Raw genomic sequence first — 55,870 nt, forward strand, 5'->3', positions numbered from 1 at the left:
AAAGCAAACCAAATCCGGGTGAACGCGTTGGATGCCATATGTATTAGAAACCACGAATAGATAAACGAATGTCTAAAAACTCCATTCCGATTCGACGTAGTCGAACGGGCTAGTCTAGGCGCAAGTTGCAGCGACCGCGCAACATCCTGTCGGAGGTTCCGCCCCAATCGACGAATGCGAAATATGCCGCTATCCCGAACTTTGTTGTCGACCAAGTGACATTTAAATGCCCCCTCTGCGAAGAAGCTATCGAGAAGACAGGGGACACCGCGCTGCCCGGTAAGGGGAAAGATCGGCTCACGCCGCCTCAGGAACTTTGTGCAATCCGTCCGGGGCTGGCTCTGAGGGCCACACACGCCCGAAACCAACCACTCCAGCCACGATCAGTCCGTGAGGCGCCCACGAAACAACGTGGTGCCGTCGGTCAGCTGCGACCTGGAGATATCCCGGAACCCAGCCCCGGCCATCCACCCGCGATACTGACCTTCCGTGTACGATTCGCCTGCGCGGTAAAGGTTCAGGAAGGTGAGATTGAGAAAGACACCCTCAGGCGGGCCGAGACGGTCGTCATCGACGACACCCCACCCCGCAATTGCGATCTCGCCTCCTTGGGTGAGGCAACGCGCCGCGTTCAGGATCGAACTGCGCGCCTGGTCCGGCGGCAGGACCTGGACGACAGCCTTCAGGATTGCCAAGTCATGCCGGCCGGTCGATGGAGCGACCGTTATGTCGCCTTCTTCGACAACCACATCGCCGGCACCGTATTCCGACAGGATCGCTGGTGCGACCGCTGCGACCGTCGGGAGTTCCATCAAAGTCGCCGCAATATGCGGCCATCGCTCGCGAAGTCCGACCAGAATGGTCCCGGCGCCGCCGCCGATGTCGATCACCGAACGGACCGCCGAGAGGTCCAGCTCACGGGCCAGATTCCGGCCGAAAATCACCCCTCCCGGTGCGAGCATGCGGCTGAAGGCCGCTGCGGATTCTGGCCCCGCTTCAGAAAAGTCATGCAGCGCGGCCGGCCGGTTCTGCCGCAGCGACTCTGCGGTCAAAAGGTCGGCTCCCCAGAGTTCGCGCAGCAGCACATGATCGCCGCCGCGATAGGTCGGCTTGGACGCGTCGAGAAACTTCGACGCTTCGGCTCCGTTGCGAAACTGACCATCCTTGACGTCGAGGAGACCGATGCTGGCGAGCGCGTAGAGGAGCCGCGACAGACGAGCGGGCTCGACTTTGAGCGCTGCCCCAAGGCTGTCGGCAGTCGCAGCATCGCCGCCGAGCCGGGTGAAGATGCCAAGGTCCAGCCCGGCACGAAGCGCCAAGGCGGGGGGCACCCCTGCGATCAGCTTGTCGATCCGATCGGAATCCACCATGTCATATCCCGTTGTGCGATCCAGGATCGACTTTGAACAGATCGGCCAACCTCGTCAAATCAGTTCGCCAGCGCGCCGCTCTCCGCGTCGAGCAGGTTCAGCTTGGCGGTATCGGGTTCGACGTAAAGCGTATCTCCGGGGCCAGCGCTGATCCTACCAGCGCCCGCGACCGTTGTGCGCCGGCCCGGCATACCTCAAAAATCCGGCTGTGATAATGGCTGGTCGCGCCTTCGGACGCTACGCAGGCAAGGCCAGCAGCGCCAGTCCGGCCAGCGCCGAGCCGGCCAATGTCGGCAGCATGCCGATCCTCAGTTTCAGCATGGCGACCATAGCGGCTGCCGCCAGTAGCGCGGCACGCCAATCCAGCGACGACAGCACCGGCACCTCCATGCCCAGGCCAACGCGGTGCACCGCGCCGAAGACGACATGCAGTGCGAACCACAGCGCAAGGTTCATCACCACGCCGACGACAGCCGCCGTGATCGCACTCAGCGCCGCCGACAGTGCCTTGTTGCCGCGCAGCGCTTCGATGTAGGGGGCACCGAGAAAGATCCAGAAGAAGCACGGCACGAACGTCACCCAGAGCGTCAGCAATGCGCCGAGCGATCCGGCGACAAGCGGTCCCATCGCACCGGCGTGCCGGTAGGCGGCGACGAAGCCGACGAATTGCAGCACCAGGATCAATGGTCCCGGCGTCGTCTCGGCCAGGCCAAGCCCATCGACCATTTCACCCGGCGCCAGCCAGCCGAACGACGTCACCGCTGCCTGCGCGACATAGGAGAGTGCGGCGTAGGCGCCGCCGAATGTGACCACCGCCATCAGGCTGAAGAAGCCGCCAAGCTGTGCCCAAACACTGGCAGGGCCGGTCAGCGCCAGGATCAGTACGACCGGCCCGAGCCAGATCGGCACCCAGATCGCGATGGTGCGCGGCGCGTGCCATTTCGTCGGCTTGGTGTGAGCGAGTTCGCCGCGTTCGAACATGACGTCGACGGCGCCCCTGACATCGGGCAAATTGTCCTTGCCGCGTGCGGCTCCGGAAAAACGCGCCGGTGCCAGGCGGTTGCCGATCCAGCCGGTCAGCCCTGCAACCAGGATGATCAGCGGAAACGGCAGCCTGATGACATAAATGGCAAGGAACGCGGCCACCGCGATCGCCATCATCACCCGGTTCTTGAGCGCCCGTTTCCCGATGCGGAGGACCGCCTCCACGACGACGGCCAGCACCGCCGCCTTGATGCCGAAAAACAGCGCCTCGATGACGGGCGCATCATTGTAAAGCACGTAGAAGATGCTGAGGCCCAGCATGACAAACGCACCGGGCAGCACGAACAGGATGCCGGCAACGAGGCCGCCGGCGGTCCGGTGCAGCAGCCAGCCGATATAGATGGCGAGTTGCTGTGCCTCGGGGCCTGGCAGAAGCATGCAGTAGTTGAGCGCATGCAGGAACCGCTGCTCGCCGATCCAGCGGCGATCCTCGACCAATTCCTTGTGCATCAGCGCGATCTGTCCGGCCGGCCCGCCGAAGGAGAGCAGGCCGATCCTTGCCCACAGTTTCGCGGCTTGGCGGAAGGTCGGGACGATCGGAGCCTCGGTAGCCTGTGCATCGTCGTCCGCGGCAAGGGCGCTCATGGCGCTTTGCCCGCGCTGGGCCAATTGTGGGTTTCGTCAGTGGCATCGCGGCACCATCTGAAGAACGCATCGTAGAGCAGCATGCCGGCATCAAGCTGTTCGAGATCGTCGCGGAACATGCGCGACAGCCCGAGCGATGCAGCGAGGAACCCGGCCGCCTGCGGTACGAGATCGAGGCGCGCCGTATCGGCTGCACGCACGATCAGCGCAAGGCGATCGAGCGCTTCGGACCGCAACCCGAACTCTTCGATCATCGTGTCGAAGGTGCAGCGCTCGCCGCGATGGCTCCAGAACACGTCGTCGATGTCGAAGGCAACCGCCCCAAACCGATCGGCGGCCGCCAGCACTTCAGACGGCTCGACAAACAGGAACACCGCCGAGGGATCGACGAAGCGGCGGATCAGCCAGGGACAGGCGATGCGGTCGACCTTGGGGCGGGCACGCGTCACCCAGACCGTGCGGCCCTTGTCGTCGCGGGGCGGTATCTTGTCGGCCTTGACCAGAAGTCCCTTGGCCGCCTGCCACGCCTCGAAGCCGCCTTCAAGGGATTCGGCAGCAATGCCCTCATGGCGCAGCCATGCGGCAACGCCTTGCGAAAGCTTCAGCCCCTTCTGGCAGATGACGACAGCATGAGCCCCCGTTAATTCGGCAGCCCAGCTCGAAACAGACTTGAAGTCGCGCCGGCACGAGGCCGGAAGCAGGCGCGGATCGGCGTCGTAGTCTTCGTCGATGCGGACATCGACAAGAACAGGCGCGTCGGACAGACCGACAAGGCGGGAAAGCTGCGCTACGGTGATTGCGGTTGTTGACGGCATGGCGTCCACCTCCAGAGTGAGAGTTTGGACGCGATCATTGGGCTGACGCCTCACGGGGTCGTCGCGAAGGAACCCCTTGCCACAATGCTGGATTGATCCTTCGTCTTTGTCAAGGAAAGAGCGGCGCCGGGGGACCGCGCCTACTGCGCCGTCCAGCCGCCATCCATCGGCAAAGTCGTGCCGGTAATCTGCCTGGCCGAGTCCGAGCACAGAAACAGCGTCAGCGCGGCGAGCTCCTCCACGGTGACGAATTGCTTCGTCGGCTGTGCCGCCAGGAGCACGTCGCGCTTGACCTGTTCCTCGGTCATGCCGCGCGCCTTCATCGTGTCGGGGATCTGCCTTTCGACCAGTGACGTCCAGACATAGCCGGGCGCGATGGCGTTGACGGTGATGCCGTCCTGCGCGACTTCCAGCGCTACCGTCTTGGTCAGACCCGCTATGCCGTGCTTGGCCGAGACGTAAGCCGACTTGAACGGCGAGGCGACCAGTGCATGCGCCGACGCGGTGTTGATGATGCGGCCCCATTTGCGCGCCTTCATGCCGGGCACCACGGCCTTGATCGCGTAAAAGGCGGCAAGCAGATTGATGCGGATGATGGCTTCCCACTTGTCGTCGGGAAACTCCTCGATTGGCGCGACATGCTGTATCCCGGCATTGTTGACCAGAATGTCGAGGCTGCCTAAGGCCTGCTCGGCTTCGCGCACCATGGCGGTCACCGCTGCGCCGTCCATCATGTTGGCGCCGGAGTAGCGGCACTGGACGCCGAAATCCTTCTCGATGCCGGCGCGCTCCTGTTCGATCGCCGCGGCTTCGCCAAGGCCGTTGATCGTGACGTTGGAGCCCTCGGCGGCAAGGGCGCGGGCAATGGCCAGGCCAATGCCGCTGGTCGATCCGGTGACGAGCGCATTCTTCGAAGAAAGGGAACCCATGGAGATCTCGCGACTGTTAGGAGGACTACAAAGGCACATAGTTTGTGCGCCGCAACATGACAATGCCATAACCATATGCCGGCGCCATCACAGCCCTAAAACGCGCTTTGCCGGCCTCGCCGAGCGCCGTCTCAAGGCTGACACGTCAAGGCTGGCACGGCAGTGTTATGGTGCGGCGCAACATAGTCGGCCGCGCATTCGCGCAGTCATTCCTGAAGCATCGATCCAACGAATCAGGGGGGCTGTAGCTTGAAATCGCCGATGTCGTGATGCGTGCCTATGCCATGCCGCTCACTAACCGTCCTTTCCGCCCGGCCCGTATCGCTTCTTCGACCGCGACGCCCTAAGCTATCCCGCAATCTCCAGTAGGGCCGATACCAGCAAGTGGCGTTCGTCGGCGGACAGCACGTCGGAATCGAAGAGGTTCATGCTGCGCAGCCCTTCGATGGCCAGAAAGCAGACCAGCAGCGTCTTGAGGTCCGGCGTCTCGCTCTTCAGCCGCTGCAGCAGCTGTGACTTGAAGGCTTTTATCGGCGTCAGGAAATCCGGATCCTCGGCGATCGCCGAGAATATCCACGAAGCCGTCGGCTTCGGCTCCTCACAATCATCCGCCGAGAGCCGGATATAGGTGGCGAGCAGGCTCTCGCCGCTGGCGCCGGCGACACGGCCCGATTCCAGCGCCAGTTCGAACGCGCGCAGGTAATTCTCCACCAGGCCCTGCATCAGTTTGGCCTTGGTCGGAAAGTTATATAACAGGCCGCCTTTCGACACGCCGGCGCGGCTGGCGACGGCGTCAAGCGACAGGCTGCCGGGACCGGTCTCGCGTGCGACATCGGCGGCGGCGGCGAGTATCTTGTCGCGCGAATTTGCCCTTTGGGTCTTCATCGATCCCTTCCCCCGCACCAGCCTAGGCGGAATTGACAAGACCGTCCAGACGGTACAGTAAGTTCGCCGTCATTTGTAATCGGGACCTGGCGTCGATAAGTGTCCCGCTATTCGGCTATTTTGCCGGACACCGGCCGAGGGGACAGTTCGTGAAGCGCTTCATCTCTATCACCGCAATTCTGCTTCTGCTCGCTCTGGTGTGCGTCGGCGTTGTCGGCTTCAACCTGTTCCGCGACAACGCTATCAAACAGTATTTCGCCACCATGAAGCCGCCGGCGACGACCGTATCGACGGTTGTCGTCAAGCCTTCCGACTGGACGCCGGGCGTCGAGGCGATCGGCACGGTACGCGCCGTGCGCGGTGTCGACCTTACCGTCGAGACCAGCGGCATCGTCAAGGACATCCTTTTCCATGCCAACCAGAAGGTGCCGGTCGATTCGGTCCTGCTGCAGCTCGACGATGCCGTCGAACGCGCGGATCTGGTCGCGGCCAAGGCGCAGTCCGTGTCCGACAAGACGGCGCTCGAACGCGCGCTGGAGCTGCAGCGGCGCGGCGTCGGAACGGATGCCACGCTCGACACCGCTCAAGCCGCTGCATCGGCCTCCGCCGCGCAGGTCAACAAGCTGCAGGCCGTGCTCGATCAGAAGCAGCTGACGGCGCCGTTCGCCGGCACCGTGGGCATCCCCAAGATCGACCTCGGCCAATATCTCTCGCCCGGCAACGCAGTGGTGACCTTGCAGGATCTGGACACCATGCGGGTCGATTTCTCGGTACCCGAACAGCAGCTGCCGCTGCTCAAGATAGGCCAGGCGGTGCGGCTCGGCCTCGGCGGCACCGGCGGCGGCGCCGACATGCCGTTTGCCGGCTCCATTCGCGGCATCGATCCCAAGATCGACGCTTCAAGCCGCCTGGTGTCCGTCCGCGGCGAGGTCGCCAACCCTGACGGCAAGCTGACGCCCGGCCAGTTCGTCCAGGTTCGCGTCGAGCTGCCGCAGGAGAAAAACATTCTGTCCTTGCCGCAGACGGCATTGACGTCGAGCCTCTATGGCGACTTCGTCTTCGTCGTCGTTCCGGCGAAGCCGGCGGAAGGCGCCCCAGCCGCGAAACCCGAGGAAAAGCCTGCCGCGGGGGCCGACGCAGCAAAGCCGGCGGCAGATGCAAAGCCGGCAGACGCGAAACCGGCTGCCGAAGACGCCGCGGCGAAGCCCGCGGACAAGCCGGCTGTCGACCCCGCGAAGCCCGCGGCAGAACCGGAAAAGCCGGCGCTCGTGCTGTCGCAGGTGTTCGTGAAGCCCGGCCGCCGCAACGACGGCATGGTCGAGATCATCGAGGGCATCAAGACCGGTGACGAGGTCGTCACCGCCGGTCAGAACCGTCTCTTCAACGGCATGTCCGTCGCTGTCGACAACACCATTGACCCCAGCAAGTCGGCTAACCAGCAGGCTCAGCAATGAACTTTTCCGACATCTTCATTCGCCGGCCGGTCCTCTCCACCGTCCTCGCCTGCATGATCCTGCTCCTGGGTTTCCAGGGCATCTTCAACCTGTCGATCCGGCAGTATCCCAAGGTTGACGAGACGGCGATCACCATCACCACCGCCTATCCCGGCGCCAGCGCCGACCTGATCCAGGGCTTTATCTCCGCCCCGATCGCGCGGGCCGTCGCCTCGACCGAGAACATCGACTACGTCACCTCGTCCAGCCGGCCGTCTTCGAGCACTGTGGTCGTCCAGATGAAGCTCGGCTCCAATCCGGATGTCGCGCTCACCGAGGTCCTGTCGAAGGTGCAGGGCGTACGCGGCACCTTGCCGGATGCATCCAAGGACCCGGTCATCGTCAAGGGCACCGGCCAAGAGTTCGCGATGATGTACATCTCGATGCAGAATCCGAACATGAGCAAGGAGCAGCTCACCGAATATATCGAGCGCGTCGTGCGGCCCCGCATGTCGACGGTCGAAGGTGTCGCCGACGTGCAGATCTTCGGCGCCGAGGAATATTCGATGCGGGTCTGGATCGACCCGGTCAAGCTTGCTGCGCGTGGCGTCACCGCCGCCGAAGTGCTGGCGGCGATCAACAACTCCAACTTCCTGTCGGCGCCCGGCAACACCGAGAACGAATATGTCGTCTCCTCGATCACGGTTCGCTCGACGCTGCAGACGCCTGAGGCCTTTGCCGAGCTTCCGCTGCGCTCGACGGACGGCCAGGTGGTGCGCTTGCGCGACGTGGCGCGAGTCGAGCTTGCCGCCGAGAGCACCGACACGAGGGTGAGCTTCAATGGCAAGCCCGGCACCTTCCTCGCCATCTTCCCGACGCCGGCCGCCAACCCGCTGACAACGGCGGAGGCGATCCACAAGATCGTGCCTTTGATTCAAGAGACGCTGCCGAAAGGCATGACCATCGAAATCGTCTACGATTCCACCGAACAGATCAGCGCCTCGATCGATGAAGTGTTCAAGACCATCGCCGAAGCCGTCGCCATCGTCGTCGTGGTCATCCTGTTGTTCCTCGGCTCATTCCGCTCGGTGATGATGCCGATCGTGACCATCCCGCTGTCGCTGGTCGGCGTCTGCTTTCTTTTGTTTGCGGTCGGCTATTCGATCAACCTTCTGTCGCTGCTGGCCATGGTGCTGGCCATCGGCCTTGTCGTCGACGACGCTATCGTGGTGGTGGAGAACATTCATCGTCACATGGAGGAGGACCACATGTCGCCGATGCAGGCGGCCTTCAACGGCATGCGCGAGATTTTCTCCGCCATCGTGGCCATGACCATCACGCTCGCCGCCGTGTTCGCGCCGCTGGCCTTCACCGGCGGCCTGACCGGCGCGCTGTTCCGCGAGTTCGCGGTGACGCTCGCCGGTTCGGTGGTGCTGTCCGGCCTCATAGCCGTCACCATCACGCCGATGATGGCGGCGCGTCTGCTCAAGGCGGGATCGCACAGTCGCTTCCAGCGCGTCGTCGACGGAACCTTCAGCCGTGTCGAGCATGTCTATGAGCGGGCGGTCACCGCCTCCTTGAGAAATCGACCGGTGACACTGCTGATGGTCGTGGCGCTGGTTGCGCTCACCGGCTTCATGTTCACCAAGACCTCGAGCGAACTGGCGCCGGAAGAGGACCAGGGCTTCCTGTTGTCGATCGTGACGGCACCGCGCTACGCGACCTCGGACTACACCGAGACCTACGTCAACCAGATCCTCGGCCTGGTGAAGGACATTCCCGAAACCAGGGCGCAATTCTCTGCCGTTGCCTTTGGCGGCGCCACCAACGGCGCCTTTGTCGGCTTCGCCTTCAAGGATTGGGCCGAGCGCCAGCGCAACTCAAAGGAGCTTCAAGCCGATATCCAGGGACGCCTCGGCAAGGTGGCCGGCGTCGAGGCCTTCGTCTTCGCGCCGCCGACGCTGCCGGGCTCCGGCGGCGGCCTGCCGATCTCCATGGTGGTGCGCTCGACCGGTGGTTCCGCCGAGGTCTACGAGGCGGCCGAGCAGATTAAGAACAAGGCGCAGGCCTCCGGCCGCTTCATCGTCGTGCAAAACTCGATGTCCTTTGACGCTCCGCAGGTGACGGTGACCATCGACCGCGACCGCGCGGCGGCTCTCAACCTGCCGATCGCCGACATCGGCCAGACGCTGACGCTGCTGGTCGGCGGCGCCGAAGTGGCTCAGTTCGACCGCGACTCCAACAGCTACGACATCATCCCGCAGGTGCCGAAGGAATTCCGCGACAATCCCGAGAAGCTCGGCGAATATTTCGTGCGTAGCGTGACCGGCGAAATGGTGCCGCTTTCAGCGGTAGTGAAGATTTCGACCAACGCCGCGCCGGCCGCGATCGAGCAGTTCAACCAGCTGAACTCGGCGACGATATCAGCGCTGCCGCTTCCCGGCGTCACCACGGGCGACGGGCTGCAGACCCTGGAGAACCTTGCCAAGGAGAGCCTGCCCGATACCTTCTTCATCGATTATTCCGGCCAGTCCCGGCAGGAGAAGGAGCAGGGCAACACGATCCTTATCGCGTTCGCAGCCGCCGTAATCGTCATCTATCTGGTGCTGGCGGCGCAGTTCGAAAGCTTCCGCGACCCGCTGATCATCATGATGGCGGTGCCACTGTCGATCTTTGGCGCCATCGTGCCGCTCAATCTGGGGCTTGGAACGCTCAATATCTACACGCAGGTCGGCCTGATCACACTGATAGGTCTGATCACCAAGCATGGCATTCTTCTGGTCGAGTTCGCCAACCAGCAGCGCGAGCTGCATGGCATGAGGCGGCGCGATGCGATCGTCGCCTCGGCCAAGGTGCGCTTGCGGCCGATCCTGATGACGACAGCGGCGATGGCGCTCGGCGTCGTGCCGCTGATCGTGTCCAGTGGTGCTGGTGCGGCGGCGCGCTATTCGATGGGCCTCGTGATCTTCACCGGCATCCTGGTCGGAACCATGTTCACCCTGTTCGTGGTGCCGATGTTCTACACCTTCATCGCCAGCAAGGACCTGCCGCACCACGCCGAAAAGCCAGACCCGAAGCTGATGCCGGTGCACGCGGACTGAGCTGCGAACGGCGTTAGCGAACAAACGAAAAGAGGCCGGAAATTTCCGGCCTCTTTTTTGACTGGATTGATTTACCGCGAAGCTCTGATGGAGCTTCAGGCGGGAACTTGCGGTGCGGCATGACCTGGCCGGCTGCGCTGCACCATCGCTCCAAACGCAGTCTGCTACTTGACGATGACGATGCTGGTGTTGGTCGGGCCGAAGGTTTCGACCAACTGGTAGAAGTCGGCGGCATTGTCGGGATGCAGCCGCACGCAGCCATGCGACGCCGGCCGTCCCAGCCGCTTGATGGCGTTGGTCGCATGCACGGCGTAGCCGCCGCTGAAGAAGACCGAATGCGGCATCGGCGCGTTGTCGTATTTCTTCGAATGCCACATCTCGTGCATGCGGGTCGGCTTGAACGAGCCGGTCGGCGTGACATGCGCACTGTCGCCGGTCGAGACCTTCCAGGCGAAAGTCGGCCGGCCATCGACCAGCACTTCCATGGTCTGCTGCGACAGCGAAACACGCGCCACGATCTGGTTTGCCGCGGCATGGGCGGTGCTGTTGGCGGTGCCAAGCAGAAGCGCGGCGCCGCCGGCTGCGGCGGTGACGTTGATGAGTTTGGCGGAAATGGCTTTGTACATGATGGCTCCTCTTTGCCGGTCCTGCCGGCGTCAATTCGGTGGCCGCCTTATCCCCGCGCCATGTTTCAGACTGACTTCGCTGAGGCTCGTTTGTGTTTCGAATCTGTTTCCTCTGGTTAACAAGCAAGGTGGACAAGGGAAGCGTGCTCCGCCTTCGCTGCGCACTCCCGATCACGCACCGCGCCCCCAAACGAAAGTGCTGATGTCCTTATATGAAAGAAGATTGGCTTCGCTCGAAACCGACTTGCAACAAAGCGCGGCCTGGGCGGCATGATCTGGTTACAGGCTCGCGGCACAGTCATCCCAACGAGAACAGCCGGCGCCAACGAAAATGAGCATCAAATCGACCACCCTGTCCTGGCTCTTCAGGATAAGCATCGCCGCATTTGTCGTCGGCGGCATCGGCACAGTAGCCGGCACCCCGATGACGAAACTGGCGGTGATGAATTCGGGTGAGATTTCGACGCTGCATGCCGCGCTGTTCATAGCCTTGGTCTGGATTGTCTCCAGTCTGCGCATCAACCGTCTCAGGGCCCTCTGGCGGGTCGGCCTCGGGTTGAAGTGGATGCGCGGCCCCTCCGGCAACTTGCTGCCGAGAGGACCGAAGGCCCGCGTCGCAACGGGGGGCTCCGTGGGCGACGCGGGCACTTCGGGTTTATCCTGAAGCACCCGCGGTTCTGATTTTTGGGGACAACCGATGAAGACGAAATCTGCAGCCTCCGTGCTTTCGGTACTGCTCTATGCACAAGGCCTGCTCGGCTTTGCCGGTCTCGCCACGGTTCTCCTGAAGGACCGCGCGCATGCCGCCAGCGAAATCGTAGTCGCCAGCGAATTGCCGTCGGGACCATCGCTTCTGGTGGTGCGCTGACGCCTATGCATGGCGCCCGAGATTGCGCAGCTTTTTTGGGCGAGCCGAGGAACAATCCAGCCTCCCGACCCTCAGTCGGCGCGCTGCGTCGGCGGGTCGAACCGGTAGCCTGCGCCGCGTATAGTTGTGATGGTTTCGGTGTCGAGCTTGCGGCGCAGCCGCACGATGCGCGAATCGATCGAGCGGTCGAAGGCATCGGCATTTTCGGCGGGCGCCGCCGCAATGATGTCGTCGCGCGTCAGCACCTTGCGCGGGCTGGCCAGAAACAGCCTGAGCAGCGCCACCTGGCCCGGCGACAGCTGTTCTTCCGTACCCGAACGGTGCATGACGATGGCCGACCGCAAATCGACGGTGGCATTTTCCAGCACGATCAGTTCCTGGGCGGACCTGCCGCGCCGCGTCAGCAGGCCGCCGATGCGCGCGGCAAGCTCCCTGACATTGAGCGGACTTTCGACGACATCTGCGGCGCCAAGCTCGAGCGCCAGCACCTTGTCGACCAGATCGGCCGGCCGGCAGATCAGGATGAAATCCGGCCCCGCCTTCCCGTCCGCGCTCTGGCCGCCGCCATAACGCCTGAGCAGGTCCCGCCCTTCCGCCTGGCTGAGGCTGTCGCCGACGATGACGATATCGATGCCTCCGGCCGAAAGCAGGGATTCAGCTTCCCAGGGCTGCCGCGCCTCGCGCACGTCATGGCCGCGCCGGTCGAGATGATCGGCAAGATCGCCGGCCACCACATCGGCGACGGAAACCAGCGCGATGACGGATCGTGCAGCCATGTTTTTCTTCCCGTTCCCCCGCAACCGGATATGAGTGCTGGACATCATGTTTATACCCAATCTACTTTCCGCTGAAAGCGGGAGCGAGGCCATAGTGCGGGCACGGATTGTCATCGTCGAGGACGAGCCCGATCTCCGGGACGCGGTCGCCGAGTATCTCGGCGCCAACGGCTACGATGTGACCCAGGCCGGAAGCGCGGCCGAGGCGCGCGCCTTGCTGGAGACGGAATCGTTTCATTTGGCCATTCTCGACATCGCCATGCCGGGCGAGGACGGACTGTCGCTCGGCCGCTGGCTGCGCTCGAAAATACCGGTCGGCATCATCTATGCCACGGCTGCCGGCACCGCACTCGACCGCATTGTCGGGCTGGAGCTTGGCGCCGACGACTACATCGTCAAGCCCTACGAGTTGCGTGAGGTGCTGGCTCGTGTGCGCAGCGTGCTGCGCCGCGTTCCGCAGCCGAGCCCGCCCCAGGCGGCGAAGACACAAGCCGATGGCGGCCGCCGCCTGACCTTCGGCCCGTTCCAGGCCGACCTCGACGGCAGGCTTGTCACCGGCGCCAACGGCGCCGTCATCGACATGGCCAAGAGCGAGTTCGATGTGCTGGAGGTTTTCCTGACCCGCGCCAACCGGCTGTTGACGCGATCGGCGATCTCCGAGGCGATTGGTTTTGTTGAGGATCCTGAATCGTCGCGCGCCGTCGACATTCGCATCATGCGGCTGCGCAAGAAGATCGAAACCGATCCGGCCAATCCGAAATTTTTGCGCACAGTGCGCGGCGAAGGCTATATCTTCTCGCTGCCGACCGGTGACGGGCACTAGAGCAATTACAGGAAAAGTGTACGCGGTTTTCCGCCCGGAATTGCGTAAAAACAAAGAGATAGAGGCTTCTCCGTTTCCGTGAAACGGTGAAACGCTCTAGCAATTCCAGGAACAGTGCGTAGCGATTTCCGTTCGGGATTGCATTGAAACATGGAGCGTTTCACCTTTTTCGTGAAATGCTCCATAGCTGCCTAATTCGACGGCCCTTTACTGATGGCTGACATGACCGCTGAACCAGCACCACGTATGGACCCGCAAGGCGCTCGCCAGAGCGCCGCGATGGCGGCTGTGCGCGTCGTCCGCCGGTTGCGCGATGCCGGCGACTGGCAGCGCGAGATGGAAACCATCCTCGAAACGCTCTGCAGCGCCATGAATTGCCAGCGCGGCATCCTGTTCAGGCTGCGCGAATTGCCCGGCCAGGGCTTCGCCCAATCGGTCGCCGCCTACTGGATCGATCCTCGCTTCGGCGGCGAACTGGCTTCGCCGACGGTGATCATGCAGTCGATCGTCGATACCGATCCGCTGCTGGAGCGGATTGGAGAGGACGAGCGGCAAGGCAAGATCTTCGCCGGCCATACGCGCGATCTCGACGGGTTCCTCAGGGCCGATTTCGAAAAGCAGCACATCAAGTCGTTCCTGTCGGTATCGGTGTTCGCGCACGGTCATCTGTGGGGCACGTTCGCGGTCAATGACTGCCTAAACGAGCGCGAATGGACCGAAGAGGAAGAGGCGACGATGCACATCATCGCGCTCGCCATCGGCGACGCCATCGAGCACTCGCCGTCCGACGCCCATGCCAGCGAAGTCATCCGCCGCACCATGCTGCAGGCGTCGCTCGACGCCATCATCGTCATCGACGAGACCGGCTCGATCATCGAATTCAATCCGGCCGCCGAAAAGATGTTCGGCTATCAGCGCAGCGACATCCTCGGCAAGGACCTGCTCGATACCGTGGTGCCGGAATATTACCGCAAGGGCTATGTCTCGGGCGCCGAATACATGTCTGGCCGCGGCGCGCCGATGGTTGGCCAACGGCTTGAGACCGTGACACAGAATGCGGCCGGCGAGGTGTTTCCCATCGAATTGACGGCGACCGAGATGCGGGTGGCTGACCGTCAGCTCATCTTCGGTTCGATCCGCGATCTGCGCGATAAGCTGCGCGCCGAAGAAGAGATCAACCGCCAGCGCGAAAAACTGCACCAGAACGAGAAGATGGCGGCGATGGGTTCACTGCTGGCCGGTGTTTCGCACGAGCTCAACAACCCGCTCGCCGTGGTCGTTGCGCAGTCGACGCTGCTGCATGAATTCGCCACCGACCCGCAGACCAAGGTTCGCGCCGAGAAAGTGCGCGCCGCTGCCGAGCGCTGCGGCCGCATCGTCAAAAGCTTCCTGTCGATGGTGCGCCTGCATCCGGCGGCGCAGGCCGAGACCGATCTCAACCAGGTGATCCGCGCCGCACTCGAAGTAACCGCCTATGGCGCACGCTCGAGCGGCATCATCATCGACACCGATTTCGCGCCCGGCCCGCTGCTGGCGATGGCCGATGCCGACCACGTCACGCAGGTGGCCGCCAATTTCCTGATCAACAGCCAACACGCTCTGGCCGGTATCGGCGGCGACCGCCTGATCAAGGTGCGGACATTCCGCAGCGATCGCGGCAACCCCGGGTTTTCGGTCGAGGACAACGGACCGGGCATTCCCGAGGCGATCCGCAGCCGCATCTTCGAATCCTATTTCACCACCAAGCCGGTCGGCGTCGGCACCGGCATCGGCCTGTCGATCTCGAAATCGATCGTCGAGCGCCACAACGGCAATATCTGGTTCGAGGAGGTGCTGCCGCGTGGCGCGCGCTTCGTCGTCCAGCTGCCGGTAATCACCGGCGGCGCGGCAGCAGCCGGCGACAGCCCGGCTCGTTCCAGCGGCTTGCGCCATGCGCTGATCATCGACGACGAACCCGACGTCGCCGGCTCCCTCTCCGACATCCTGGAACTGATGGGTATCAAGTCGCGGGTCGTGCCGGCCTGGACGTCGGCGGCGGCGACCTTGACCGGCCACATGCCGCCAGACATCGTCTTTTCCGACTTGCGCATGCCCGGCACCAGCGGCATTGCCATCTACCGCGAATTGCTCGCCGACAACCTGGCGCTGGCCAAACGCTTCGTGCTGGTCACCGGCGACCTGATCGGCGCCAAGGCCGAGATCGAAGCCTTGCCGGCGCCGCAGCGCCCGCAAATCCTGGAAAAGCCGTTCTCGACGCTGGACGTCCGCGGCGTACTCTCGGCAATAGCCGACCAGGTCGCCGCCGCCGGCTAAGTTTTCGGAAGCACCCATGTAGGGTCTATCGAGATTCGGGTCAGGCCGAGTCGAGAATGGTGGTTCCCGAGAACCGGAGCGGAGCGTACTTGAAGTACGCGAGCACCGGAAGCGCAGGGAACCTCCATGCGCAGGCCGGCCTCACCCGAATATCGATAGGCCCTAAAAAAGAGGCTCCCGACCGAGGGAAGCGGCGGGAGCCAAGAACGAGCGCGGGAGGAAGCGCTCGGGAGGTTCAGAAAACGTTGGGTGTCGTGGTCAGCGGCGCTGCGTTGGCGATCATGCGGACGGAACGCGCCTTGTGCACGCCGGACTGGGCGGCGATGACGCGCAGGCACTCCGCGCTCTCGGCGCCCCAGGCCTGACCCTGGCAGGCAAAATCGATTTCCGGCTCCGGCAGCCGGGCGGTCTTGATGGTGGTCGGCGCGCCCTGGACAACATTGGCCGGCGGGTTGAGCGAAGCAAAAGCCGGACCGGAAGCCGGTGTCAGGAACATGACGGCCAGAGCGCAGGCGCCCAGCATGGAGAACATCGCAACCGGATGGTCGCTGGCGCGCTGACGCAGTGCCAGTTTGGCGCGTCGTTCGTTGCTAGTGATCTCGACTTTCGTATGCATTGCTGCTCCCCTTCGTTTTCTTATGAAACGAACCTAAGCGCGCCTGGTAACGGGCGAATGATGCGCTTGGCTTGCCCGCGTAACAGGTTTGAAACAAGAAATTCGGGCATATCCGGACAGATCCGGTCATGTGCCGACGGCAAGATGCGTTTGCGAAGCTGTTTCATCCGGGCAATCAAATGTTGACGACAGGCGGGCCGCGAACGCACCAAGCCCGCTTCCTGTCGGCCGCACTATGAACAAGCTCACACTGCGGATCGAATTTGCGGACGCCAGGTATTTTCGTCTCGGAGCGGGCCGTGTTTGCAAGCTCGGCACGGCCAAATCCGCATGCCGGACAGCTATTTCACGCCCCCGGTTAACGCCCGGATATTCCGGGATTTTCTGGCTTTCAGCTGGTCCTGTTGTGCCGACTTGAAAAGTTGTGATTTCTACAAGCCATTGCATTTCAATGTAAAATATGGTTTTATTGAATGAGTATTCAATAAAAGAAGAGCTTTTTTATGAACCCGCATCTCCGTGACGTGGCGATCCCCAATGATTGGGACCGGCGGGGTCTGCCGGGCTGGAGTTATCACTCCGACGCGCTTCTCGAACTTGAGAAGGAATACGTCTTCCGCAACCATTGGCAGATCGCCGGCCATGTCTGCGACGTGCCGAATGCCGGCGACTATCTGACTATGGACGTGGTCGGCGAGCGGGCGCTCATCGTGCGCGGCAAGGACGGCGTCGTGCGCGCCTTCAACAACATGTGCCGGCATCGCGGCAGCCGCGTCGTCGCCGACAGCCAGGGCACCTGCAAGAACGCGCTGGTCTGCCCGTTCCATGGCTGGGTCTACAATCTCGACGGCACGCTGCGCGGCGCCGCCCGGCCGCGCTCCTTCCCCGAGCTCGACAAGACCGAATTCGGCCTGATGCCGCTCGACCTTGAGATATGGATGGGCTTCATCTTTGTCCGCTTTCGCAAGGGCGGCCCGCAGCCTTCGGTGGCCGAACTGTTGAAGCCGATCGAGGCCGAGATGGCACACTACAACGTGGCCGAGATGGTGCCGTCCTGGGGCATCTGGACACAGAAAACGCCGGTCAACTGGAAGTCGGTGCGCGACGTCGACAATGAAGGCTACCACGTCGCCATGGCGCATCCGGCGCTGCAGGATCTCTACGGCTCGACCTATTTCGACGAGCCGTTCATCAACGGCGTGTCGCGCTCGTTTGCCACCTACAATCCGCATGCCGGCCGGCGCTGGAGCGTGCGCGAATACATCAAGCTCACGCCCGATGCCTCACACCTGCCGGAGCATCTGCGCAGGGCCTGGATCTATTACGGCATCTTCCCCAACAACGCGCTGTCGATCATGCCGGAATCGGTGCAGTTCTATCAGGAGTTCCCGCTGTCGACCGGCGAGACGCTGCTGCGCGGCGCCATCTACCGCTACCCCGACGAGACCCGGGAACAGGCGGCCGCCCGCTATCTCGCCTACCGCATCGACCGCGATACCATGAACGAGGACGTGCAGCTTTCCGTCTGGTCAAACGAGTCCATGATCTCGGAGGCCTTCGAGGGTTTTTATCTCTCCGACCTCGAATACGGTGTGCGCACCCACCACGACCATCTGCGCAAGCAGATCCCGGTGCTGGGCCTGGAGACGGCGCCGGAGGAGAAGGACATGTGGAACCTCAATGAGGCTATGCGCTCGCAGGTGTAGGGGCGGAACTGCCAGTCACCCCTGCCACACGCCCTCTTTGCGCAGATCATCCATGGTCCGCGAAATGCCTTCGCGCAGGATCGCCACCATGTCGTCGATCTGCTCTCGCGTGATGATCAGCGGCGGCGACATCACGCACATGTTGATCAGCGGCCGGACCAGGAGGCCGAGTTCGTGGCAATGCGCGTCGATGCGCTTGCCGACATCCTTGTCGAGCTGCAGCGGATCCTTGCTTTCGCGGTCGGCTACGCACTCGACGCAGCCCATCAGGCCCATGCCGCGGACTTCGCCAACCAGCGGCAGTTCCTCCAGCGTCTTCAACTGCGCCTGGAAATAGGGCGCGACATCGCGCGTGTGGGCCAGCACGCTGTCTTCCAGGATATCGAGGTTCTTCAGCGCCACCGCGCAGCCGATGGGATGACTGGTATAGGTCAGGCCATGGCCGAACATCGCATCGGGATGGTTGGAACGGCGCATTTCCTGAAGCAGCCGCTCCGAGATGATGACGCCGCCAAGCGGGAAATAGCCTGATGTAACGCCCTTGGCGAAGGTGATCATGTCGGGGTCGATGCCGAAGCCATCGCCGGAGGCAAAGACATGGCCGAGCCGCCCGAAGCCGGTCACCACCTCATCGGAGATATAGAGGATATCGTTGTCCCTGCAGATTTCGCGAATGCGCTTGAGATAGCCATCCGGCGGCACGACGACGCCGCCGGATGCCTGCACCGGTTCGCCGACGAAAGCACCGATCTTCTCTGCGCCGACGCGGGCGACCGTATCGCGAAACTGATCGACCAGGAAATCGCAGAAGGCGGCGATGTCAATGCCTTTCGGCCGCCGGAACGGGTCTGGCGAGGACAGTTTGACGACCAGATCGTCGGCGCCGTCCATCCAGTCGCGGTCGCGCGGCCGGCCGTTGAGCGAGGCCGACAGATAGGTCGAGCCGTGATAGGCGCCGCCGCGGCTGAGGATCAGCTTCTTTTCCGGCCGCCCGCGCACATTGTTGTAGAACTGCATGAAGCGCAGCGCCGTCTCGACAGCCGACGATCCGCCGGTGGTGAAGAAGGTATGGCTGAGATCGCCCGGCGCATGATCGGCGAGGCGCTTGGCGAGCTCGGCCGACGGCGCATTCATCGTATACCAGGGCGTGTTGTAGGACAGCATCATCGCCTGGTCGTACATCACCCTGGCCAGCTCCTCGCGGCGGTGGCCGACATTGATGCACCACATGCCGGCCGGCCCGTCGATCAGTCGCTTGCCTGTTACATCGGTGATGTAGATGCCATCGCCCTCGCCAATCAGCGCACGCGCTTCATTGCCGACCGAGCCGGCATAAGGCCAGGGCTGGATGAGATGGCGCTTGGCCAGCTCGACCGCATCGCCACCGTCAGCCATTTCCATCGCTCTTAGGTCTCTTGCAGCCGCCATCATTGCCTCGCATCGTCTGAGCGTAATTTCACCGGACAGAAAGCGAAGCGCCAAGGGCAGGAAAGCCGGCTTTCTTCACTTCATTTTGAATGTCCGTTCAATCAATATTGCAGAAATAGCGCTTGATTTCAATGCACGGATGCGCTCATGATGAAAGAAAGCCGGCAAGCTTGGAGCGCAACCAGCAAAGCGCGCTCCGCAAAAATTGGGAACAGGCAGCCGGCCCGGTCAATGGGAGCATCATGGCGGAACAGTTCGAGCCAGCAACCGAGATCACGCCCGGGTCGCTGCAATGACGGTAGCTGCCGAAGGGGTGCCCACGCGACGCATGACGCGAGCAAGGCGAAACGCCCTTCTGCAGTCCGAATCCGTCCAGGGCCTTGCCCTGATCAGCCCGACCTTGGTCTACGCTTTGATCCTGCTGCTGGTGCCGATCCTGGTGGTCTTCGCCCACTCCTTCTGGACGCAGAACTACCTCACCATCGACCACACATTCACGCTGGAGAACTATCGCATCGCGCTGACCGAGCCGATCTACCGCGATCTTCTGTGGCGCTCGCTCTACATTTCCCTGACGGTGAGCTTTTTCACCGTCATCCTCGCCTATCCGATCGCCTATTTCATCTCGTTCCATGGCGGTCGCCACAAGAGCCTGTGGCTGTTCCTGATTACCATCCCGTTCTGGACCAGCTATCTCCTGCGCGTGATGTCATGGAAAGTCATCCTCGGCTATAATGGCGTGCTGAATTCCGGCCTGATGGGCCTCGGCATCATCGACGAACCATCGACCGCGCTACTCTACAATTCCAGCGCCGTCATCATCACGCTCACACACGCCTGGGCGGCCTTCGCCATCCTGCCGATCTTCGTTTCGCTCGAGAAGGTCGACCGCACCTTGGTCGAGGCTGCCACCGATCTTGGCGACGGCCCGCTGCGCTCCTTCCTGCGCGTGACGCTGCCGCTGTCGGCGCCGGGCGTCATCTCGGCCGCTCTCATCGTCATGATCCCCACCGTCGGCGACTACGTCACCCCAAAGCTGGTCGGCGGCAAGGATGGCGTGATGATCGCCAATGCCATCGAGTCGCAGTTCCATAAGGCCTCCAACTGGCCACTCGGCGCGGCATTGTCCGTGACCACCATGCTGGTCGTGACGCTGATGGCGGGCGCCACCGTGCTCATCATCCGCGCGCTGCAGAGGCTGGCGCGATGACGGCGAGGCGGCGCCTTTTTCCCGGCGGCTGGCTGTCCGCCTACGCCTTCCTCTACGTCGTCTTTCTCTATCTGCCGGTGATCTTCCTGCCGATCTTCTCGATCAACACCGCGCCGACGCCAAAATTTCCTCTCACCGGCTATACGCTGAAATGGTACCAAGACCTGCCGAAGACGCCGGCGCTGCTTGACGCCGCCTGGAACAGCCTGATCGTCGGTATCTCGGCATCGGTGCTGGCGACGCTGCTCGGCATCCTCGCCGCCCGCTCGATCACCCGCTACCGCTATCCCGGCCGCCGCACAATCAATGGCCTGATCATGGCGCCGCTGGTGCTGCCGGAAATCATCCTCGCCATCTCCATGCTGCTGGTCATGCTGCAGTTAGGCCTGAGCCTGTCGCTGTTCACCGTCGTGCTCGGCCATGTCCTGATCTGCATTCCCTATTCGATGACGGTGCTGACCGCCGGTTTCGAGGGCTTTGACCGCAGCCTCGAAGAAGCCTCCGCCGATCTCGGCGAGAGTGCCTTCGGCACCTTCCGGCGGGTGACGCTACCGATGGTGGCGCCGGCGATCATTTCCAGCCTCCTGGTCTGCTTCACCATCTCGCTCGACGAGTTCGTCATCGCTTTCTTCCTGACCGGCACCGAGACGACGCTGCCGATCTATATCTGGGGCCAGTTGCGCTTTGCCGCCAAGCTGCCGGGTGTGTTGGCGCTGGGCACGCTGCTGCTGGTTGCCTCTTTCGTTTTGATGACCGTTGCCGAGATCCTGCGCCGCCATGCGGCCAGACGCACCCAGAGCGAGGGAGGCCTCTATGCCTGAGCAGTCCCGGGCCGAACGGCCTCAGGATGAGCCATCCAAGCAAGATAATTCCGAGCGGGCCCAATCTGATCGACCCCAAACCGACCGGGCAATGATCGAAATCCGCAGCGTTACCCGCAGCTATGGGGCGTTCAAGGCGCTCGACGACGCCTCGCTGACCATCAAGGAGGGCGAGTTCTTTTCGCTGCTCGGCCCTTCCGGCTGCGGCAAGACCACGCTGCTGCGCATGATTGCCGGTTTCGACAACCCGACCAGCGGCTCGATCTCGGTCGGCGGCCAGTCGATGGAAGGCATCCCGGCCAACCGCCGGCCGACCAACATGGTATTCCAGAGTTATGCCATCTTCCCGCATCTCAATGTCGAGCAGAATGTCGCCTATGGGCTGAAACGGCTCAGGCTGGGAGGAACGGAAGAAAAGCGCCGCGTCGAGGAAGCGCTGGCGCAGGTGTCGCTCACCGGCCTCGGCAAACGCCTCGCCACCGAGCTTTCCGGCGGCCAGCGCCAGCGCGTGGCGCTCGCCCGCGCCTTGGTGATGCGGCCCAAGGTGCTGCTGCTCGACGAGCCGCTGTCGGCTCTCGACAAGAAATTGCGCGAGCAGATGCAGGTCGAACTGCGCCGCCTGCAGCAGGCGGTCGGCATCACCTTCGTGCTGGTCACCCATGACCAGTATGAGGCGCTCGCTATGTCCGACCGCATCGCCGTAATGTTCGGCGGCAAGATCGCCCAGGTCGCCTCGCCCAAGGAAATCTACCAGCGGCCGGTCAACCGCCAAGTCGCCGATTTCCTCGGCGGCATGAATTTCGTAAAAGCGCAGATCATAGAGGAGAATGCCGCCTCGCTGGTCGTCGACACGCTGGGCTTCGGCCGCGTCAGGACCGACAAGCCGAAGGCCTTCATGCGCAATGGCGGCGGCGCCACTCTGGGCATCAGGCCGGAGCGATTGCGCGTGCTGTGGGACAATGCGACGGCGAAATTCGAAGTGGCCGGCAAGGTGGTCGAACGCCACTATTTTGGCGAGATCACCCACCTGATCGTCGAGATACCCGGATTGGAAAAGCCACTGTCGGTCACCGAGACCAACGACTTCGGCGCCGACGATATCCCCGTCGGCACGTCGGTCCGCCTCGGCTACGATCCCGAGGCCCTGGTGGCGATGGCGGACTGAGCATGATCCCGAAAAGTGGGAACCGATTTTCGGAATAAGATCATGCTCCACTAAGAATTTTAAGTTCCGTCGCGATCTGTTTGGCTGCGATCCGCCCCATAACGATGGCGCCTTCGACATAGCCCGGGAATGACGGCGACAGTTCCGACGATGCTAAATGAACCGGGGCAGCGCCGGCACGGATCGTGCGCTCGGCATCCCGTGCCGTCACATCGACAATTAGGTCGCTGTAGGCGCCGCCGCTCCAGCGGTCATCGATCCAGTCGCGCTGGCTGAAATCGATAATGCCGGCCGCCTCCGGGCCAAGGGCATCAACGAGCCTCGCCGTGACCTCCGCACGCAGCGCCGCGTCCGCGAGCGGACGCCAACGCAACGCCAGTGGTCCGCCGACGAAGACGACCAGCGCGGCATGTTGCGCATCCTTGCTGGCGTCACAGGCGAACAGGCCCGGCAGGTCGCGCCACATCACCATGCCGCACAGGTCGCGCTCGCGCCAGAACGGCGTGGGATAGCGCACCAGGATCTTGATCACCGCACCGCTTTTCCAGACGCCGAGCGCCTTTGCGAGAGCCGGCGGCAGAGCGGGCGCGAAATCCAGCTTCGCGGCCGTCGCCGGCGGCAGCGCGACCAGCACTTTTCGCGCTTCGATGGAGCTGCCTGCCGAGACGGCACGAACCCCTTGCGGGCCGTGCTCGATGCGCGTAACCGGCTCGTTCAGCCAAACCCTGTCGCCGAGATCTCCGGCCATATCCTCGGCCAGCGACTGCATGGTTTCGAGCAGCGAATATTGCAGCTCAGGCACCTCGTTGGTGATGCGGCGGTCATTGTCGATGAGGTACCACAGCGGCACCTTGTCCATCGCCAGGCACCACAGGCCTTCGATCATCGAGCGAAAAGCCGTCTTGGCGTCAGTGGGATCATGCTGGCGTTCGAGCCAGGCGGCAGCGCTCATGCCGGCGATCGAGGGATCGTCCGGCTCGATCGCATTCATCCGCTCGCGGATTGCCATCGCGCCATGATAGGTCCGTTCGGCCTGTTCGACCGACAGCGATGGATGGGTGATGAAATCGCCATTCACATAGGTTTCGACGAAGGCCTTGCCACGGGACGCGGCCAGCGCCGCCACCTCCGGCATGTCTTCGCAGAAAAACTGGCCGCCGCTGTCGATGCGCTCGCCAAGCCCGTTGCGAATAGCCTCGACCCTGCCGCCGACGCGGTCGCGTGCTTCGAGCAGCACGACATCGATGCCGGCCTTCCTCAGCTCAAGCGCAGCCGACAGGCCGGTGAAACCGGCGCCGACGATGACGACATCGGTTCTTTCAGTCCTGTCGCTCAATAGCCGGCCTTGATCTTCTCGAATTCCGTGACCATGCGCTGCTTGAGCTCAGGCGGCACCGGCTGCTGGAACAGCGTCTTGTCCAAGAACTTGTCGAGATTGTCGAAGCCACGGTCGCTCAGCACCTGATGGTCGATCGCGGCCATCCCGGCGCTGTTGCCGTGGCCGTAGCCGAAGGTCTTGACCAAGTAATCGGACACGGCATGCGCGTTGACCGCACTGAGGAAATCATAGGCCTGATCGAGCTTGCCCGGCGCATCCTTCATCAGCACATAGCCGCACACCCAGGTGGATATGCCTTCCCTGGTGTCGCGGTTCATGGCGATCGGCATGCCTTGGCCCTTGAGCGTCACGAAGGTCTCATTCCAGCCCCAGACGAGGTCGACCTCATTGCCGGTAAAGGCCTGGTTGAGGTCGGTGTCGTCGGTCCAGTAAAAGCGGATGTTCTTGTGGACGTCACGCAGGAAGGCGGACGCCTCCTGGAACTGCGCGTCGGTCATCTTGGTCCAGTCCTTGAGGCCGATGACCAGGCTGGCCAGCGCATAGGCGTCATCGACATTGTCGCCGATGGTGACGCGGCCCTTGAATTTGGGATCGGCGAAAATCTTCAGCGACTGCGCTTCCTCCGCGGTGACCTTGTCGGTGCGGTAGAGCAGCGAAGTGTTGCCCCAGTCGAACGGCATGAACCAGGCCTTGCCGTCGGCGGTGACGGCGAGATCCTTCATCGCCATGATGCCGGGATTGAGATCCTTCCAGCCGGCGATCCGGGAGGTGTCGAGCGGTTGCAGAATGCCGGCCGCGCGCCACTTGGTCACGCTTTGCGAGCAGGGGTGGGCGATGTCGGCCTTGAAGCCGGCGCGCATCTTCTGGAACGCTTCCTCCTCGTCGCCGAAGAAAGCAAAGGTCGGCTCGGCGCCGTATTTGGCGGTGTAGTCGGGGTGCAGCAACGGATCTTCATAGCCTGACCAGTCGAACACGACGAGGTCGCCGCCGCCTTCGGCATAAGCAAGCACGGCGCCGGCGCCGACTGTAAGAGCAGCGGCAAGGACGAGGCGGCGAAGCATGGAATTCATGGCGCGAAACTCCTCATCGCGAAAAGCGGCCGGGCGACGTTACGGAATTTCAGCGGCCTTGGCGAGACCGTCTGCCCGCGCACTGACAGGCAGACGGAGGAGGCCGGACAGAGCTTTAGTAGCCTGCCTTGATCTTCTCGAATTCGGCGATCATCTTGAGCTTGAGCGACGACGGCACGGGCGATTGGAACAGGGTCTTGTCGACGAATTTCTGCACGTCGTCATAGCCCTTTTCTTTCAGGATCGCCGGGTCGACGCCGGCCATGCCCTTGGCGTTGGCCTGGCCATAACCCCAGTCCTTGACCAGCACCTTGGCGGTCTCGGGATCGTTGATCGCGTTGAGGTAGTCATAGGCCTTGTCGACATTGCCGGGTGCGTCCTTGAACAGCACGTAGCCGCAGACCCAGGTCGAGATGCCTTCGTCCGTATCCTTCTTGGACTTGATCGGCACACCGGCAGCGACGGATTGTACCGTGGCATCGTTCCATGCCCAGGCGAGATCGACCTCGCCGCCGCTCAGCAACTGGACGACGTCCGTGGTATCGGTCCAGTAGGAGCGGACATTCTTGTGCACCTGGCGCAGGAAGTCGGACGCCTGCTTGAACTGGTCGTCCGTCATCTTGGTCCAGTCCTTGAGCCCCATGGCAAGGCTGGCCAGCGCATAGGCGTCGTCGACATTGTCGCCGATCGAGACCCGCCCCTTGAACTTGGGATCGGCGAAGGCCTTCAGCGACTGCACATCCTTCGCGTCGATCTTGTCGGAGTTGTAGGTGAGCTGGGTGTTGCCCCAGTCCCACGGCATGAACCAGGCCTTGCCGTCCGACGTGGTGGCCAGATCCTTCATCGCCATGATGCCGGGATTGAGATCCTTCCAGCCGGTGATCTTCGAGGTGTCGAGCGGCTGCAGCAGCCCCGCCTCACGCCACTTTGTCACGCTCTGCGAGCAGGGATGGCCAAGGTCGGCGTTGAAACCGGAGCGCACTTTCTCGAAGGCTTCGTCCTCGTCGCCGAAGAAGGCGAAGGTCGGCGAGTCGCCGTTCTTCTCGACATATTTGGGGTGGAAGCTCGGGTCCTCATAGCCCGACCAGTCGAACACGATCAGGTCCTTGTCGGCGGCGACCGCAATCGCCGCGGCCGAACCAGCCAGCTTCGCCGTCAGCGCCAATGTCAGTGTCAGGCGTCGGGTTATTCTTTTCATGCTGTTCCATCCTCTTTGTTTTTGATTGTTCGCTCCGGCTTGGATCTGCCGGTTGTTGTCAACGTCCGCTGCCCGGCCGGTAGTGTTTCGGAAAGGCGGCCGACAGGAATTCGTTTGCCGCCTGCAGCGCGCTCTCACGGGTGACGTCCTCGGTCCCCATCATCAGCCGCAGCCACAAGCCCTCCAGCATGGCGCTGAGCGCGAGCGCCATGACCTGCGGCTCATAGGCATAACCACCGCCCTGCTTGAGCGTGGCACAGAGGTCGATGAAGATCTTCTGGTAGGCCGCGTCGCGTGCGCCGCACAGCGCCTGGTAGGTCGGCCGCGACTTGGCCTCGCCCCAGAACGCGCACCAGGCCGCGAGCTTGCGCTTGTTGCAGATCGAACGGTCGAAATCGGCGGCGACCAGCGCCCGCAGCTGCCGGGCTGGATCCTCGCCGGCCTTGGTCAGCGCGACGCGCCAATGCGCCGCATATTCGTCGGCCATATAGGCAAGCGTGGCGACGAGCAGCTTCTCCTTGCTCTCGAAATGGAAGTTGACGATGCCGCGCGACAGGCCGGCGCCGTCAGCGACATCGGCCATCGTCGTTTCCGAATAACCGCGCTTGGCCAGCGAATCGATGGTCGCTTCGATCAGCTGCTGTTGCCTGACCTCCTTCGACGCCTTGCGGCCGCGTTTTTCCGGTTCGGTTTTTCCAGACGTGTCGGAGGATCGCTCTTCGCGCGCTGCAGCTTTCATCGGTGCCGTCATGCTCCACATTGCCGGCTATCCCACCACAGCCGGCTTCCACCCGCGAAGATGAGTGGGACGGTGCTCGCCACTGTCAAGCACCTTCTGCATGGCCTCCCAGGTTCGTATGTTCTTGTCGATATAGGCCGCTCCGACTGCGGCTGCCGCCGTCTGGTAGAGCGGGCCTTTCAGCCTTTCCAGCTCGCCGCGCGCGACCTTGCGATACCAAGAATTGCGGTCTCTGACGGCGACATCGGCAAAGCCGGCGCTGCGCATCGCTTGCGCATAGCGTGCCGGCGAGGCCATGGCGAAGGACAGGCCTTCGGCCGCGACATAGGCCTTCATCTCAGATGACGGCTCGCCGTCATGGCCGATCAGCCAGTCGGAGGCGGCAAAGACGCCGCCCGGTTTCAGCACGCGGAAGATTTCGGCAAACAGCGCGTCCTTGTCACGCACATGCAAAAGCGCGTCCTTGGAGAACACAACATCGAAGGCGCCATCGGTGAAAGGCAGCGCTCCGGGTGACGCCTGGATGAAGCTGGCGCGGTCTGAGAGCCCGCGTGCAGCAGCCCGCGTTCTGGCCGCCTCGATCACCGGGCGTTCGATGTCGAAGCCGGTGGCATGGGCTGCACCGTGGCGCTCGATCAGATGCAACGCGATGCCGCCGGAGCCGCAGCCTATGTCGAGGATCGTCTTGCCCTTGAGCGACAGGCCTTCGACCACCCGGTCGACCTCGTCGGGTCCGCCCGGCGACAGATAACCCTCGCCCCACAGCGCCTCGAGGAAGCGGATCGCGGCGTCGTCATATTCCGGCTCGCCATCTGCCGTTTCGATCATCAGACTTTAAGTCCCATCAGCCGAATTGCGCAGGTTCGAATGCCGGCAAAGCGTAGCGTATTAACAGGAAAACGCAATATAATTTGTTGAACATTCATTCAGAACGGCTGGACAGAATAGCCGCTGCCGTGCCAAATTCCGCGCATTCGGCGACAAATCACGCGAAAAATGAAGGGTCGAGCACCATGAAGGCTGGGCGCGAATGAAAGCTTGGGATGCGATCGTCATCGGCGGCGGACACAACGGCCTGGTCAACGCCTGCTATTTGCAACGCGCCGGGCTCGACGTGCTGGTGGTGGAAAAGAACGACTGGGTCGGCGGCGCCGCCACCAGCCGCGAGCTGACGCCGGGCTTCCTCTACTCCAACTGCTCCTATGTCTGCTCGCTGTTTCGCCCCGAGATCATGCGCGACCTCGAACTGCCGCGCTTCGGCTTGCAGGTGATTTCCTATGAGGGCGGCGCCGTGTTCACGCGCGATGGCGACTACCTCGCCAACTACCGCGATCACGATGCGCACCGGCGCGAATTTGCCCGCTTCTCCAGGCGCGACGCCGAGGCCTATGACCGTTATTCGCGCGACGTGACGCGGCAGTGCCGTTTCATCCAGCCGCTGCTGATGCGCACCGCACCGGACCCGGCCAGTCTCAAGCCGCGCGACCTCGGAGAGCTTCTCTATCTCGGCAAGAAGTTCGTCGGCCTGTCATCAGAAGAAATGGCGCTGACGCTGCGCTTCTGGACCATGTCGATCTCGGAATTCCTCGACGAATATTTTGAGACCGATGTCATCAAGGCGAACTTCGCTTTGTCCGGCATTATCGGTACCGCGCTCGGGCCGATGTCGCCCGGCACAGCCTACGTGCTGCTGCACCATTATATGGGTGAGGTCGACGGCTCGGTCGGCGCCTGGGGCTATGCGCGCGGCGGCATGGGCGCCGTCACCAAGGCGCTCGCCGCTTCATTCAAGGCGTCCGGCGGCGCTATCCGCACCGGCGCCGAGGTCGACCATGTGCTGGTGAGCCGAGGCAAGGCCAAGGGCGTGGTGCTGGCCGGCGGCGAGGAGGTCTACGGCAAGCTCGTCGTCTCCAACGCCGACGTCAAACGCACATTCCTGAAACTGGTCGAGGAGAAGGAACTGCCCGACATTTTCCTGCGGCGGGTCAGGAACTTCAAGATCCGCGGCTCCTCCGGCAAGGTCAACATCGCGCTGGATTCTCTGCCGGAATTCCCGGCACTGCCGAAGGATTCACCCGTTTATCGCGGCGACATGCATTTCACCGATTCCATGGAGCGCATGGAGCGCGCCTATGACGACTGGAAGGCCGGTCGCTGGTCGGCCGACCCATTCCTCGACATGGTCATCCCAACGACGCTCGACCCGACCATGGCGCCGCCGGGCAAGCATTTCATGAGCTGCTTCGTGCAGTACGCACCGCCCAAGGTGAACGGCCGCGACTGGACCGATGCCGACCGCGACGGTTTCGCCGAAAGCGTAGTTGCGCAGATCGCCGAATACTCGCCAGGCTTCCGCGACCGCATCGTCCATATGGAGGTGCGCACGCCGCGCGAGATCGAAGCCGAGGTCGGCCTCACCGAAGGCAACATTTTCCAGGGCGAGCTGACCTTCGACCAGTTGCTGTTCAACCGGCCGGTGCCGGGCTACGCACAATACCGCTCGCCGGTCGGCGGGCTCTATATGTGCGGCTCCTCGACACATCCCGGCGGCGGCGTCATGGGCGCACCCGGCCGCAATGCGGCAGCCGAGATCCTGCGCGACCTCGCCAAATCGACCTCCCATATGAGCCCGGCCCATGACGTCATTTGATGCCATCATCATAGGCGGCGGCCATAACGGCCTTGTCGCTGCCGCCACTCTGGCGAAAGCCGGCCGCAAGGTGCTGGTGCTGGAAGCGGCCGGCGATGTCGGCGGCGCGGCGCGCACCGAAGAGTTTGCGCCAGGTTTTCGGGTCTCCTCGATCGCGCATGTGCTGAACCGCCTGCACCCCGACGTGGTGAAGACATTGGAGCTGGAGAAACACGGGCTGCAGGTCACCCGCGCAGACTTCATTCCGTCGGTCGCCTTGGCGAGGGACGGCCCGCCGCTTGTCCTGCATGGCGCCTATGGCGAAGTGCTGACCGGCTCCACTCCGTCCGAGCAGTCCGCCTGGAAGGAATTGCGCGCGCAACTCATGCGCTATGCCGGCATCCTGAAACCGTTCCTGTCGCGGCGCCCGCCCGATCTCGGTGGCATGTCGCTGCTTGAAACCGCAGCGCTCGGCCAGACGGCCGTGGCGCTGAAAAAGCTCGGCAAGGAAGACATGCGCGATTTCCTGCGGGTGCTCCTGTTGAACGTCGCCGACCTGCTCGACGAACAGCTTGCCGATCTCAGGCTGAAGGGCCTGCTTGCCTTCGACGCCACGCTTGGCAGCCACCTCGGCCCGCGTTCGCCGACCTCGCTGCTTGGCCTCTATTACCGGCTGGCCGGCGAGACTGACGGTGCGGCCGGGGCACAGATGCTGCCGAAAGGTGGTATGGGTGCGGTCGTTGCCGCCATTCGCGCGGCGGCGGAGAAAGCCGGCGTCACCATCCGCACGGCAGCGCCCGTGGCCAGAATAGTCGTCGAGAAAGGGCGCGCCCTCGGCGTGACCCTCGACGGCGGCGAGGTGCTGCACGCCAGAACGATCGTCTCCGCCATCAACCCGGCGACGACCATGCTCGATCTCGTCGGCCCGCGCGAGATCGACACGGGTTTCGTGCGCAAGGTAAAGAACATCCGCATGAGGGGCGACGCGGCGAAGCTCCATCTGGCGCTCGAACGGCAACCGCAATTTTCCGGCGTCGGCGCCGATAATCACAAGGGCCGTCTGGTCATCGCGCCCTCGGCCGACCATGTCGAGCGCGCCTTCAACCCGTCAAAATATGGCGAGTTCTCAGCCGAACCGGTGATGGAGATCACACTGCCGTCGCTCTCCGACCCGTCGCTCGCGCCAAGCGGCGCCTGCGTGCTGTCGGCGATCGTGCAATACGCGCCTTATGCGCTGAAAGAGGGTTGGGATGCCGGCAAGCCGAAATTCCTCAAGGCTGTTATGGCGCAGCTCGAAGCGTACGCCCCCGGTATCGGCAAGTCCGTGCTGCATGCCGAGCTTTTGACGCCAGCCGATATCGAAGCCAATTGCCGCATGCCGGGCGGCCATTGGCACCACGGCGAATTGCAGGCCGACCAGATGTTGATGTCGCGGCCCGTCTCCGGCTGGTCGGGCTACGACACGCCGATCGAGGGGCTGTTCCTGGCCGGCGCCGGTTCGCATCCGGGCGGCGGCGTTTCGGGTGCTCCCGGTTTGAATGCGGCGCGGCGCATCATCGCGATGAAGGGATGATCGGATGTTTCAGCCAGTCAACGCCGCACTTTACGGCGAAGGAATGCCGTCATGACGAGTCCGATCAACAACGCCGCCCGCACCACAGCGCAGTCGCATTTCCGCACACTGCGTCTCGGCACGCCGTTCCAGCCGCGCATCGATGCGCTGGCCAAAACTCAGGACTGGTACAATTGGGCCGGCTATCGCGCGCCGCGTTCGCTGTGGGACGAGGAACTCGAATATTTCGCCATCCGCAGCCAGGCGGCTTTGTTCGACATCTCGCCGATGACCAAATACCGCATCGAGGGGCCGGATGCCGAAGCCTTCCTCGATCGCGTCACGCTGCGCGATGTCACCAAGCTGAAACCGGGCCGCGTCCACTACACCGCATGGTGCGACGACGAAGGTTTTGTCCTCGATGACGGCACGCTGTTCCGGCTGTCGCCGACCCGCTTCCGCCTGTGTTCGCAGGAGCGGCACCTGCCCTGGCTGCTCGACAGCGCCATCGGTTTCGAAGTGACCGTCGAAGAAGAGACTGAAAGCGTCGCTGGTCTCGCTCTGCAAGGCCCAACCTCCTTCGCCGTGCTGCGCGAGGCCGGCTTTGCCGGCGTTGAAAAACTCAAAGTGTTCGATCTCGCCGAGTTCCCGCACGATGGCGGCACTATCACCATCTCGCGCACTGGCTTCACCGGCGATCTCGGCTACGAACTGTTCGTGCCGGCCGAAAAAGCGCTCAGCCTCTGGGACCGCCTGATGACGGCAGGCGAACTGCGCGGCATCCGCGCCATCGGCTACGCCGCCCTCAACCGCGCCCGGCTGGAAGCCGGCCTCATCGTCGCCAATGCCGACTTCACCACCGCCGAGCATGCCATTCGCGCCGACCGTCTGCGCATGCCGGACGAGATCGGTCTCGGCTTTATGGTCGATTTGGGAAAAGGCCATTTCAATGGCCGCCGCGCCATGCTCGAAGCGCGCGCCAAACGCAAGCTGCGCCATGTGCTGGTCGGGCTGGAGATCGAAGGCAACATCCCGGCCGAACACGCCATCGTCTACCACAAGAAGCATCAGGAGGTCGGGCTGGTCAGCGCCGCCATGTGGTCGCCGATGGCCAAGCGCAATATCGCCATCGCCTCGCTGACGCGTCCCTATGGTGATAGGATGGTCGAAGACCTCTGGGTCGAGATCTACGCAATGCGCGAGTTGCAGTACCAGAAGCTGATGAAGCGGGCCAAGGTGGTGGCCCGTCCTTTCATCAAGCTCGACCGCCGCACCGCCAATCCGCCAGCGGATTTCTGATCATGGCCGACGAACCGGATGATGAGACGGAAGCCGCCGAACAGTGGCAGCTGGTCAACACGCCGCTCGGCGAAAAATGGTCGGGTCGTACCCGCTATGCCGCCGCCATGTACTTCTACAAGCGCGGTGAAATGAGCGCCGAGACGCTCGAAGTCTACCGCATCTGCGCGCGGCTGGACTGGGAGAACCCGCTGCCGATGATCAGGGATCGCGGCGGCCAGGATTGGCTGAAGCGCATGGGCGCTTAAGCCTCAGCCTATGGTTCTTTCGAGAACGTTCAGCCAGTTGCGATAGGCGATCTTCTCGATCAGCGCGCGTCCGAAGCCGCGCGCGGCCAGCGCATCTACCAGCTTTGGCAGACCGGCAACGTCGCCGATGACCGCCGGGATCATGGCGCCGTCGAAATCGGAGCCGAGACCGACGCCGTCCTCGCCCAGCGCCTGCAGCAGCGAGTCGACATGGCGCACCATGATGTCGAGGCTGGTGTCCGAGTTCATCCGTCCGTCTTCACGCAGGAAGCCGGTTGCGAAGTTGAGCCCGACCATGCCGCCGGTCTCGCGGATAGCGCCGAGCTGCCAGTCCGTCAGGTTGCGCGAATGGGTGCACAGCGCATGCACGTTCGAATGGGTGGCGACCAGCGGCGCATCGCTGAGTGCGGCGACATCGCGAAAGCCCTTTTCGTTGAGATGCGACAGGTCGACCATGATCTTGAGCTGATTGCAGGCCTTGATCAGCGCCTTGCCGGCATCGGTCAGCCCCGGTCCGGTATCGGGCGACGACGGAAAGCGGAACGGGACGCCGTGGCCGAAGGCGTTGGGTCGGCTCCAGACAATGCCGAGCGAGCGCAGGCCGGCTTCGTAGAGCACGTCGAGCAAGGTAAGTTCGGGATCGATCGCCTCGACGCCTTCGATGTGAAACACCGCCGCGATGGAACCTTTCGCCATCGCCTCGCGAATGTCACCGGCACTGCGGCAGACGGTCAGAGCCCCCGCTCGCTCCAGCCGAAACAGGATCGAGGCCATGCCGATGGTGGAATTGAGCGCATCAGCGCGCGGCAGTTCCGGCGGCAACGGCTCATTGTCGCTCGGCGCCGGCGGCACCGCAGAGCGTTTGCTCTTCTCGACCGGCGGTGGAAAGATCGCGAACATGCCGCCGGCAAAGCCGCCCTTCTTGGCGCGCGGCAGATCTATATGACCGCCCTGCGTCCCCTCGATGAACAGCTTTTCGACGTCTGTGTCTTTCGACTGGTACAGTCGCAGCAGCGTGTCGTTGTGGCCGTCGAAGACGGGGACGAGATCGGGTTCGGTCATCAGGAAGCCATTCGGTCAATTGGCAGGAGCGGACGAACCGCGGCGAACTGTGTACTTAGGCAAGAAGGCCGAACTGCGCAAATGCCAGAGAGGCGTTCGCTCTTGTGGCTGAGCGGCTCCGACCACCTGCCGGGTCCCCGCTGCTTCGCAGCGTCCCGGCGTTCGCCGGCCTTTCATCGTGCCACCGGCACGATGAATTCGCCTTCGGCGACCGGCAACTCACCCCACAAGGGGAGAAGGGAAAAAGGTCTATTGCTTCAGCACATCCGCCCATTCCGGATGGCGGCGGAACTGGGCGTTGGCGAAGGGGCAGAGCGGGATGATCTTCTTGCCCACTGCCCGCGCGTCCTCGACGGCGCGTGTGACGAGCCGAAGGCCGGCGCCCTGGCCGCGAAACACGTCCGGCACTTCGGTGTGATCGATGATGATCTGGTGCTCGCCGACCTTGGTGAAGGTCATCTCCGCCTCGGCGTCGCCGGGCCCGCGCAGGACATAACGTCCCTTCGAGCCGCGGTCCTCGAGTTCGATCTCAGGCAATTCGTCAGGCATCGCTTGCTCCTTCAACCGGCGCATCGGCAAAAAGCCGCCTCGCCGCTTCGATCTCGTTTGGCCGAATTTCGTGGCCGCCATCGTGCCACTCCACTGTGACATCGGCGCCATCGGCACGCAAATAGGCTTCCAGCCGCGACGTCAGGTTGGGCGGGCAGATCGGGTCGCGCTTGCCGGCGGTGACCAGGATGCGGCGTCCGGCAAGGCTGCCCTGCACCTGCGGTTCGAACGGGATCAGCGGGTGCATCAGCACCGCCGCATCGAACAGCTCGGGCGCGGCGAACATTACGGACGCCAGGATGTTGGCGCCGTTGGAATAGCCGAGACCCAAGACCGAAGATGGCCTTGCCGCTGCCACCTGCGCCTTGATAAAACCGGCCATCTTGCCGGTCGCCCGCGCGAGGTCGTCCATGTCGTAGACGCCCTCGCCGGTGCGGCGGAAGAAACGCGCCGCACCATGCTCGGAAACATCGCCGCGCGGCGATACGATCGTCGCCTGTGGCGCGAGGTCGCGCCCGAGCGACAGCAGCTGGCTCTCGTCCGCGCCGGTGCCGTGAAAGACGAAGAGCAGGGGGCCGCCGAGCGAACCCGGCAGCGCCTTATGGATGTAAGCTTCCTTGCTCATCGTCTCAGCCCTCCAGCTTCTGCAGATGCTCTTCAAGATAGGGCCGCAGATGCTGGTGCTGCGTCGGCAGCTTCAGCGCCTCGCCGAGATGGGCAGTGTCCTCGTCGCGGTCGAAACCCGGCTCATTGGTCGCAACTTCGAACAGCACGCCGCCCGGCGTGCGGAAGTAGATCGCCCAGAAATAGTCGCGGTCGATCACCGGCGTCACGCCATAACCCGTATCGATCAGCGCCTTGCGCACTTCGAGCTGCTGGGCGCGGTTCTCCACCGCGAAGGCGACATGGTGGACCGAGCCGGCGCCGAGATTGGCAAAGCCCGCGGTAGGCAGCGATTCGATGTCGACGACATCAGCGCCGTTGCCGTTCTTGACCGCCAGCCGGCTGACATTGCCGGACTTGTCCACTTGCTCATAGCCCATGAACTTCAACAGCTCTTCCGTGGCGCCACCATCCTTCAATCTGAGCGAGACCGAGTGGAAGCCGCGTATCGCCTCATCAGCGGGAATGCCGCCTTTCAACCACGGCGCGCGGCTGTCCGCTTTGTCTTCGACCAGCGCGAAACCGTCGCCGTCGGGACCGGCGAAGGCCAGCCGCTTCTCGCCGAACGTCTCTTCGCGGGAGACACCCGCAACGCCTTCATCGGCGAAGCGCTTTTCCCAATAGCCGAGCGTGCCGGCCGGCACCGAATAGGCCGTGGTACCGACCTCGCCGACGCCGTGGCGGCCCCTGGCAATGTCCGGGAACGGAAAATAGGTCATCACCGAGCCGGGCGTACCGTGCTCGTCACCATAATAGAGGTGATAGACATCTGGCGCGTCGAAGTTGACCGTCTTCTTGACCCGGCGCAGGCCGAGCTTGTGCGTGAAGAAATCATTGTTCTGCCGCGCATCGCCGGCCATCGACGTGACGTGATGCAGGCCCTTGATCTGGTCGAGCATTGTCTTGCTCCTTCCCTTGGGTTTGCGGCCGTTGCCGCTGTCCACGCCTATATGAGGGGCCGCCCGGCAATGGCAAAGGCGGCAAACTCAGAATGGACTGTATCCCAATAGTGAACAGCAGGAAATTTTCGTTCACCATTTAGGCAGGGCTGACAGGCTTGCGCTGCCGCCAAATTCCGGTTCATTGAACGTCTTCCCGACGTGACAGGATAGAGCATTGGCCGCGAAAAGCAGACGCCCAAACATCCTATTGATCTCCTGCGACCAATGGCGGGGCGATTGCCTGTCGGCTGCCGGCCATCCCGTGGTGAAGACGCCGAATGCCGATGCGCTCGCCGCCGAAGGCGTCCTTTTCAAGCGGCATTACGGCGGCGCGGCGCCCTGCTCGCCGGCCCGCGCGTGCCTCTACACCGGCCTTTACCAGATGAACAATCGCGTCTGCCGCAACGGCACGCCGCTCGACGCCCGCTACGGCAACATGGCGCTTTCGGCCCGCGCCCTCGGCTATGATCCGACTTTGTTCGGCTACACCGACGTCTCGCCCGATCCGCGCACGATGGCGCCGGGCGATCCCCGGCTGAAAAGCTATGAGGGCGTGCTGCCCGGCTTCAGCGTGCGCCAGTTCCTGCCTGAGCATCAGAAACCATGGCTGTCATGGCTGAAGGCACGTGGCGTCGACACCAGCGCGGGCTCTCCCGGCATTCACCGTCCCGTGGGCGGGGAAGCGGGCGACGCCGTGACCAACGCGCCGCCTGTCTATTCCAGGGACGAGACGCCGACCGCTTTTCTTGCCGGCGAATTCATTCGCTGGCTGGACGAACAGGATTCGCCATGGTTCGCGCATGTCTCCTTCATCAGCCCGCATCCGCCCTTTGTCGTACCGCAGCCCTACAACACTCTGTATGATCCGGCGGACGGACCGCCCTTCCGCCATGTCGAGACTTGGCAGGCCGAGGCGCAAAGGCATCCCTATCTGGCTTACGACCTTGGTCGCCAGAAGCGGAGAAGCTTCCGCCCCGGCACCGACGGCCACGTGCGCGACTGGGGCGGCGACAACATCCGGGCCATCCGCGCGATCTATTACGGCATGATCTCGGAGGTCGACGCGCAGCTTGGCCGCATCTGGCAAGCGATCAAGACGGCGAATGCATGGGATGACACCATCATCGTGCTGACTTCGGACCACGCCGAGATGATGGGCGACCATTTCATGCTGGGCAAAGGCGGCTTCTTCGACGGCAGCTATCACATCCCATTGATCGTGCGCGACCCACGACGCGGCAATGCAGCCGGCTCGATCGTCAACCACTTCACCGAGGCAGTCGACATCTTTCCGACTTTGCTCGATCTGCTTGACGCCGACGCCCAGCTGCATCTCGACGGCCGCTCGCTAAAACCGTTCCTGCAAGATGAACCGCCTAAGGATTGGCGCGACGCGGCGCATTGGGAGTTCGACTTCCGCTCGATTGCCAGCGGTGAGGCCGAACGGCATTTCGGCATCGGCTCGCGCCAGTGCAACCTCGCCGTCATCCGTACGGAAAAATTCAAATACGTGCATTTCGGCGGCGGCCTGCCGCCGCTGCTTTTCGACATGGAGAAGGATCCGGGCGAACTGGCCAACGTTGCCGCCGACCCGGCCTATCTCAGCGTGCGGCTTGAATTTGCCGAGCGGCTGCTTGCCTGGCGCGCCGAGCATCTTGACCAGTCGTTGGCGCTTGCAGAGCTGACGGACGAAGGGGTGGTGGGTATGTGGGTAGGCAGTAGGCAGTAGGCAGTAGGCAGTAGGCAGTAGGCAGTAGAATGTTCTGGCGGCTAATGCCTCGTCACTCGGTTTTCGCCTACTGCCCAATCCCTACTGCCTATTCCCTTACTGCACCATCATCCGCTGCTGGTCGCGCTTCTCAGCATAGCTGCCCTTGTCATAGGCGGCCTGCGCCTGCAGCTGCTCCTTGGTGAAGTTGGTGTAGAGATATTTGTTGCCGTCCTTGTCGGTCATGAATTTGAGCTTGTCCATGCCGACCGCGACCTCCTTGGCGCCGATGCCTAGAAAGCCGCCGACATCGATGATGACGGCATCCGGCTTGCTGTCGGGCGTGAGCACGACGTCGCCGATCTCGCCGACCTTGGCGTCGTTGGCGCCATAGACGGTGGTGCCCTTCAGGTCGTCGCCTCTGATGTTACCGACCGGCATTTCGGTCAGTGTGGACTTGTCGATCGCTGCCGTTTGCGTCGGATCGGTAGCCTTTGTCCCGGCCGGAGCTTCCGCGGTCTTGTCCGCTGGCTGAGCATTGTCAGCCGGTGCAACGGCCGTCGGGGCAGCCGGAGCAGTCGGCTGCGTCGCGTCGGAGGTTGTCGTCACGGGCGCCGGATCATAGGGCTTCCGGTCGAAATCAGGCTGCGCCTGCAGTTCCTCCTTGGTCGTCTGCGCCACCAGCCAGCGATCGCCGTTCTTTTCGGCCCACCGCGCCTTGGCGAAATCATAGGTGACGTTCTTTTCACCCATGCCGAGGAAGCCGCCGACGCCGATCACCAGCGACTGCGCCTTGCCATCCTTGGTCAGCACGATGTCGTTGACGTCGCCGATATTCTGGGCATCGTCGCCAGTGCCATTGTAGACATTCTCGCCGATGATGTTGGTTGCGAGATTGCCGTCAGCGCGTTTCACCGCCGGTTCTGACGGCGCGGCGTTGAGATCAACCGGCTTCTGCGGGTCGTTCTGCGCCGTGGAAGCAGGCGCCGAGGCCGGATCGTAGGGCTTACGGTCGAAGTCGGGCAGCGCCGTCAACGCTTCTTTCGTCGTCTCGGCGACGAGCCAGCGGTCACCATTCCTCTCGACCCATTGCAACTTGCCGTAGTCGAAGGCGACGTTCTTGCTGCCTATGCCGAGGAAGCCGCCAACGCCGATAATGGCGGATTTCGCCTGGCCGTTTTCATCGAGGACGACGTCGCTGACGTCACCGATCTTCTGCGCATCGTCGCCAGTGCCATTGTAGACGGACTCGCCGATGATATTGGTCATCAGCGCGCCGTCGGCCTGTTGTGTCGCCGGCGCGATGGTAGCAGGGGCTTCAGCCGGCGCTGGGGTCGTCGCCGGGGCCGTCGTTGACTGCGCAAACGCACCGGTAGCGATCAGCGTTGCGAGTGCGGTCGTCGCGAACAGTGTGCGGATCATGATTAAGTCTCCTCTTGCGTGATCTCGTGCGCGCCGCAATCGGCAAACCACTTGCCGGGAGACCGAAGGCGGCGCCTCCAATGGGATCACAACGTTGTGACAAGGCGCTTGTTCCGAAAAAACGGGAGCATCGAAACACCCCGGGCAAGTCCGTGGAATCGCCGGACTTTCCACCCGGCCGATGGAACCTTTCCCAAGCTTGCCCGTTTCAGCCTGCGGCTGGCATTCCGGCCACTAAAAAAGAACACGGAGCGGGGCATGCGATTTGCAGCGGTGCTGAACCGGGACGGCGGCACCTTGCGGACCACCGATCTTTCCGCGCTAACCGACCGCATGCGCCAGACGCTTGAGACGGCTGGTCACTCCATCGATATCGACATCGTCGCCGGCAAGGAGATTGTCGCGGCGCTCGACAAGGTCGCCGCGCGACGCGACATCGACGTCGTGCTGGCCGGTGGCGGCGACGGCACCATTTCGGCCGCCGCGGGGCGGCTGATGAATGGCAAGAAGGCGCTGGCCGTCCTGCCTGCAGGAACCATGAACCTGTTCGCCCGCGGCCTTGGGATTCCGCAGACCATCGATGGCGCGCTGAAGTCCTTTGCCGACGGCGAGATCATGGCGGTCGATATCGCGAGCGCGAATGGCCGGCCGTTCGTGCATCAGTTCTCGATCGGCCTGCACGCCAGGATGGTGAAGCTGCGCGACAATATGGAATTCGCCTCGCGCCTGGGAAAGATTCGCGCCTCGGCCAAGGCCGCTTGGACGACGATCAACAATCCTCCAGCCATGAAGGTGACATTGACGGTCGGCGAAGCCGAAATCGTGACCCGCATCAGCGGCATCGGCATTTCCAACAATCTGTTTGGCGAAGGCCATCTGCCTTATGCCGACAATCCTGCCGGCGGCGTGCTCGGCATCTATGTAACCGTGGCGCGGCAGCGTGGCGAGCTGGTCAGGGCGCTCTTCGACATGGCTCGAGGCAGGTGGCGCGACAGCGACCATGTCGAAACTCATCAGGCCGACAAGGCAATCGTGAAAATCCATACAGGGAGCAAGAAATTCGGCGCCGTCATCGACGGCGAACTGGTCAAGCTGGAGCGTGAAACGACAATCCAGATCCACCCTGGCGCGCTGAACGTCCTGGTTCCGGCGCAAGCCGCCCAGGCAAAGGCCGCCTGATGCGATTACGAATGACGAGGAAAACCCTAGCCGCCCGACTGCCCCTCGCCGGCTGGCGCGCTCTGGTCGGCCGGCGCGGTCTGGCCGGTGGGCTGCCCCTGGCTTTCAGGGGTATCTGGATCGATCTTTTGGCCATAAATCTCGGCCGCTCCCCAAGCAATGAAAGCCAGGAGCAACGCGGCGACCAGTATGCGCAAGCCGTGCCAACCCCAGCGCCCCTGACGGGCTTTGTTTTCAGGGGCGATCTTGGTCATCGGCGGCGTTCCTATCGTGCAACCGGCATGGTGGATAAAACCATCGCTGGCGAAACATGGTGGGGTAACGATTGCTTGCTACAAAAGTTCCGGCGCGCGACGGCCGCGCAAGATGCGCGCCACCGCGGGTGGGGCCTGCAAGCGAGGGGGCTTGGTGGATAGCAAGGTGCCGAAGCAGGTTTGTTTGCCGGTTGAAGTCCGCCGCGCCGTGGTGGCGCCGGAGCGGCTTGCCGTACTGCACGGGCTTGACGCGATCGACACCGACTCCGATCCCGACTTCGATCGCATCACCGGCCTAGCCGCCGCCGTGATGCGGGCGCCGATCGCGCTCGTCACGCTGCTCGACACCGAACGACAGTGGTTCAAATCCTGTGTCGGCTTCAACGAGACCGAAACCGCGACCGACATATCGTTCTGCGCCCATACCATTGCCGCCGGCGACGAGCCCATGGTGGTGCCGGATGCCAGCATCGACCCTCGCTTCTCCCGCAACCCGCTGGTCACCGGCGAACACCATGTCCGCTTTTATGTCGGCGCGCCGATGGTGGTTGCCGGCGCGCGCGTCGGTACGGTGTGCGTACTCGACCGGGAGCCGCATGAATTTCCGTCCGCTGCCGCGCTCGATCATTTGAAATCGCTGGCCAGCCTCGCCGCCAGCCTGTTTACCCTCAAGGACGCCACCCGCAGCGGCGCCATTGCCACGGCTGCTTTGGCGCAGGAGGAAAAGCGCCGAGCCATAGCGCTCGATGCCGCCTCGCTCGCCAGTTGGGCCTGGGATATCCGCACCGACATGATCGAATGCGACGTGCGTTTGTCGGAGCTGTTCAACCTGCCGCGTTCGAACCGGCTGCGGGCGCGCGACATTTTGGCCGCCATCGACCCGCGCGACGTCTACCAGACCGAGACGCGCTTTCGCGATGCCCTGACCGGCAGCGACGACTATTTCGGCGAATACCGGGTCAAAGGCTTCGATCCGCCGCGCTGGATAGTCACCCGCGGCCGCGTCATCGAGCGCGACGGCGAAGGCAAGCCGACGCTTATCTTTGGCGTCAACTACGACATCTCGGAACGCAAGCTCGGCGAGGACCGGCAAAGGCTGCTGCTGCGCGAGCTCAACCATCGGGTCAAGAACACGCTGGCAACGGTGCAGGCGCTGGCGACGCAGACCGTTCGCCACGCTCGCCGCCCAAGCGAATTCCTGGAAGCCTTCGGCGCCAGGCTGCAGGCGCTGGGCGCTGCCCATAACCTGCTGTCGGATCGCGAATGGCGCGGAATCGGTATTCGCGAACTGATGCAGATCGAGGTCAAGCCGTTCGATTCGGCAGAACGGCCGCGCATCGTGATCTCCGGTCCGGAGCTGCTGCTTTCGCCCGACCAGGCGGTGGGGCTCGGCCTGATCATGCACGAACTGGCCAGCAACGCGCTGCAATACGGATCGCTGTCGGTTGGCTCGGGGAAGGTCGATGTCGACTGGAAGGCGGCGGGCAAGAAAGGCGCGCGCCGCCTTGTGCTGACCTGGATCGAAAGCGGCGGGCCGAAAGTCGACCCGCCGGAACGCCAGGGCTTCGGCTCTATCCTGATCCGCCGCAGCCTCGCCAAGGTTTTATCGAGCGAGGTGACCCACGAATTCCGCAGCGAAGGCGTGTTCGCCGAAATATCGATGCCGCTTGAAGATCTGCCGGCCTAAAGCGCGTCACGCTGAAACGGATTCATACGACGCGCTTTAAGTCTTTGTTTTGATGCATGTCGTTGTCCCAGAACCGCGGCACACTTCGGGGCGACATGCATTAAAGCGATTCCAGAAGTGCAGAGCGATTTTCCCGGGAAAAGCGCATCAGCGCGACGCGCTTTAGTCGGCTTCGCTGTCTGGATCGCCCGGATCCGGTTTGACGTTCTCGCGGTAGATGGCATAGGCCGCGAGCGCGATCATCGGGCCGAGAATGACGCCCTTCCCGCCTTTCCCCTTGAGCAAGGCCGGCAGCACGGCAAGCGCCGCGGTGATACCGAGCGCCTTCAGGTCGGCATTGCGCCTTCGCACACGTCGGCGTGCACGCGTTCCAGCCGCAAGTTGATGAATGAGCACGATAAGCCCGGCCAGTACCAGGAAACCAGCGGCGAAGCCAAGACAGGCGGCCATCGAGCCATAACGGTCAGCCGCCCAGATGTAGGCCGCCCCCAGGAGAAACCCGAGGCCGCACAGGGCAGCCACGGCGGCGAGCCCGTAGACGATTGCCGCCGTGCGCGCGCGGCGCATGGCGGCAATGGCTTCACCCGAGGCCAAGGCCGAGATAAGCGGTGCCAGCATGCCCATCTCTGTCGAAACTAGCGCCGGGCAAGAAGCGCAAACAGGAAGCCGACGCCGGCCGCGATCGCCAGTGAAGTGACCGGCTTCTCGCGCACATTGGCCGTGATCTGGGCCTCAAGATCCTTGGCGTTGCCACGCAGGCTGTCGAAGACGGCTTCGCCCTGCGCGCGCAACTGGTCGACGCCTTCGGCAGCAGCGCGCCGCGCCGTGCCGTAACCATGTTCGCCGGTCTTGGCCAATTGCTTGGTCAACTTTTCAATATCCGCCTTCAACTGCCGAATGTCGGCTTCCAGGTCGGCGTTCGTCTGACTTTCGTTGGCGGTTTTTCCTGCGGCAGTTGCCATTCTAAACTCCTTGCGTTTGCTTGGCTTCAAACGCCCGACACACGTCATGGTTCCGAAATCGGAGACCGTATCCATGAAAGGGTGTTTGCAAGTGCGAGTCCAGCCCCAGATGGAGGCCTGCCTGTCAGATCAGCGGCCGACGGCCTTCGCTTAGGCCCTCCCAGCGCGCGAGATCCTTCAGCCCCTCCCCGTCGATCACTTCGCAACCGCCGTCGCGCCAGGCGATCAGCTTGCGATCGATGAGCTTGCGGATCGTCTTGTTGGTGTGGACCAGCGACAGGCCGAGCGTATCGGCGACATGCTGCTGGGTAATCGGGATTTGCACCGGCGCCTTGCCGTTGAGCCCGACTGCCGCCGCGCGGCTGGCGATGAAGGCAATGAGATAGGCGGTGCGCTCGACCGCCGTGCGCCGACCGACGCTGAGCAGGTTCTCGTCCAGCATGCGCTCCTCGCGCGACGCCAGCCAGGTAATGTCGTAAGCAAGGCCCGGATGGTTGCGGTAGAGCTCGTGCAGGTTTTCACGCTCGAAGACGCACAACAGCATGGGCGACAGCGCCTCGACCGAGTGCTGCATTTCGCCCATCAGGCTGCCCTGCAGCCCGATAAGATCGCCGGGCATGGAGTAGTTCAGGATCTGGCGCCTGCCGTCCGACAATAGTTTGTAGCGGAAGGCCCAGCCCGAAAGCACGGTGTAGAGATGAGCACTTTGGCTGCCTTCGACCAGCACTGTGGCGCCCTTGTCGACGGCCAGTTCGCCCTTCTTGAACATGCTGACATAGGCAAGCTCCTGCTTCTCGAATTCCCGGAACACCGGCAATGGCCGAAGCGGGCAGATCTCGCATGGGTACTGACGGCTGGAAAACGAACGACCATTCTGGCCAGACATTTCGATCCCTCTTTCGAAAGTCTCTTGCCAGAGACTGAGTGCTACGCCTTTGCAAGGCCGCGGTTCCGCTGCCGATGGCATGTCTTTTTTAAATGACAGGATGGCAAATAGCGATCATGACTCGCTACACTCCATTGAGGCGAATTCGAAGCTCGCTTGTGGAGTAGAGCCGGTGGGCGAACTTTTCGGATTAAGGCCTGCCCGATCCCCCCAAGGTCCGCGATGCGGTTGACTGGAGTCACTGTACCCGATGCTGCAAGAATTGAGGAGAGATTGCCAAGTGCCGCCATTGCTTGAGGGATTGCGAATTCTTGTCTTGGAGGATGAATTCCTGATCGCCATGGATGTCGAGCAGCTTTGCCGCGACCATGGCGCGAGCGACGTAGTGATTGCCCGCGCTCTGGCCGAGATCGATGAGCAGAAGGTCGTTGGCGAGTTCGACGCCGCTATCGTGGACCTCATGCTGGGCGGAACGTCCACACTCGACTTCGCCGCGCGGCTGCGCCAATCGGGCCTGCCGTTTGTCTTTGCCTCCGGCTATTCGGACCCCGATGAGATCAAAGGGTCTTTTCCCGGCATCCGCCTGGTCACCAAGCCTTATTCGGGGACCGATCTCGTCGAGGCTCTGGCGGCGGCCTGCGGCCGCGCGCCAGTCTGAGATATCTTCGATGCGTATGTGTAGAGAGCCCAGGCCCGCAAACGGGGCCTCCGCCGTCAGGCAGCGTTTGAACCCGTCACCTGGGACGAGATCGCGTCCGGCCCGTATTCGTCTTCGCCGGAGATTTTGAGGATCTCCTGCAACCGCGTGCGGGCCCGGCTGACCCGGCTCTTGATCGTTCCGACCGCACAGCCGCAGATTTCGGCGGCCTCTTCATAGGAAAAGCCTGAAGCGCCGATGAGGATGATGGCTTCGCGCTGGTCCTCGGGGAGTTGCTCGAGCGCGCCGCGGAAATCCTTGAGGTCAAGCTGGCCGTGCTGAGCCGGATGAACGGCAAGCCTGGCCGTCATGATGCCGTCGCTGTCCTGCACCTCGCGGCCGCGCTTGCGCATCTGGGAATAGAACTCGTTGCGCAGGATGGTGAACAGCCATGCCTTGAGATTGGTGCCGGGCTGAAAGCTCTCATGCTTGTCCCAAGCCTTGACCAGCGTCTCCTGCACCAGATCGTCGGCCTTGTCGGCATTCTGCGTCAGCGACACGGCAAAAGCCCGCAGGCTCCGGATCGAGCCGAGCAGGTCGGTCTTGAACCCTTGTGAGACAGCTGCCATGCCTCAGTCCTTCTTCTGTGCGGGTTCGGCCTTTTCCAGTTGGCTGAGCAACTGGGCAAAGCGATCCGGCACATTGTCCGAGACCAGCTCGTCATAATACTGTTTGAGTTTACGGCCAATTTCCGAATTCGCCCCGAGCGGGTCGCCGGAATTGGCCCGGCGCCTGTCAGCGGCGCCAGCCAGCGTTTCTTTATTCATGTCCTTCATTTCGCCCTTAAATCCAGCGCCCCGAGCCGCCCCATTACACAACGCAAAGCGGCCCCCTCGTCTGGTTGCCCATCGCACCACAAACGTCGCCCGTGCAGTTTCGTTCCACAAGTGTCGGAACTTTTTCGCAAAACCCGCGTTTGGGTGTTGGGGCTTGCAATCAGCTTGACCTGCAATCTATGCAATCACGTCATCTGAGGGAGACGTCTACCATGAGCCTTTCCGCAACCATCGCTCCGCACCTGCCGTTCCTGCGCCGCTTTTCACGCGCCGTATCCGGATCGCAGGAGAGTGGCGATGCGCTGGTAGCCGCGATGCTCGAAGCCATCATCGCCGACGTCGACATCTTCCCGCAAGCGTCAAGCGACCGCATCGCGCTCTACAAGGTATTCGCCAAACTGTTCACCTCCATTGCCATCCGCGTTCCGCAGGAGCAGGCGCAATCGGCATGGGAGCAGCGCGCCGCCGCCAATCTGAACGCCATTGCGCCACGGCCACGCCAGGCTTTCCTGCTGGTCGCGGTCGAAGGCTTCGGTGAAGACGAGGCAGCTGAAATTCTCGATGTCGACGCCAAGGAATTCTCCGAACTGCTTGCCCAGGCGAGCAACGAGATCTCTCGCCAGGTGGCGACCGATGTGCTGATCATCGAGGACGAGCCGCTGATCGCCATGGACATCGAGGAAATGGTCGAGAGCCTCGGCCACCACGTGGTCGGAACCGCGCGCACCCATACCGAGGCGGTGGCGATGTTCGGCAAGACAAGGCCGAAGATGGTGCTGGCCGACATTCAGCTTGCCGATGGCAGCTCGGGTATCGATGCGGTCAACGAAATCCTGTCGTCGACTTCGGTGCCGGTAATCTTCATCACCGCCTTCCCCGAACGTCTGCTGACCGGCGAGCGGCCTGAACCGGCCTTCCTCGTCACCAAGCCGTTCAATCCCGACATGGTCAAGGCGCTGATCAGCCAAGCGCTGTTCTTCGACCGGCAGGCCAAGGCCGCCGCGTGAAGTAGGGCCTTCAATCTCCAACTTTTCGCCGCCTCGCAGCGTTGGCGGCACTGGCGATCGCCTAACCCGGCGATCGGCGGCTGCCCGTCGCGCCGTATCGCGCTCACGCGCGCGAATCAATTCGCGTCCGGGCCTCTTCCAAAGACCTTCTTTTTCGGCAAATGGTGGAACAAACAGCAATCACTCACGTTCTTGATCCAGTATCGGAAGGAGACAGATCATGCTCTACTGGGCGCTCGTATTTCTCGTCGTGGCGATCATCGCCGGCGCGCTTGGTTTCGGCGGCATCGCCGGTACCTCGGCCGGTATCGCGCAAATATTGTTCTTCATCTTTCTCGCCTTCCTCGTCATCTCGCTTCTGGCCGGCCTGTTCAGACGGGCATCGTAGGAGCGGGCGAAGAACACTGGAAGCCGCACCCCTCAAACGGTTTCCAGCCACCGCCGGGCGATGTCCTCCAACGGGACATCGTCCGGCGGACCTTTTCTGGGGACCTACTCAGGAACTGAGTCCAAGTGAATCGTTCGGTCCTGATCAGGTGGACAGGTGATTGATGCGTTCCATTGGCGGAGGCGAGAGCGGACAGGGCGACGAGGTGATCGCACTGCACCCGGCTGAAAGCGGAATGCAGCTTGGCCGGGCCTTGCTTCACGCTCTGCACAATGCCGGCATTTCCGTCCTCTATCAGGATCGTGAATTGAAGACTGTATGGGCCCGCAACATGCGTGCGCCGTGGGTTTCCGACACAGCCGACAGCAACGGCGCGTTGCCACCGGCGCAAGCTGAGCAAATCGCCGCCGCCAAAAGCAATGTGATCGCTTCCGGCAATCCGGAACGCCTTGAACTGAGTGTTCCCACCGGTGATGGCATGCGCTGGTTCCAGGTATGGGTCGATGCCGATCGGGGCCATCGCGGCGACGTGCAGGGCGTCGTCACCACGATGGTGGAAACCACCGAGCAGAAACGCCGCGAACAGACGCTGAAGACGCTGTTGCGCGAAGTCAGCCACCGCTCCAAGAACCTGTTGGCCATCATCCAGAGTATTGCCACCCAGACCGGCCGCTATTCCGAGACACCCGACGATTTCCTGAAGCGCTTTCGCGGCCGCCTGCAGTCACTGGCTTCCTCCCAGGATCTGGTAACGTCGTCGAACTGGCGGGGTGCAGCACTTCGCGAGCTTATCCGCGGCCAGGTCGTTCGCTACGGCGCCGATCCCGCGCAGAGCCTGCGCTTCAATGGCGTCAACCCCTACCTCAATCCCAACGCGGCCATTCATATTGGACTGGCAATGCACGAACTCGCCGTCAATTCATTCAGCTACGGCGCCCTGGCGCGGCCGGACGGCTTTGTCGAGGTAACCGCCGATCTGTCGAACGTCGCAGAGGCCGCAGACAAGCCGGCTTTGTCGCTGACCTGGGTCGAGGCCATTGTCGCCAATGATAACAGGCGCACCGAGAAACGCTTCGGCAGCGTTGCCCTCGAACGTGTCGTGCCGGCATCGCTGAACGGCACGGCGACGCTGGAGATCACCAGTGACCGCCTCGAATATCGCCTCGTCGTTCCGCACGGCAATTTCGAAACCGAATGAGCGGCGGGATTCCTTAACCGGCTGTTCACCATAAAATCCGATGCTGTGGTTCCCAGAGATTGCTGGATCTTGACCGATTCAACCGATGTTTCGGCCGCAGCCTGCAACGCGAGTATGGGAGGAATGATCATGACGGTTGCCGATATGAACAGGCTGGAGCAGGCCGCCCGGGTGTCCATGAGCGGCTTTCAGGATCCTGACGCTTCAGCCTCGCCTTTGCAGCACGCCTGGCATCCCTTGCTTCGCGTCGCCGCTGTCGCGCTCGTCGCCGCTGTTGTGCTGATCGTGGCGTCGCAATTGGCCTGAGCCAGATGCTCAGGTTCACGCTGCTCCCAAGCAGCCTGGCTCAGAAGCTGTCCAGCTCGTAGCCGACCAATTATTAACGCCCCTTTCGGCACAGGAACTTTGACGGCTGTGGACCGTTCTTATGGCGAGAGGACGTATCGCCGTGGAACACATCGCCGCTTTGCTTTTGGTAATTGGCTGTTCGAACAACATGGCCGAATGTCGTGAACTGCCGGTGCCGGTCAGTGTTTTCGAAACCGCCGAAGCATGCACGGCAGAACGTCCATTCGCTGCCGGCGACGTGCAGGGTCAGGCCGAGCACGTCGTTGCCAAATGTCTTACGGTCGACCCCGCGCTGGAGGATGATTACGACCAGATCGTCTGGAACGTGCGCCCGGACGGCACCCTCGACGCGTCTTTGCAGATTTCCAGTGTCGTGGTCGCGTCGAACGCCACGCGCCGCGAAAAAGACTCTCTTAGCCAACAATAAGATCGAGCGGGCAAAGGCTGCTGTTTCGTGCTAAATAGCGGCTGGAGCTTACTAAAGTGAGGACAAAGTGAGGAGAGATTCTATGCGGAAATTGATTATTGCCATGGTTGCGGTGGTCGCCGTCAGCGGCTGCAGCACGACCGAGCAGGATGTCGGTGTCGGCGCCGGTGTCGGTGCTTTGGCCGGCGGACTGATCGGCGGCGGCAAGGGTGCGCTGATCGGCGCAGCCGTTGGCGCCGGTTCCGGCCTGCTGGTGCGCAACCTGCGCAACGGCTATTGCCAGTATCGCGACAATCGCGGCCGGCTCTACACCGCTCGCTGCTGATCCGCTTCAAAAGCGTCAGACAATCGCGACGGAGACCGGTCAGCCGGTCTCCGTTTGTTTGACTGCATCAGGCTGCGGGATCCTGATTTCCACCGTAAGCCCATCGATGCGAAAATCTCGGGCAATCGTGCCGCGCAATTCGCGCGTGACATTGAGGTCGATCAGCTTGGTGCCGAAGCCGGTCTTCGCCGGCGCTTCGAGTTCCTTCTGCCCGGCCTCGCGCCAGTTCAGAACCAGCATCCGCTCGGACCCGCGCCCCTCGAACGACCAGTCGACCTTGAGCGCACCCACGGAATTGCCGGCCTCGCCATATTTCAGCGCATTCGTCGCCAGTTCGTGAAAGGTCAGGCCAAGCGCCTGCGTCGTCCTCTCGTCGAGCAGCACCTGAGGCCCTGACAATATCCCTTCCGGAAGCTCCTTGCCGAACACCTGGCCGAGCTCGATGCGCAGCAGGTCGCCAAGATCGGCCTTCTGCCAGCGCGAACGCGTCAGCATATCCTGGGAAGCCGCCATTGCCTGCAGGCGGGCTGAGAAGGAAGTTGAGAACTCCTTCACGTCGGTTGCTTGCGCTGCCGTCTGGCGCGCAATCGCCAGCACCCGCGTGATCGAATTCTTGATCCGATGCTTCATCTCCTGCAGCATCAAATCCTTTTCGAGCAGGCTTTTTTCCGTCGTTTCATGCAGCAGCGACTTGGCGTCGTAGGCGCGCTCCTGGTAGCGCGCCACCAACGCGATGGCCCCGGCCAGAAGCAGGCCGAACAGCCCGAGCATGACCGGAATGGCGCGCGAGGACGGTTGCGAAAATGCACTTGTCGGCCGGAACAGCACCGTCCACGGCCGACCGGCGACGATGATCTTGCGCGTCACCAACAGCCTGTCGCCAAAGCTCGCAACCGGCGGCGTTTCCGACTGGAACAGAAGATTGTCGGCGTCGGCCGTGCCGTCATAGACCGCGGTGTTGACCGGCAGCAAAGGCGTGCGGCTGAGCGCGGTCTGGAACAGGTCGCGGGCGCGGAAGGCCGCGTAGAGAAGGCCTGATGTCGATGATCTGGACGCATTGATACCATCCGGCGCGGTTTCGACATTGAGCCTGACGAAGACCAGGAAACCGGTAAAGGTCTGCGCCGCGCCAGTGTCCTGGCCGAGCTGGACCAGACCGCTTGCGTGCTGTGCGTCATCGGCCATCGCTTTTTCGATCGCCTCGCGCCGCACCGGCTCGGTGAACATGTCGTAGCCGATGGTGGATTCGTTGGCAGGGTCGAGCGGCTCGAACAGCACGACGGGCGTGCGCCATGGCTGTGTCGTGTCCGGATAGACCGTGTGGGCGGCGCCGCGGTCGCGCAACATGTCGCGCTCGACCGCCGCTTCGTCACCGGTCTTGGCCAGCCTGAGATAGCCGATGCCGCGCAGGCCGGCGAAATTGTTATCGACATCGAGGGCGCTGAAGAAGGCCTTGAATTCGCTACCTGAAATCTCGCCATTGCGGGCGTCGAACAGCGCCTGCGTCGAGCGCAGCAGTGACAGATGCAGATCGATACGGCTTTCGATGCGGTTGAGCGCGTCGTCGGCCGTCGCCTCGAACTTGATGCGCGCCGCTTCCTGGGTCGCGAAATAGGCGAAGCCCGCCATCGTCAGGCTGATCAGTGCAACGGCAATGAAGGCAAGGATCGGGAAAAACTTCTTCAACGCAGGCCCATGGACGGTTCGGGACCTTTATGGGCAAGTCGCCGCGGCAAGACAATGGCGCGGCCAAGCCATAATGACAGCTGGCATATCATGCATATTTAGCCGGCTTATCGATCTCGAGCATCAGTGAACATGACAGCTGACGATAGCGTGGTCTCAGGCCGCGATCTTCAGCGCACCCGGACCGGGAATGGCGCCGGGCGGGCACTTTCCCAGGATGATCATGCCGAGCACTTCGTCCTGCGTCACATCGGTGGTGAGCGCGGTGCCGACGACCTGGCCGTTCTTCATTACGCAGACCCGGTCGGCAAGCTCGAACACGTCGTGAATGTCGTGGCTGATCAGGAAAATGCCGATGCCGTCGGCCTTGAGCTGCTTTACCAGTTCGCCGACCTGCGCCGTCTCCTGCGGCCCAAGCGCGGCCGTCGGTTCGTCCATGATCAGGATGCGGGCGTTGAACAGGATGGCGCGTGCGATCGCCACCGACTGGCGCTGGCCGCCCGATAGCTTGATCACGGGCTCCTTGAAGCGCTGGAAGCGCGGATTGAGCCGGCCCATCACCTTGCGCGCCTCGGCCTCCATGGCGACATCGTCGAGTGTCCCCCACGCGGTCATCAGTTCGCGGCCGAGGAAGAGGTTGGCGGCAGCGTCGACATTGTCGGCCAGCGCAAGCGTCTGGTAGATCGTTTCGATGCCGTATTTCTTGGCGTCGCGCGGATTGGAGATCGAGGCCTCCTGGCCGTTGACCAAGATCTGGCCGGCATCGCGCTTGTAGGCGCCCGACAGGATCTTGATCAGCGTCGACTTACCGGCGCCGTTGTGGCCAAGCAGCGCCACCACTTCGCCCGGGAAAAGATCGATGGACGCATCGTCGACGGCGCGAATGCCACCGAACGCGATCGAGATGTTGCGCATGTCGATCAGTGGCGTACCGGTGGGAGCAGTTTTTTCCATAATCGTTCCTCCCTAGACGCGCTTGCGGTAGACGGTGTCGAGCCAGACGGCGATGACCAGGACAGCGCCAACGACAATGCTCTGCAGCGGCGAGTCGATGCCGAGCAGCACCATGCCGGATTGCAGCGACTGCATCAGTAGCGCGCCGAGCATGGCGCCCATCACCGTTCCGGCGCCGCCCGCGAGCGACGTGCCGCCGATGACAGCGGCCGCGATCACCAAAAGCTCGTCCAGTGTGCCCAGCGCATTGGTTGACGCATTGAGACGGGCCGACGAGATCGCCGCGCTGATTGCAGCCAGCACACCCATGATCATGAACACCTTCATGGTCACCCAGCGCGTGTTGATGCCGGCGAGTTCCGCTGCCTCCGGATTGCCCCCGATGGCGAAGACATAGCGGCCGAAACGCGTGCGCTTGGTGATGAACGTCATGATGATGCCGACAATCACCGCCATTAGCACCGGTATGGCGATGCCATGCGCGATGAACAGCCCGCCTTCGGGAACGGTGATGCCGTTCTGCTGTGCGTACTGGCGCACGATGCCGATCGGCCATGGATAGGAATTGGCGATCCACACGGCGCCGAGGATGGCCGCGCAAGTGACCACGCCAAGCAAGGTCTCGGCCCAGACGGGGCGCAGTGGAAAGCTGAAGCGCTTGCGCTGTGAGCGACCGTTGAGCAGCGCGAAGGCGACCGCCGCGCAGGCGACGATGCCGACGATCCAGCTGGCAGCGGCGCCAATCGAGCCGCGTGGTCCGCCGCCCATCAGCTGGAAGGTGGCGTCGAGTGGCGCGACCGTGCGCCCGCTGGTGATGAGCCATGCCATGCCACGCCAGACCAGCAGGCCACCAAGCGTCACGATGAAGGCCGGAACCTGCATATAGGCGATGATGAAGCCCTGGAACGCGCCGATCAGCAGACCAAGCACCACGCCGGCGGCAAGCGCGACGACCCAGAGCCAGGGGTTTCCAAGCTGGAAGCCGATGACGCGAATCAGGAATTCGGCCTGTGCCACGCCCATGATCATGCCGATCACGCCTTCGACGGAGCCCACCGAAAGGTCGATGTTGCGCATGACGATGACCAGTACCATGCCGGTCGCCATGATCGCGACCGAGGACGTCTGCACCGACAGGTTCCAAAGATTGCGCGGCGTCAGGAAAAGCCCACCCGACAGGATATGTATGCCGACCCAGATGACCAGCAGCGCGCCGACCATGCCGAGCATGCGCGTGTCGAGCTCGGTCGCTTTCAGGAACCGGGCGACCGCGCCGAGTTCAGACGCTCGTGCCGTATCGGCCTGCGGATTTGAGGTCGTGTCGGTCATGATGTCCTCCAGCGGCTTGCCGTCTGGCGCGGATGCCGGACCACAGCCTAGAAGTTTGCCGCCGATGGCGGAAACACACAATTCTCGTAGAGAAAACGCCGCGGCTTGACAACCGCGGCGCCTCATTTCTTCAAGTCGTCGAGATCAGTTGCAAGCCGCGACGCTGCCGGCGGCGACGCCTGTGCAGACTTCGTCCTTCTTGATCCAGCCGGCGTCGATGACGACGTTGAGGTTGTCCTTGGTGATCGCGACGGGGGTCAGGAACAGCGACTTGACGGTGTTGCCGCCAGGCGTGGTGAAGTCCTTGGCGCCGGCAATGTCGCCCGTCTTCTTGCCATCGGCAAGCTGCGAGGCGATCTCGGCGGCGTTCTTGCCGAGTTCGCGCGCGTCTTTCCACACCGACACCGTCTGCGTGCCGAGCGCGATGCGGTTCAGGGCGGCATGGTCGCCGTCCTGGCCCGAGACCGGAACCGTTCCGGCAAGGCCCTGCACCGTCAGCGCGGCGACAACGCCGCCGGCGGTGCCGTCATTGGCCGCAACCACGGCATCGACCTTGTTGTCATTGGCGGTCAGGAACTGTTCCATGTTCTTCTGGGCGTTGGCCGGCAGCCAGCCATCGGTATAGGCCTCGCCGACATTCTTGATCTTGCCCGAGTCGATGGCTTCCTTGAGCACTTCCATCGAGCCCGAGAACAGGAAATCGGCATTCGGATCCGAGCCCGAGCCCTTGATGAAGACATAGTTGCCTTCGGGCTTCGCCTTGAACACTTCGCGGGCCTGCATGCGGCCGACTTCCTTGTTGTCGAAGGTCAGGTAGAAGACGTCCTTGTTCTCGATCAGGCGATCATAGCCGACGACCGGAATGCCTTCGTCCAGCGCCTTCTGCACCGCCGGGCCGATGGCCGAGGCGTCCTGCGCCAAGATGATCAGCGAGTTGGCGCCCTGCGAGATCAGGCTTTCGACGTCGGTCAGCTGCTTGCCGGGATTGGACTGCGCGTCGGCCGAAATGTACTTGTCGCCGGCGGCTTCGATCGCCGTTTTCATCGCCGCCTCGTCGGTCTTCCAGCGCTCTTCCTGGAAGTTCGACCACGACACGCCGATGACCTTGTCCTTCGCCTGCGCGACCGACATCAGCGCCAGCGACATGGCGACACCCGCCAGCATGGCGGCTGCAAATCTGTTCATTATAACCCTCCCTGCGCCGCCCACGGCGCGACAAAACCGGCCCGAAGGCCTGCACAAAGAGGCTCCATTTTTTCGAGCCTCGAAAAAATACTGGTTCAATGATAAGGCACTGTCAACATCGATTATGATGGATTCTGATGGCGTTGCCGCATTTTTTCGAGCTCCGCAATAAACAATGACAGGGCTGCCGGCGTCTGCCAATATTTGGCTGGTGCCGTCGAACGCCTTCACTATCATGAGGCGCGAGGAGGCCGGGAGGAAAACAAATGTCGGTTGGGATCCGCCACGACGATCTGCGCCGTCGCAACCGTGCGATGGTGATTTCGGCCGTGCGCCGGGCCGGCCAGCCGTCGCGGACCGAGATTGCGGCGACCACCGGCCTCAGCCATTCGACGATATCGGCAATCTCGTCTGATCTAATTCAAGAAGGCATCCTGATTGAAGGCAAGCCTGGCGAGACCGGCTCGCTGAAACGCGGCCGGCCGCAGGTCGGCCTTGGCCTCAACCCGGAAGCGGCGGCGGTCATGACCGTGGTGCTGTCGCTGAACTTCCTCTCCGTCACCGTCATCGACTATGCCGGCCAGGTGGTCGCGGAAGAACAGCGCCGGCTCGACACGCTGACCATGCCGCGCGACGAGCTGATCGGCGAATGCGTAGCAATCGTCGGGCGGCGTCTCGCGGACCCGGACCTCGATGTCCAGAGCATCGCCCGCATTGCCATGGGCATCCAGGGCATCACCGATTCGCAGGCGCGGGCCATGCTGTGGTCGCCAATCACGCCACTGACCGACATTGCCTTCGCCGACATGTTGGAAGCGGAATTCGGCATTCCTGCCACCATGGAGAACGACTGCAATATGATGGCGGTGGCCCTGCAATGGCGCCAGCCCGAGCGCTACCGCGACAATTTCATCGCGATCCTCTTGTCGCACGGCATCGGCATGGGGCTGGTGCTGAAAGGCGAACTGTTCACCGGCACCCATTCCTCGGGCGGCGAGTTCGGCCACATGATCCACCGTCCGGGCGGCGCGCTCTGCCGCTGCGGGCGGCGCGGCTGCGTCGAGGCCTATGCCGGAAACTACGCCATCTGGCGCAGCGCCAAAATGATGGGCGAGGATGCCGAGCCGGTCGATATCGGCGACGCTGATATGCGCGCACTCGCCGCGCGCGCCCGCGAAACCGATGGCCCGGAGCGCGAAGCCTATCGCAGGGCCGGTGAGGCGCTCGGCTTCGGCCTCGGCAGCCTGTTTGCTCTGATCGATCCGGCACCCGTCGCCATGGTCGGCGTCAGCGCCGCCGCCTTCGACCTGATCGAACCGGCATTGCGCGAAGCGATCGCCCAGACCGCCGGCGGCCAGCACTCGAAATCGATCTCCTTCGACACCGAGCCCAACGAGCTGCCGCTGATCCGCGAAGGCTGCGCCATGCGCGCGCTCGGCTTCGTCGACCAGGAGATTTTCGCGCCGGGCATTCAGGCGAAATCCGGCAAGCATGTCGCCTGAATGGCCGGCAACGGCGCGACGCGCAGCATCCTAGTCTTCCCTAATAGCGTAGCCGGCGCCGCGAATGGTACGGATGACATCCGGCATGCGGCCGTTGTTGACGGCCTTGCGCAGCCGCCCGACATGCACGTCGACGGTTCGCTCGTC

At 62.9% G+C, this 55,870-nt stretch carries 55 protein-coding genes (1 of these 55 cut by a window edge); 25 read left to right on the forward strand and 30 right to left on the reverse strand.

What is annotated here, in order from left to right; all coding sequences use genetic code 11:
• Positions 1–383 precede the first annotated feature (383 nt).
• From NKI05_RS25365 to NKI05_RS25385, 5 genes are all read right to left on the reverse strand, one after another.
• Positions 384–1,370: a methyltransferase gene (locus NKI05_RS25365; protein WP_023751680.1), complete on the reverse strand. Its 987-nt coding sequence runs from the start codon at positions 1,368–1,370 to the stop codon at positions 384–386.
• 237 nt (positions 1,371–1,607) lie between these two features.
• A complete protein-coding gene (chrA, locus tag NKI05_RS25370; protein WP_023751679.1) occupies positions 1,608–2,999 on the reverse strand; it encodes a chromate efflux transporter in 1,392 nt (463 codons plus the stop codon).
• Positions 2,996–3,814: a chromate resistance protein ChrB domain-containing protein gene (locus NKI05_RS25375; RefSeq protein ID WP_023748367.1), complete on the reverse strand. Its 819-nt coding sequence runs from the start codon at positions 3,812–3,814 to the stop codon at positions 2,996–2,998. Before NKI05_RS25375 ends, chrA begins: the two co-directional genes overlap by 4 nt.
• Before the next feature lie 140 nt (positions 3,815–3,954).
• On the reverse strand, positions 3,955–4,743 hold the full coding sequence (locus NKI05_RS25380) for a 3-hydroxybutyrate dehydrogenase (RefSeq protein WP_023670056.1): 789 nt from the start codon (positions 4,741–4,743) through the stop codon (positions 3,955–3,957).
• A 348-nt stretch (positions 4,744–5,091) separates the two neighbouring features.
• Positions 5,092–5,628: a TetR/AcrR family transcriptional regulator gene (locus NKI05_RS25385; RefSeq protein WP_023670057.1), complete on the reverse strand. Its 537-nt coding sequence runs from the start codon at positions 5,626–5,628 to the stop codon at positions 5,092–5,094.
• 149 nt (positions 5,629–5,777) lie between these two features.
• On the opposite strand from NKI05_RS25385, the gene NKI05_RS25390 reads away from it, so the two are divergent.
• Both NKI05_RS25390 and NKI05_RS25395 read left to right on the forward strand, forming a co-directional pair.
• Complete coding sequence (locus tag NKI05_RS25390) at positions 5,778–7,082, forward strand: efflux RND transporter periplasmic adaptor subunit (protein ID WP_023708598.1); 1,305 nt, start codon at positions 5,778–5,780, stop codon at positions 7,080–7,082.
• Positions 7,079–10,162, forward strand: a complete 3,084-nt coding sequence (locus NKI05_RS25395) for an efflux RND transporter permease subunit (RefSeq protein WP_023696405.1) — start codon at positions 7,079–7,081, stop codon at positions 10,160–10,162. Before NKI05_RS25390 ends, NKI05_RS25395 begins: the two co-directional genes overlap by 4 nt.
• Positions 10,163–10,326: 164 nt before the next feature.
• On the opposite strand, the gene NKI05_RS25400 is transcribed toward NKI05_RS25395, so the two are convergent.
• Positions 10,327–10,788 carry a L,D-transpeptidase gene (locus tag NKI05_RS25400; RefSeq protein ID WP_023683946.1) on the reverse strand — a complete coding sequence of 154 codons (462 nt, stop codon included), beginning with the start codon at positions 10,786–10,788 and terminating at the stop codon, positions 10,327–10,329.
• A gap of 331 nt (positions 10,789–11,119) precedes the next feature.
• Between NKI05_RS25400 and NKI05_RS25405 the strand changes: the two genes are divergently transcribed.
• Complete coding sequence (locus NKI05_RS25405) at positions 11,120–11,452, forward strand: hypothetical protein (protein ID WP_023670061.1); 333 nt, start codon at positions 11,120–11,122, stop codon at positions 11,450–11,452.
• A 33-nt stretch (positions 11,453–11,485) separates the two neighbouring features.
• Positions 11,486–11,656 (forward strand): hypothetical protein, encoded by a 171-nt coding sequence (locus tag NKI05_RS25410; RefSeq protein ID WP_023670062.1) that lies wholly within the window; start codon positions 11,486–11,488, stop codon positions 11,654–11,656.
• Positions 11,657–11,727: 71 nt separating this feature from the next.
• Here NKI05_RS25410 and NKI05_RS25415 read toward each other — a convergent pair whose 3' ends face one another.
• Positions 11,728–12,432, reverse strand: a complete 705-nt coding sequence (locus NKI05_RS25415) for a response regulator transcription factor (RefSeq protein WP_023670063.1) — start codon at positions 12,430–12,432, stop codon at positions 11,728–11,730.
• Positions 12,433–12,526: 94 nt separating this feature from the next.
• Here NKI05_RS25415 and NKI05_RS25420 point away from each other — a divergent pair, with 94 nt between their 5' ends.
• Positions 12,527–13,255, forward strand: a complete 729-nt coding sequence (locus NKI05_RS25420; protein ID WP_023670064.1) for a response regulator — start codon at positions 12,527–12,529, stop codon at positions 13,253–13,255.
• 222 nt (positions 13,256–13,477) lie between these two features.
• A complete protein-coding gene (locus tag NKI05_RS25425) occupies positions 13,478–15,568 on the forward strand; it encodes a hybrid sensor histidine kinase/response regulator (protein WP_023670065.1) in 2,091 nt (696 codons plus the stop codon).
• Positions 15,569–15,803: 235 nt separating this feature from the next.
• Here NKI05_RS25425 and NKI05_RS25430 read toward each other — a convergent pair whose 3' ends face one another.
• Entirely contained in the window at positions 15,804–16,184 is a 381-nt protein-coding gene (locus NKI05_RS25430) for a hypothetical protein (RefSeq protein WP_023670066.1), read from the reverse strand.
• 503 nt (positions 16,185–16,687) lie between these two features.
• On the opposite strand from NKI05_RS25430, the gene NKI05_RS25435 reads away from it, so the two are divergent.
• Complete coding sequence (locus tag NKI05_RS25435; RefSeq protein ID WP_023696407.1) at positions 16,688–17,890, forward strand: aromatic ring-hydroxylating oxygenase subunit alpha; 1,203 nt, start codon at positions 16,688–16,690, stop codon at positions 17,888–17,890.
• Positions 17,891–17,905: 15 nt separating this feature from the next.
• Here the strand turns inward: NKI05_RS25435 and NKI05_RS25440 are convergent, their stop codons facing one another.
• Complete coding sequence (locus tag NKI05_RS25440; protein WP_023670068.1) at positions 17,906–19,318, reverse strand: aminotransferase; 1,413 nt, start codon at positions 19,316–19,318, stop codon at positions 17,906–17,908.
• Between the two features lie 292 nt (positions 19,319–19,610).
• Between NKI05_RS25440 and NKI05_RS25445 the strand changes: the two genes are divergently transcribed.
• The 3 genes from NKI05_RS25445 (at position 19,611) to NKI05_RS25455 (ending at position 22,514) form a co-directional block, all read left to right on the forward strand.
• Positions 19,611–20,528 (forward strand): ABC transporter permease, encoded by a 918-nt coding sequence (locus NKI05_RS25445; protein ID WP_023816431.1) that lies wholly within the window; start codon positions 19,611–19,613, stop codon positions 20,526–20,528.
• Positions 20,525–21,349: an ABC transporter permease gene (locus NKI05_RS25450; RefSeq protein WP_023670071.1), complete on the forward strand. Its 825-nt coding sequence runs from the start codon at positions 20,525–20,527 to the stop codon at positions 21,347–21,349. Before NKI05_RS25445 ends, NKI05_RS25450 begins: the two co-directional genes overlap by 4 nt.
• Before the next feature lie 91 nt (positions 21,350–21,440).
• Entirely contained in the window at positions 21,441–22,514 is a 1,074-nt protein-coding gene (locus NKI05_RS25455; RefSeq protein WP_023690124.1) for an ABC transporter ATP-binding protein, read from the forward strand.
• Between the two features lie 40 nt (positions 22,515–22,554).
• Here NKI05_RS25455 and NKI05_RS25460 read toward each other — a convergent pair whose 3' ends face one another.
• The 5 genes from NKI05_RS25460 to NKI05_RS25480 form a co-directional block, all read right to left on the reverse strand.
• Positions 22,555–23,850 (reverse strand): flavin monoamine oxidase family protein, encoded by a 1,296-nt coding sequence (locus tag NKI05_RS25460; protein ID WP_023816429.1) that lies wholly within the window; start codon positions 23,848–23,850, stop codon positions 22,555–22,557.
• A complete protein-coding gene (locus tag NKI05_RS25465; RefSeq protein ID WP_352793427.1) occupies positions 23,847–24,923 on the reverse strand; it encodes an extracellular solute-binding protein in 1,077 nt (358 codons plus the stop codon). The genes NKI05_RS25460 and NKI05_RS25465 overlap by 4 nt, the downstream gene beginning before the upstream one ends.
• Positions 24,924–25,038: 115 nt before the next feature.
• Complete coding sequence (locus NKI05_RS25470; RefSeq protein WP_023816427.1) at positions 25,039–26,121, reverse strand: ABC transporter substrate-binding protein; 1,083 nt, start codon at positions 26,119–26,121, stop codon at positions 25,039–25,041.
• Between the two features lie 58 nt (positions 26,122–26,179).
• Positions 26,180–26,860, reverse strand: coding sequence for a transcriptional regulator BetI (gene betI / locus NKI05_RS25475; RefSeq protein ID WP_023708595.1), 681 nt, complete (start codon positions 26,858–26,860; stop codon positions 26,180–26,182).
• Positions 26,861–26,887: 27 nt separating this feature from the next.
• Entirely contained in the window at positions 26,888–27,688 is an 801-nt protein-coding gene (locus NKI05_RS25480; RefSeq protein WP_023816426.1) for a class I SAM-dependent methyltransferase, read from the reverse strand.
• Positions 27,689–27,890: 202 nt separating this feature from the next.
• Between NKI05_RS25480 and NKI05_RS25485 the strand changes: the two genes are divergently transcribed.
• From NKI05_RS25485 to NKI05_RS25500, 4 genes are read left to right on the forward strand one after another with little or no spacing between them, the layout of a single operon-like run.
• Positions 27,891–29,510, forward strand: a complete 1,620-nt coding sequence (locus NKI05_RS25485) for a phytoene desaturase family protein (RefSeq protein ID WP_023670078.1) — start codon at positions 27,891–27,893, stop codon at positions 29,508–29,510.
• Complete coding sequence (locus NKI05_RS25490) at positions 29,497–31,062, forward strand: phytoene desaturase family protein (protein WP_023751671.1); 1,566 nt, start codon at positions 29,497–29,499, stop codon at positions 31,060–31,062. The genes NKI05_RS25485 and NKI05_RS25490 overlap by 14 nt, the downstream gene beginning before the upstream one ends.
• Before the next feature lie 51 nt (positions 31,063–31,113).
• On the forward strand, positions 31,114–32,340 hold the full coding sequence (locus NKI05_RS25495) for an aminomethyl transferase family protein (protein ID WP_023701357.1): 1,227 nt from the start codon (positions 31,114–31,116) through the stop codon (positions 32,338–32,340).
• Positions 32,341–32,342: 2 nt separating this feature from the next.
• Positions 32,343–32,588, forward strand: a complete 246-nt coding sequence (locus tag NKI05_RS25500; protein WP_023690115.1) for a hypothetical protein — start codon at positions 32,343–32,345, stop codon at positions 32,586–32,588.
• Positions 32,589–32,591: 3 nt separating this feature from the next.
• Here the strand turns inward: NKI05_RS25500 and NKI05_RS25505 are convergent, their stop codons facing one another.
• The 4 genes from NKI05_RS25505 to NKI05_RS25520 form a co-directional block, all read right to left on the reverse strand.
• Positions 32,592–33,650: a dipeptidase gene (locus tag NKI05_RS25505; protein ID WP_023751670.1), complete on the reverse strand. Its 1,059-nt coding sequence runs from the start codon at positions 33,648–33,650 to the stop codon at positions 32,592–32,594.
• Between the two features lie 249 nt (positions 33,651–33,899).
• On the reverse strand, positions 33,900–34,199 hold the full coding sequence (locus tag NKI05_RS25510; protein ID WP_023751669.1) for a GNAT family N-acetyltransferase: 300 nt from the start codon (positions 34,197–34,199) through the stop codon (positions 33,900–33,902).
• Complete coding sequence (locus NKI05_RS25515; protein WP_023751668.1) at positions 34,192–34,824, reverse strand: alpha/beta hydrolase; 633 nt, start codon at positions 34,822–34,824, stop codon at positions 34,192–34,194. The genes NKI05_RS25510 and NKI05_RS25515 overlap by 8 nt, the downstream gene beginning before the upstream one ends.
• A 4-nt stretch (positions 34,825–34,828) precedes the next feature.
• Positions 34,829–35,761 (reverse strand): VOC family protein, encoded by a 933-nt coding sequence (locus tag NKI05_RS25520; RefSeq protein WP_023816424.1) that lies wholly within the window; start codon positions 35,759–35,761, stop codon positions 34,829–34,831.
• A 217-nt stretch (positions 35,762–35,978) separates the two neighbouring features.
• On the opposite strand from NKI05_RS25520, the gene NKI05_RS25525 reads away from it, so the two are divergent.
• Positions 35,979–37,532 (forward strand): alkaline phosphatase family protein, encoded by a 1,554-nt coding sequence (locus NKI05_RS25525; protein WP_023816423.1) that lies wholly within the window; start codon positions 35,979–35,981, stop codon positions 37,530–37,532.
• Positions 37,533–37,628: 96 nt separating this feature from the next.
• On the opposite strand, the gene NKI05_RS25530 is transcribed toward NKI05_RS25525, so the two are convergent.
• Positions 37,629–38,933 carry a PRC-barrel domain-containing protein gene (locus NKI05_RS25530; protein ID WP_023693689.1) on the reverse strand — a complete coding sequence of 435 codons (1,305 nt, stop codon included), beginning with the start codon at positions 38,931–38,933 and terminating at the stop codon, positions 37,629–37,631.
• Positions 38,934–39,191: 258 nt separating this feature from the next.
• Between NKI05_RS25530 and NKI05_RS25535 the strand changes: the two genes are divergently transcribed.
• Complete coding sequence (locus NKI05_RS25535) at positions 39,192–40,112, forward strand: diacylglycerol/lipid kinase family protein (RefSeq protein WP_023683959.1); 921 nt, start codon at positions 39,192–39,194, stop codon at positions 40,110–40,112.
• A 26-nt stretch (positions 40,113–40,138) separates the two neighbouring features.
• On the opposite strand, the gene NKI05_RS25540 is transcribed toward NKI05_RS25535, so the two are convergent.
• On the reverse strand, positions 40,139–40,366 hold the full coding sequence (locus NKI05_RS25540) for a hypothetical protein (RefSeq protein WP_023693688.1): 228 nt from the start codon (positions 40,364–40,366) through the stop codon (positions 40,139–40,141).
• A gap of 112 nt (positions 40,367–40,478) precedes the next feature.
• Here NKI05_RS25540 and NKI05_RS25545 point away from each other — a divergent pair, with 112 nt between their 5' ends.
• Positions 40,479–42,053 carry an HWE histidine kinase domain-containing protein gene (locus NKI05_RS25545; protein ID WP_081727445.1) on the forward strand — a complete coding sequence of 525 codons (1,575 nt, stop codon included), beginning with the start codon at positions 40,479–40,481 and terminating at the stop codon, positions 42,051–42,053.
• Positions 42,054–42,215: 162 nt separating this feature from the next.
• Here NKI05_RS25545 and NKI05_RS25550 read toward each other — a convergent pair whose 3' ends face one another.
• The 3 genes from NKI05_RS25550 to NKI05_RS25560 all read right to left on the reverse strand — a co-directional run bounded on the left by NKI05_RS25550 (position 42,216) and on the right by NKI05_RS25560 (position 43,901).
• Positions 42,216–42,677 carry a hypothetical protein gene (locus tag NKI05_RS25550; protein ID WP_023754150.1) on the reverse strand — a complete coding sequence of 154 codons (462 nt, stop codon included), beginning with the start codon at positions 42,675–42,677 and terminating at the stop codon, positions 42,216–42,218.
• Positions 42,678–42,688: 11 nt separating this feature from the next.
• The gene (locus NKI05_RS25555) at positions 42,689–43,015 is read right to left on the reverse strand and encodes an ElaB/YgaM/YqjD family protein (protein WP_023670092.1); all 327 of its coding nucleotides are present in this window, start codon (positions 43,013–43,015) and stop codon (positions 42,689–42,691) included.
• Positions 43,016–43,139: 124 nt separating this feature from the next.
• A complete protein-coding gene (locus NKI05_RS25560) occupies positions 43,140–43,901 on the reverse strand; it encodes a Crp/Fnr family transcriptional regulator (protein WP_023670093.1) in 762 nt (253 codons plus the stop codon).
• A gap of 280 nt (positions 43,902–44,181) precedes the next feature.
• Here NKI05_RS25560 and NKI05_RS25565 point away from each other — a divergent pair, with 280 nt between their 5' ends.
• Positions 44,182–44,559 (forward strand): response regulator, encoded by a 378-nt coding sequence (locus NKI05_RS25565; protein ID WP_023693686.1) that lies wholly within the window; start codon positions 44,182–44,184, stop codon positions 44,557–44,559.
• A gap of 56 nt (positions 44,560–44,615) precedes the next feature.
• Here the strand turns inward: NKI05_RS25565 and NKI05_RS25570 are convergent, their stop codons facing one another.
• Both NKI05_RS25570 and NKI05_RS25575 read right to left on the reverse strand, forming a co-directional pair.
• The gene (locus NKI05_RS25570) at positions 44,616–45,167 is read right to left on the reverse strand and encodes a sigma-70 family RNA polymerase sigma factor (protein ID WP_023816421.1); all 552 of its coding nucleotides are present in this window, start codon (positions 45,165–45,167) and stop codon (positions 44,616–44,618) included.
• A gap of 3 nt (positions 45,168–45,170) precedes the next feature.
• Positions 45,171–45,374 (reverse strand): NepR family anti-sigma factor, encoded by a 204-nt coding sequence (locus NKI05_RS25575; RefSeq protein WP_023670096.1) that lies wholly within the window; start codon positions 45,372–45,374, stop codon positions 45,171–45,173.
• A 212-nt stretch (positions 45,375–45,586) separates the two neighbouring features.
• Between NKI05_RS25575 and NKI05_RS25580 the strand changes: the two genes are divergently transcribed.
• From NKI05_RS25580 to NKI05_RS25605, 6 genes are all read left to right on the forward strand, one after another.
• Positions 45,587–46,381, forward strand: a complete 795-nt coding sequence (locus tag NKI05_RS25580; protein ID WP_023670097.1) for a response regulator — start codon at positions 45,587–45,589, stop codon at positions 46,379–46,381.
• A 220-nt stretch (positions 46,382–46,601) separates the two neighbouring features.
• Positions 46,602–46,769 carry a DUF1328 domain-containing protein gene (locus NKI05_RS25585; protein WP_023670098.1) on the forward strand — a complete coding sequence of 56 codons (168 nt, stop codon included), beginning with the start codon at positions 46,602–46,604 and terminating at the stop codon, positions 46,767–46,769.
• A gap of 163 nt (positions 46,770–46,932) precedes the next feature.
• The gene (locus tag NKI05_RS25590; protein ID WP_023670099.1) at positions 46,933–47,967 is read left to right on the forward strand and encodes a sensor histidine kinase; all 1,035 of its coding nucleotides are present in this window, start codon (positions 46,933–46,935) and stop codon (positions 47,965–47,967) included.
• Positions 47,968–48,096: 129 nt separating this feature from the next.
• A complete protein-coding gene (locus NKI05_RS25595; RefSeq protein ID WP_023670100.1) occupies positions 48,097–48,273 on the forward strand; it encodes a hypothetical protein in 177 nt (58 codons plus the stop codon).
• Between the two features lie 142 nt (positions 48,274–48,415).
• Positions 48,416–48,742, forward strand: a complete 327-nt coding sequence (locus NKI05_RS25600) for a hypothetical protein (RefSeq protein WP_023816420.1) — start codon at positions 48,416–48,418, stop codon at positions 48,740–48,742.
• Positions 48,743–48,824: 82 nt separating this feature from the next.
• A complete protein-coding gene (locus NKI05_RS25605) occupies positions 48,825–49,067 on the forward strand; it encodes a YMGG-like glycine zipper-containing protein (RefSeq protein ID WP_023670102.1) in 243 nt (80 codons plus the stop codon).
• 39 nt (positions 49,068–49,106) lie between these two features.
• On the opposite strand, the gene NKI05_RS25610 is transcribed toward NKI05_RS25605, so the two are convergent.
• The 4 genes from NKI05_RS25610 to xylF all read right to left on the reverse strand — a co-directional run bounded on the left by NKI05_RS25610 (position 49,107) and on the right by xylF (position 54,221).
• Positions 49,107–50,753: a CHASE domain-containing protein gene (locus NKI05_RS25610; RefSeq protein ID WP_023670103.1), complete on the reverse strand. Its 1,647-nt coding sequence runs from the start codon at positions 50,751–50,753 to the stop codon at positions 49,107–49,109.
• Between the two features lie 156 nt (positions 50,754–50,909).
• Positions 50,910–51,707: an ATP-binding cassette domain-containing protein gene (locus NKI05_RS25615; RefSeq protein WP_023683966.1), complete on the reverse strand. Its 798-nt coding sequence runs from the start codon at positions 51,705–51,707 to the stop codon at positions 50,910–50,912.
• 12 nt (positions 51,708–51,719) lie between these two features.
• Positions 51,720–53,036: a sugar ABC transporter permease gene (locus NKI05_RS25620; RefSeq protein ID WP_023683967.1), complete on the reverse strand. Its 1,317-nt coding sequence runs from the start codon at positions 53,034–53,036 to the stop codon at positions 51,720–51,722.
• 144 nt (positions 53,037–53,180) lie between these two features.
• Positions 53,181–54,221: a D-xylose ABC transporter substrate-binding protein gene (xylF, locus tag NKI05_RS25625; RefSeq protein ID WP_023816419.1), complete on the reverse strand. Its 1,041-nt coding sequence runs from the start codon at positions 54,219–54,221 to the stop codon at positions 53,181–53,183.
• 266 nt (positions 54,222–54,487) lie between these two features.
• Here xylF and NKI05_RS25630 point away from each other — a divergent pair, with 266 nt between their 5' ends.
• The gene (locus NKI05_RS25630) at positions 54,488–55,723 is read left to right on the forward strand and encodes an ROK family protein (protein WP_023816418.1); all 1,236 of its coding nucleotides are present in this window, start codon (positions 54,488–54,490) and stop codon (positions 55,721–55,723) included.
• 30 nt (positions 55,724–55,753) lie between these two features.
• On the opposite strand, the gene phoB is transcribed toward NKI05_RS25630, so the two are convergent.
• On the reverse strand, positions 55,754–55,870 hold the final stretch of the coding sequence (phoB, locus tag NKI05_RS25635; protein ID WP_023822590.1) for a phosphate regulon transcriptional regulator PhoB. It continues 573 nt past the right edge of the window; 117 of the gene's 690 nt are visible here — the last part of the coding sequence; its start codon lies off the right edge, out of view — the gene reads right to left on this strand; the stop codon is at positions 55,754–55,756.

The sequence above is a fragment of the Mesorhizobium sp. M0771 genome, from assembly GCF_040320155.1.
Lineage (GTDB): Bacteria > Pseudomonadota > Alphaproteobacteria > Rhizobiales > Rhizobiaceae > Mesorhizobium.

Coding starts and splice junctions, on each gene's coding strand:
- NKI05_RS25365 (WP_023751680.1), bottom strand. CDS start 1,370: ATGGTGGATTCCGATCGGATCGACAAGCTGATCGCAGGGGTGCCCCCC.
- chrA (WP_023751679.1), bottom strand. CDS start 2,999: ATGAGCGCCCTTGCCGCGGACGACGATGCACAGGCTACCGAGGCTCCG.
- NKI05_RS25375 (WP_023748367.1), bottom strand. CDS start 3,814: ATGCCGTCAACAACCGCAATCACCGTAGCGCAGCTTTCCCGCCTTGTC.
- NKI05_RS25380 (WP_023670056.1), bottom strand. CDS start 4,743: ATGGGTTCCCTTTCTTCGAAGAATGCGCTCGTCACCGGATCGACCAGC.
- NKI05_RS25385 (WP_023670057.1), bottom strand. CDS start 5,628: ATGAAGACCCAAAGGGCAAATTCGCGCGACAAGATACTCGCCGCCGCC.
- NKI05_RS25395 (WP_023696405.1), top strand. CDS start 7,079: ATGAACTTTTCCGACATCTTCATTCGCCGGCCGGTCCTCTCCACCGTC.
- NKI05_RS25400 (WP_023683946.1), bottom strand. CDS start 10,788: ATGTACAAAGCCATTTCCGCCAAACTCATCAACGTCACCGCCGCAGCC.
- NKI05_RS25405 (WP_023670061.1), top strand. CDS start 11,120: ATGAGCATCAAATCGACCACCCTGTCCTGGCTCTTCAGGATAAGCATC.
- NKI05_RS25410 (WP_023670062.1), top strand. CDS start 11,486: ATGAAGACGAAATCTGCAGCCTCCGTGCTTTCGGTACTGCTCTATGCA.
- NKI05_RS25415 (WP_023670063.1), bottom strand. CDS start 12,432: ATGGCTGCACGATCCGTCATCGCGCTGGTTTCCGTCGCCGATGTGGTG.
- NKI05_RS25425 (WP_023670065.1), top strand. CDS start 13,478: ATGACCGCTGAACCAGCACCACGTATGGACCCGCAAGGCGCTCGCCAG.
- NKI05_RS25430 (WP_023670066.1), bottom strand. CDS start 16,184: ATGCATACGAAAGTCGAGATCACTAGCAACGAACGACGCGCCAAACTG.
- NKI05_RS25435 (WP_023696407.1), top strand. CDS start 16,688: ATGAACCCGCATCTCCGTGACGTGGCGATCCCCAATGATTGGGACCGG.
- NKI05_RS25440 (WP_023670068.1), bottom strand. CDS start 19,318: ATGGCGGCTGCAAGAGACCTAAGAGCGATGGAAATGGCTGACGGTGGC.
- NKI05_RS25445 (WP_023816431.1), top strand. CDS start 19,611: ATGACGGTAGCTGCCGAAGGGGTGCCCACGCGACGCATGACGCGAGCA.
- NKI05_RS25450 (WP_023670071.1), top strand. CDS start 20,525: ATGACGGCGAGGCGGCGCCTTTTTCCCGGCGGCTGGCTGTCCGCCTAC.
- NKI05_RS25455 (WP_023690124.1), top strand. CDS start 21,441: ATGATCGAAATCCGCAGCGTTACCCGCAGCTATGGGGCGTTCAAGGCG.
- NKI05_RS25465 (WP_352793427.1), bottom strand. CDS start 24,923: ATGAATTCCATGCTTCGCCGCCTCGTCCTTGCCGCTGCTCTTACAGTC.
- NKI05_RS25470 (WP_023816427.1), bottom strand. CDS start 26,121: ATGAAAAGAATAACCCGACGCCTGACACTGACATTGGCGCTGACGGCG.
- betI (WP_023708595.1), bottom strand. CDS start 26,860: ATGAAAGCTGCAGCGCGCGAAGAGCGATCCTCCGACACGTCTGGAAAA.
- NKI05_RS25480 (WP_023816426.1), bottom strand. CDS start 27,688: ATGATCGAAACGGCAGATGGCGAGCCGGAATATGACGACGCCGCGATC.
- NKI05_RS25485 (WP_023670078.1), top strand. CDS start 27,891: ATGAAAGCTTGGGATGCGATCGTCATCGGCGGCGGACACAACGGCCTG.
- NKI05_RS25490 (WP_023751671.1), top strand. CDS start 29,497: ATGACGTCATTTGATGCCATCATCATAGGCGGCGGCCATAACGGCCTT.
- NKI05_RS25495 (WP_023701357.1), top strand. CDS start 31,114: ATGACGAGTCCGATCAACAACGCCGCCCGCACCACAGCGCAGTCGCAT.
- NKI05_RS25500 (WP_023690115.1), top strand. CDS start 32,343: ATGGCCGACGAACCGGATGATGAGACGGAAGCCGCCGAACAGTGGCAG.
- NKI05_RS25505 (WP_023751670.1), bottom strand. CDS start 33,650: ATGACCGAACCCGATCTCGTCCCCGTCTTCGACGGCCACAACGACACG.
- NKI05_RS25510 (WP_023751669.1), bottom strand. CDS start 34,199: ATGCCTGACGAATTGCCTGAGATCGAACTCGAGGACCGCGGCTCGAAG.
- NKI05_RS25515 (WP_023751668.1), bottom strand. CDS start 34,824: ATGAGCAAGGAAGCTTACATCCATAAGGCGCTGCCGGGTTCGCTCGGC.
- NKI05_RS25520 (WP_023816424.1), bottom strand. CDS start 35,761: ATGCTCGACCAGATCAAGGGCCTGCATCACGTCACGTCGATGGCCGGC.
- NKI05_RS25530 (WP_023693689.1), bottom strand. CDS start 38,933: ATGATCCGCACACTGTTCGCGACGACCGCACTCGCAACGCTGATCGCT.
- NKI05_RS25535 (WP_023683959.1), top strand. CDS start 39,192: ATGCGATTTGCAGCGGTGCTGAACCGGGACGGCGGCACCTTGCGGACC.
- NKI05_RS25540 (WP_023693688.1), bottom strand. CDS start 40,366: ATGACCAAGATCGCCCCTGAAAACAAAGCCCGTCAGGGGCGCTGGGGT.
- NKI05_RS25545 (WP_081727445.1), top strand. CDS start 40,479: ATGCGCGCCACCGCGGGTGGGGCCTGCAAGCGAGGGGGCTTGGTGGAT.
- NKI05_RS25550 (WP_023754150.1), bottom strand. CDS start 42,677: ATGGGCATGCTGGCACCGCTTATCTCGGCCTTGGCCTCGGGTGAAGCC.
- NKI05_RS25555 (WP_023670092.1), bottom strand. CDS start 43,015: ATGGCAACTGCCGCAGGAAAAACCGCCAACGAAAGTCAGACGAACGCC.
- NKI05_RS25560 (WP_023670093.1), bottom strand. CDS start 43,901: ATGTCTGGCCAGAATGGTCGTTCGTTTTCCAGCCGTCAGTACCCATGC.
- NKI05_RS25570 (WP_023816421.1), bottom strand. CDS start 45,167: ATGGCAGCTGTCTCACAAGGGTTCAAGACCGACCTGCTCGGCTCGATC.
- NKI05_RS25575 (WP_023670096.1), bottom strand. CDS start 45,374: ATGAAGGACATGAATAAAGAAACGCTGGCTGGCGCCGCTGACAGGCGC.
- NKI05_RS25580 (WP_023670097.1), top strand. CDS start 45,587: ATGAGCCTTTCCGCAACCATCGCTCCGCACCTGCCGTTCCTGCGCCGC.
- NKI05_RS25585 (WP_023670098.1), top strand. CDS start 46,602: ATGCTCTACTGGGCGCTCGTATTTCTCGTCGTGGCGATCATCGCCGGC.
- NKI05_RS25590 (WP_023670099.1), top strand. CDS start 46,933: ATGCGTTCCATTGGCGGAGGCGAGAGCGGACAGGGCGACGAGGTGATC.
- NKI05_RS25595 (WP_023670100.1), top strand. CDS start 48,097: ATGACGGTTGCCGATATGAACAGGCTGGAGCAGGCCGCCCGGGTGTCC.
- NKI05_RS25605 (WP_023670102.1), top strand. CDS start 48,825: ATGCGGAAATTGATTATTGCCATGGTTGCGGTGGTCGCCGTCAGCGGC.
- NKI05_RS25615 (WP_023683966.1), bottom strand. CDS start 51,707: ATGGAAAAAACTGCTCCCACCGGTACGCCACTGATCGACATGCGCAAC.
- NKI05_RS25620 (WP_023683967.1), bottom strand. CDS start 53,036: ATGACCGACACGACCTCAAATCCGCAGGCCGATACGGCACGAGCGTCT.
- xylF (WP_023816419.1), bottom strand. CDS start 54,221: ATGAACAGATTTGCAGCCGCCATGCTGGCGGGTGTCGCCATGTCGCTG.
- NKI05_RS25630 (WP_023816418.1), top strand. CDS start 54,488: ATGTCGGTTGGGATCCGCCACGACGATCTGCGCCGTCGCAACCGTGCG.